The organism is Neisseria sp. P0004.S004 (assembly GCF_051963335.1).
Classification (GTDB): Bacteria; Pseudomonadota; Gammaproteobacteria; order Burkholderiales; family Neisseriaceae; genus Neisseria.
The window spans coordinates 137,141-182,486 of sequence record NZ_JBQCUK010000003.1 but is presented as its reverse complement, the minus strand read 5'-3'; the positions used below and the strand labels follow the sequence as shown (position 1 = coordinate 182,486).

Genomic DNA, 45,346 nt, shown 5'->3' with positions numbered 1-45,346 from the left:
TGGGGAGTCGTCAAGCGGTTAAGACACTGGATTTTGATTCCAGCATGCGAAGGTTCGAATCCTTCCTCCCCAGCCAACACCCTTTATTGGGGAGTCGTCAAGCGGTTAAGACACTGGATTTTGATTCCAGCATGCGAAGGTTCGAATCCTTCCTCCCCAGCCAAATAAAAGCGTGTAAGTTTTCTTACACGCTTTTTTACGCTAAGGGAAAAATAACGCTGAAAAACTTTTTTTTACCCGTCTTTACGCGTATAATCGCGTAATTAGTGTCTTAGACATAGGGCAAAGAGAAGCGTAATGTTTTCTGAGCGTAAATCAAATCTAGAATCAGGTGAAGATATGGCTGCTTATGACAGTTTAATGGTGTTTACCGGTAATGCAAATCCGGAATTGGCGCAACGTGTTGTCAAACATTTGGATATTTCACTCGGTGAAGCCACCGTTTCCAAATTCTCTGATGGCGAAGTGGCCATTGAATTGTTGGAAAATGTGCGTGGTCGCGATGTGTTTATTTTGCAACCTACTTGTGCGCCTACCAATGATAACCTGATGGAAGTTTTGACTATGGCCGATGCACTCAAACGTGCTTCTGCCGGTCGTATTACCGCTGCGATTCCTTACTTTGGCTATGCGCGCCAAGATCGCCGTCCACGCTCTGCCCGTGTACCGATTTCCGCCAAATTAGTGGCAAACATGTTGTACTCTGCCGGTATTGACCGTGTGCTGACTGTTGACTTGCATGCCGACCAAATTCAAGGTTTCTTTGATATTCCGGTAGATAATATTTACGCTACCCCGATTTTATTGAACGATATTAAACAGCAACGCATTGATAATTTGACCGTCGTCAGCCCTGATATCGGTGGTGTTGTACGTGCGCGCGCTGTTGCTAAATCTTTAAATGCTGATTTGGCCATTATCGATAAACGCCGTCCTAAAGCCAACGTGGCTGAAGTGATGAACATCATTGGCGACATTCAAGGCCGTACTTGCTTGATCGTAGATGATATGATCGATACGGCAAATACTTTGTGTAAAGCAGCCGTTGCCCTGAAAGAGCGCGGTGCAGATCGTGTACTGGCATACGCCAGCCATGCAGTATTCTCCGGTGAAGCAGTGAATCGAATTGCTTCTTCCGAAATTGACCAAGTAGTTGTGACAGATACGATTCCGTTGTCTGAAGCAGCTAAAAAATGTGAACGCATCCGTCAAGTAACTATTGCCGGTTTGCTGGCTGAAACGGTACGCCGTATCAGCAATGAAGAATCCGTCTCATATCTTTTTAATGAAGAAGTGATGACAGGCAGCATGTTGCTGCCATAACCCCATGTCGTCTTAAGCTGGTCGCGGCCGATGACGACGATTTTATCTAAATTGGAGTATTAAACATGACTTACGAAATTCAAGCCTCTGTACGCGAAGCCCAAGGCACTGGTGCGAGCCGCCGCCTGCGTCGCGAAGGCCAAATCCCTGGCATTCTGTACGGTGAAGGTCAAGAGCCTGTTGCTATCGCTGTAGACCACAAAACTGTATTCTACGCATTGGAAAAAGAATCTTTCCATACCGCTTTGATTAAACTGTCTCTGAACGGTGAAACCAAAGACGTTATCGTGCGTGACTTCCAAATGCACCCATTCCGTCGCGAAGTTCAACACATCGACTTCCAAGCTGTGAAAGCTGATCAACCTGTACGCATCCGCGTTCCTCTGCACATTGTTAACGCTGAAAACTCTCAAGCTGTTAAACTGCAAGGTGGCCGCGTATCTCTGTTGAACACTTCCGTTGAAGTAATTGCTTTGCCTGTAAACATTCCTGCTTTCTTGGAGTTGGATTGTACATCAGTAGTTGCTGGCGACATTCTGCACTTGTCAGACATCAAACTGCCGGAGGGTGTTGAAAGCGTTTCTCTGAAACGTAACGAAAACTTGGCTGTTGCTACTGTTACCGGTAAAAAACGCTAATCATAGCGCATATTAAATATAAGAAAACCGTATCAGACAAATCTGATACGGTTTTTGTTTGATGTAAGCGGCTATAAATTCAAATAATGGAGATAAATCCAAAGTATCTTATAAAGTCATTTGCTTATAAGACTTGGGTATAGCGTAAGCGATACGTTTTATAAGATTGAAGCAATTTCTTTGCGAAGCTTACTAAGAAAGCGTCCATGCCGTACCCATTGTGCAGCCGATTCATAATCCTGCTGTTCAAATGCTTGTTGCAAATCTTGATATAGGTTGTTTTGTGCATTTTGGATTTCTTGATCCAATGCTCGGATGGCATCATGATTTTGTTCCATCTGAGCATCCATCAATGTTTCTCGCCATTCCATTTGCTGCATGAGGAATTCCGGAGGGAAAGAAGTATGTTCAGGTGCGTCAGCATCGATACCTTGCATTTTCAACAGGTACGCAGCGCGGTCGATAGGATTTTTTAAGGTACGGTAGGCTTCGTTGATGGTGGACGACATCATCACAGCCTGTTTTTGCTCGAAGGCGGAGGCTGAAGCGAATTTGTCAGGATGGAATCGGGCAGCCAAGGCGCGGTAGGTTTGATCCAAGTTTTCGGCGTCGATATTGAAAGCGGGTTCAAGCTGGAAGAGTGTGAAATATTGAGACATGGCGGGATAATTAATATGAAATTTTCGGCAGAAGCCTGATTTTGCCTTATAATTCGCTGATTCTTAACCAAAAGGACTGAATATGAGCAGTAAAGTACAACACAATAAAGGCAAAATACGCGACAATGCTTTAAAAGCCTTAGTGAAATCCGATTTGTTCCGACACAAGGTGGAACGGAAAAGAAAAGGCAAAGGCAGCTACAACAGGCAGGAAGCGAAAAAATGGCGGGACGGTTTTGATACTGTCCCGCCATTTTTATGTCTTAAACGTGGAAGCTCTCTCCGCAGCCGCAAGAGTCTTTGACATTGGGGTTTTCAAATTTGAAACCTTCCTGCAAACCTTCTTTGGTGTAATCGACTTGCGTGCCGTCCAGATAAACCAAGCTTTTTGGGTCGATATAAATGCGCGCGCCGTGTTCTTCAAAAATCAGGTCGTCCTCGTTCGCTTCATCGACAAATTCAAGGTTGTATGCCATGCCTGAGCAGCCGCTGGTTTTCACACCCAAGCGCACGCCCAAGCCTTTGCCGCGTTTAGTCAGGTAGTTATTGATGTATTTGGCTGCGTTTTCTGTGATGGTAATCATACTTTTTTCCTCATTTCGCAATTATTTTCTGTTTGCCAGTTTTTATTTCAGACGGCCTCTTGAGTTTCAGGCCGTCTGAAAACGCTGTTTTGCCCACTCTATTGCGGCGGCAATGGCAGCTTTAGCCTGCGGACTGTTTTTCCAACAGGTTGAGCCGGTCAATTGTGCGCCCTGTTCCAAAATATCGTCCAAATCCGCCACCGCCAGCTTGGTAATATCATCCAACCCCATTTGCTGCAAACGCTGCAATACGGTTTTGCCTATGCCTTTGACGGCAAGCAGGGATTGGGCTTCTTCATCAGTAAAAGGCATATCGTCTTCTTTGATTTTGCAGGTATAACGATTAAATATAAACCTGCGGCTTATCGCCCCCTAACCCTCTCCCACGGGGAGAGGGGATAGATTGGCAGGCAGTCCCAAATTAGGCGGTAACTTCAAAGCGATGAAGTTTCTGCATACTTGGTTTTGGTTCACGAAAGAAGAGGGGAATAAACCGTCAGATTTGCTTTTCTCAAAGACTCGCCGGAATCTTGGGAGAACCTGCCGACCAAGGTATGCTGAATCTGGTTATTTATTTTCCTGACGTTTGCGGTAGTCGGCAACAGCCGCTTTCACTGCATCTTCAGCCAAGATAGAGCAGTGGATTTTTACCGGCGGCAGTTCCAGTTCTTCGGCGATTTCGCTGTTTTTGATTGCCAGCGCGTCATCCAGACTTTTACCTTTGACCCACTCGGTAATCAGGCTGGACGAAGCGATAGCCGAACCGCAGCCGTAGGTTTTGAATTTCGCATCTTCGATGATGCCTTCGTCGTTCACTTTGATTTGCAGGCGCATCACGTCGCCGCAGGCCGGCGCGCCGACCATGCCGGTGCCGACAGACTCGTCATTTTTGTCGAAAGTACCGACGTTGCGGGGATTTTCGTAGTGATCGATTACTTTATCGCTGTATGCCATGATGTGGTTTCCTTAATGTTTTTAATGGTGTAAATGGTTTGTTTACTGATATTCAGACGGCCTAAGTTAGATTTTGCACGCGCCGCCTTCGCAGCCGTCGTCATTTTCTGAATCGACGCCACCTTCTACGATAACGCCGTCAAAATCTTCAAGCAGGTTGTCGAGATTGTCGAGGTCAAGTTCTTGTTCGTCCATTTTTATGTCTTTAAGGCTAGGATATTAAAGGAAATTTATATATAGGTCGTCTGAAAAGTTTTATTGATTTTCAGACGGCCTTTTATAAATGAAGATTAATGCGCCGCCCATTCAATCGAGTTCAAATCGATACCTTCTTTAAACATTTCCCACAGCGGAGACAGTTCGCGCAGTTTGCCGATTTTGGATTTGATCAGTTCTGCTGCAAACTGCACTTCTTCTTCGGTGGTCATGCGGCCGAAGGTGATGCGCAGGGATGAGTGTGCCAATTCGTCGTTGCGGCCGAGTGCGCGTAAAACGTAGCTTGGCTCAAGGCTGGCGGAGGTGCAGGCGGAGCCGCTGGACACGGCGAGTTCTTTCACTGCCATGATCAAGCTTTCGCCTTCGACGAAGTTGAAGCTGACGTTCAGGTTGTTTGGAGCGCGGTGTTCAAGGTCGCCGTTGATATAGACTTCTTCGATGCCTTCGATGCCTTTGAGGAAGATGTCGCGCAGTTTGCGGTAGTGCGCCATGTCTTGCTCGAGTTCTTCTTTGGCGATGCGGAAGGCTTCGCCCATGCCGACGATTTGATGGGTCGGCAGGGTGCCGCTGCGGAAGCCGCGTTCGTGGCCGCCACCGTGCATTTGGGCTTCGAGACGCACGCGTGGTTTGCGGCGGACGTACAGGGCGCCGATGCCTTTAGGGCCGTATACTTTGTGGCCGGACATGGACAGCAAATCAACTTTGGCGGCTTCAACGTCGACAGGCACTTTGCCGCAGGCTTGGGCGGCATCGACGTGGAAAATGATTTTGCGTTCGCGGCAGATTTCGCCGATGGCGGGAATGTCTTGTACTACGCCGATTTCGTTATTCACCCACATCACGGAAATCAGGATGGTGTCTTCGCGGATGGCGGCTTTCAGTACGTCTAAATCAACCAAGCCGTTTTCTTGTACGTCCAGATAAGTTACTTCAAAGCCTTGGCGTTCGAGTTCGCGCATGGTGTCAAGCACGGCTTTGTGCTCGGTTTTGACGGTGATGAGGTGTTTGCCTTTGGTTTTGTAGAAGTTTGCCGCGCCTTTGATGGCAAGGTTGTCGGACTCGGTCGCGCCGCTGGTGAAGATGATTTCTTTGGGGTCGGCGTTAATCAGGGCGGCGATGTCGGCGCGAGCTTTTTCGACGGCCTCTTCTGCTTCCCAGCCGAATGCGTGGCTGTTGGAAGCGGGGTTGCCGAAGGTTTCGGTCAGGTAGGGAATCATTTTTTCGGCAACGCGTTTGTCAACGGGGGTTGTGGCGGCGTAGTCGAGGTATACAGGGGTTTTGACGGTCATGGTTTGCTCTTTCGTTGGGTCATCTGCCTGCGGTCTTTGCCGTAGGTCGGTTTAATGAATGTGTGTAAAGGTAACGACATGACTGCTGTCGCTGCAGTTTTTTTGTTCAATGATGCTTTGCAGCGTAACGCCGCTGAGGTAATCATTGATGGTTTTGTTTAAGTTTTCCCAAAGGTCATGGGTCAGACAGGGGGCGCCGTGGTGGCAGTTTGCTTTGCTGCCGCATTGTGTGGCATCCAGTCGGTCTTCGGCTGCGGAGATGATTTGTGCAATATTGATTTGCTCGGCGGGTGCGGCAAGGATATAGCCTCCGCCTGGGCCGCGTAGGCTTTCAACCAATCCGGCACGGCGCAACTTGCTGAATAATTGTTCGAGGTAGGAGAGCGATATGCTTTGTCGTTCGCTGATGGCACTGAGTTTGACAGCACCGGTTTGCGCGTTCATCGCCAAATCTATCATGGCGGTTACTGCAAATCGCCCTTTGGTAGTCAGTCTCATGGTGTGGTTGCCTGTGTGGGCGTTTTTATTAGTGGGGGGAATTGTCTAATATCTGAGTGTTTCAGTCAAGTATGTGGCGGCTCGGTTTGATTGTTTGTTTAAATGGTGGCATTGGCTGATTTTTAAATCGGAAAATATTTTCTTTATTTTTCTGTAATTTGGATTTAAGGTCGTCTGAAAAAAGGCTATCAACCCTACAAATATCAGGGTTAAAATGTTTTGATTTAATATTTATAGTGATATAGATTATCAAAATTATTCTTAAAATTTAGTTGTTTTGATGGAGCAGAGCAAAGGGTTGTTTGAAATATTCAGACGGCCTGAACCATCCGTCTTTACTTGAACAGAGGCAATCGACAATGAAATGTGATTTAAGCAAAATAACCTGTATCGAAGACTTGCGCCTTGTTGCCAAACGTAAAATGCCGCGTATGTTTTATGACTATATTGACTCAGGCTCTTGGACGGAAACTACTTATCGTGAAAATACTTCGGATTTCAAAGACATCCGTTTCCGCCAAAAGGTATTGGTTAATATGGAGGGACGCAGTCTCGAAACCAAAATGATTGGGCAGGATGTGAAAATGCCGGTAGCGATTGCGCCGACCGGTTTCACGGGCATGGCGCATGCCGACGGCGAAATCTTGGCGGCACGGGCGGCGGAAAAATTTGGTATTCCGTTTACGCTGTCGACCATGTCTATTTGTTCGATTGAAGATGTAGCTGAAAACACCAGCTCGCCGTTTTGGTTTCAGCTTTATGTGATGCGCGACCGCGAGTTTATGGAGAACCTGATTAAGCGTGCGAAGGATGCTAATTGTTCGGCTTTGGTATTGACAGCCGATTTGCAGGTTTTGGGTCAGCGCCACAAAGACATCAAAAACGGCCTGTCTGCGCCACCGAAACCGACCATCGCCAATTTAATCAATCTGGCGACCAAACCGGAATGGTGTATGAAAATGCTGAACACGGAACGCCGTACCTTCCGCAATATCGTCGGACACGCCAAAAACGTGGGCGATTTGTCTTCGCTGTCTTCATGGACTTCCGAACAATTCGACCCGCGTCTGAGCTGGGACGATGTGGCGCGCATTAAAGATTTGTGGGGCGGCAAGCTGATTATCAAAGGCATTATGGAACCTGAAGATGCGGAAAAGGCAGCGAAAAGCGGCGCGGATGCATTGGTCGTTTCCAATCATGGCGGCCGTCAGCTTGACGATACTGTGTCTGCCATTAAGGCTTTGCCTGATGTGGTCAGCGCGGTAGGCAGCGACATCGAGGTTTGGATGGATAGCGGTATCCGCAGCGGTCAGGATATTTTGAAGGCTTGGGCTTTGGGTGCGAAAGGTACGATGATAGGCCGCGCGTTCCTGTATGGCTTGGGTGCATACGGCGAAGAAGGTGTCACCCGTGCTCTGGAAATTCTGTACAAAGAAATGGATATTTCCATGGCGTTTACCGGCCATCGCAATATTCAAGATGTGGATTCCGGCATTTTGCGTTCTACGCGTTGGCATCAAGATGAGTTTTAATTTTTGAACATATGAAAAGGCCGTCTGAAAATCTGTTTTCAGACGGCCTTTTTATAGACGGCTATTTCTCGTTTTGGCGATACCATTCGATGAAGGCATCGGGTTTGACAAAACCTAATAAGGGTTCGCTATGACTGCCGTCGGAGCGGACAACAAACACGCCCGGAGGGCCGAAGAGGCCGTATTCTTTCAGTAAGGCCTGATGGTCTGGAGTGTTGGCGGTTACGTCGATTTGGAAGAAGCGTTGCATATCGACTGCTTCGTGTACCTGCGGCTGGTTGAGCGTATAGGCGGCCATTTCTTTGCAGGATACGCACCAGTCGGCGTAGAAATCAATCAGCACGGGCTTGCTTGGGTCGGCTTTCAAGGCGGCATCCATAGCGGCTTTAAGTTCGCCGACATCGGTAAACATCTTGCCGTGGTCGGTTTCTTGGCCGGCTTCGGATGGCGGAACCAGCGTTAAGAAGTGGTGCAGGGCGGTGGTTTGTTTATTGAAGCTTTGCCAGCCAAACCACGAGCCGCCAATCAGCAGTAAAAAGCCCAATACGGCGGCAACTGTTTTCAGACGGCCTTTTTGTTTGCCTGATTTTGTCAAAAGCATCAGGGCGGGAACAATCATCAGCAAGGTGTAGAGGCCGACTACTGCGAAATAGGGCAGATGCGGCGTGGCGAGATATACGGCAACGGCCAGCAAAATGAAGCCGAATGCGTATTTGATGCCGTTCATCCAGTCGCCTGCTTTAGGCAGGATATGGCCGCCGAATGTGCCGATGATGATGAGCGGCACGCCGGTGCCGAGTGCCAAAACATAAAGCGCGAGGCCGCCCAACACGGCATCGCCGGTTTGGCCGATATAGCCTAAAGCAAACGCCAGCGGAGGCGCAACGCACGGGCCGACAATCAGCGCGGACAAAATACCCATGATAAAGACAGAAACGATTTTACCGCCGGAGAGTTTGCTGCTTTGATTTTGGAAATAGGATTGGACAGAGTTGGGTAGCTGGATATTGAAGAAGCCGAACATCGACAGCGCCAATACCACCATCAACGCAGCGGCGGCAAGTACGACCCAAGGCTGTTGCAGCCATACGGTCAACAGCGCACCGGTCAAACCGGCAATCACGCCGACCAAGGTGTAGGTCAATGCCAAACCTTGTACATAAACCATAGACAAGGTAAACGCGCGGCCTTTGCCGGCTTTTTTATCGCCCACAACAATACTGGAAACAATCGGCAGGAGCGGATACATACAGGCGGTAAAGCTTAAGCCCAAACCTGCGACAAAAAACGCCAACAGGTTGGCGTTTAAAGTATCCCAAGAGAGCTTGAAGCGGCTGCTGTCGGGATTGTTTGCACCGGGCTGGGCAGGCATTGGGCCGTCTGAAGAGGCGGACGGTTGCAAAAAGCGGTCTTTGGCAGAAACCGGCTCATCGCTTTGCGGCTGGTAAACCCCGTTGCCTTTTACGTCAAACTCGGTATCCACAGGCGGATAACACACACCAGCCTCGGCGCAGCCTTGATAAGTCAGCGTCAGTTTGTATTGCGGCACGGCTTGTTTGTAAGGCAGGTCAACCTGTGCGGTATGGTGGTAAACCGTTTGTTTGCCAAAGAATTCGTCTTCTTTTTCTTCGCCTTTGCTGAATTTGGGTTCGGCCAAGACTTTGTCCGGATTGGTCGCTGCAACGATTTTGGACTGGTACATATAGTAGCCGTCAGCGATTTTGAACTGCACGCTGACGCCTTGATCAGTTACATTGACTTGAGGCACAAAGGCTTGCTCGGGTGGCAGCAAATCATTGGCATCTACTGCGAATGCGAAGCTGCTCAAGCCTAAAAATGCAATGAGGAAATAAAGGAATTTTTTCATAATATCCACGGATATGCCGTTGAGAAACCGTCATTATAAATGATGGGGAAAACAATCGGCTTAATTTAAGTTAAAGATTACGCGAGTTGTCTAATTCTTTTGAATTATATCGGATTGCAGTTAACCGTACATGAGCGATAGTCTCATGTTATCGTTCAATTTATGCCAAAGGCCGTCTGAAATGTTCAGACGGCCTTTGTTGCTATTCGGCTTGACTTTAAGGATAAGCGATATAAGCGTAAGCAGAATGGTTGTGTATCGATTCGAAGTTTTCGCTTTCGACGACAAATGATTCGATGCGTTTGTCGGCTATTAACACCGTGGCCACATCACGAACCATGTCTTCGACAAACTTCGGATTTTCGTATGCTTTTTCCGTTACATACTTTTCGTCAGGGCGTTTGAGCAAGCCGTAGAGCTGGCAGCTTGCCTGTGCTTCAACGTAATCGATAATTTCTTCAATACCTACATCCGCATTCGCAATCAGACTGACGGTTACATGTGAACGTTGGTTGTGCGCGCCGTATTGGGAAATTTCTTTGGAACACGGACACAAGGAAGTAACCGGAACCATCACTTTCAGGCTGTGGCTGTATGTACCGTTTTTGATTTCGCCGGTCAGGGTAACATCATAGTCGAGCAGCGATTGGATACCGGAGACCGGCGCGCTTTTTTTGCGGAAAAACGGGAAGGAAACGCTGATTTTGCCGGAATGCGAATCCAGCAGGGCAACCATGTCGGCAGTCAGCTTGCGCAGCGTATCGAAATCCAAAGCATCGGTTTGTTTTTCCATCAGGGCGACAAAGCGCGACATATGCGTGCCTTTTTGGTCGGCAGGCAGGAAAACCGTCATGGTCAGGCGGGCGACGGTGGATTGTTCGCCTTCTTTGCTTTTGAGGGAAATCGGAAAGCGCAGGTCTTTGATGCCGACCTGATTAATCGGCAGGTTGCGTAAATCGCGGCTGGATTGCACGTCTGCAATGGCGTTCATGCGTGGTATGTCCTTCATGATAGGATTGTTGAGATGCGTGTAGGGGAATCGGCTCGTGTCGGCCGATTTGCAAATGCGAGATTATATCACTTGCTTTATCCGCCTGCATTGATTGTTTCTATTTTTCAGATAGTGATAAAATCTTCGATTATTCACATCTACATAGGCAGAGACCAAATGAAATTCGCCACGAAAGCCATCCATTCCAGCTACGATTGCGACGAACATAACCGCGCGCTGATGCCGCCGATTTATCAAAACAGTATGTTCGCGCTGCACGAAATCGGCGAGCAAGTTCCTTACCGCTATTCGCGCCTGAGCAACCCGACCCGCCAGATCTTGGAAAATACCGTTGCCGATTTGGAGCACGGTGCGGCCGGTTTTGCGTTTTCCAGCGGCATGGCGGGGATTGATGCCGTGTGGCGCACTTTCCTGCAACCTGGCGATACCATTGTTGCCGTCGCCGATATTTACGGCGGTGCTTATGATTTATTGGTCGATGTTTATCAAAAATGGGGTGTGAACGTTGTTTTTGCCGATTTGGGCAATCCGGATAATTTGGACGAGTTGCTCAAAGCGCACAATGTCAAACTGGTGTGGCTGGAAACGCCGTCCAACCCGCTTTTACGTTTGGTGGACGTCAAAGCCCTTGCCGCGAAAGCCAAAGCGGCCGGTGCGCTGGTCGGCATCGACAACACATTCGCTACGCCGTATCTGCAACAGCCGTTGGATATGGGTTGCGATTTTGTGTTCCATTCCGCTACCAAATATTTGTGCGGCCATTCCGACGTATTGATGGGCATCGTTGTGGCCAAAACCAAAGAGCTGGCGCAGCCTTTGCACGACATGATGGTGCATACTGGCGCGATTGCAGGGCCGATGGACTGCTGGCTGGTGTTGCGCGGTATTAAAACGCTGGCTCTGCGCATGAACGCCCATTGCCAAAACGCACTCGAAATCGCGCGCCGTTTGGAAGCTCATCCTGCCATTGAAAAAGTGTTTTATCCCGGCCTGCCGTCGCACGAACATTACGAACTCGCCAAAACACAAATGCCCAAAGGCATCGGCGGCGTGGTTACGGTTTATCTCAAAAACGACACGCGTGAAGCGGCCAATAGCGTGATTAAAAACATGAAACTAGTCAAAATGGCTTCCAGCCTCGGCGGTGTGGAAAGTCTGGTCAACCATTGCTATTCCCAATCTCACAGCGGCGTGCCGCATGATGTAAAAATGGAAATGGGCATCAAAGTCGGCCTGCTGCGTTTCTCTGTCGGTATTGAAGATGTGGACGATATTTGGAACGATATTTCCAAAGCATTGGATACGACTTTGTAAATAAGGCTTAAAGGCCGTCTGAAGGTGGATAGTTTTTCAGACGGCCTTTAGTAATCAATTAGGGATAGACATGAAAACATTATTCGGTCCATTGATGAGTATGGTAGTTTTGACAGCTTGTACATCTCCTTCAGCGTCTCAGGCTGAACAAGTCTCTAACGCGCAGGTGCAAACTCAGCAAACGGCTCAGCCTACTTTAGCCGCTAAATGGCGTGTTGTTGCTTTCAATAAACTCACCGAAAAAGAATTGGCGGATAAAAACGCTTATTTAGATTTCAGCGAAATGCCCAAGGCCCATGGCAATATGGGTTGCAACGGCATGATGTTCCAAGTGAATGTAATCGGTACGGATAAAATTGATTTTGGCCCTATTGCGGCAACCAGAATGCTGTGTGAAGACATGAAGCTGGAAAATGCGTTTTTGCGCAAACAAAGCGTATGGAACTATCGTTTTGACGGTAATGATTTGATTTTGGAACAAAAAGGCATCAGTATCCGTTTGCGCCGTGAATAATCTTAAAGGCCGTCTGAAAATAAATATTTCAGACGGCCTTTTGAATCTTTATAATAAGCCCTATTTGAAACTGATACCGAATATCAAGGAAACCTATTATGGCAGCTTCCCCAGAAGCCAAGTTTACAGAAGAAAAAGTCTTGTGGATCAAACACCATACGCCTAAGCTGATGACTTTTGCCATCAGCCGCCCTGAGTCCTACCGTTTTTCGGCAGGGCAGTTTTCGCGGCTCGGTTTCCGTGACGGCGAGGGCTTTATTTGGCGCGCGTATTCCGTCGTATCTGCCGAATACGCCGATACGCTTGAGTATTTCGCAGTGTTAATCGAAGGCGGTCCGATGTCGGCGCGTTTTGCCGCGATGAAAGAGGGCGACACTATTTTGCTGGATAAAACGGCTACCGGTTTCCTCTTGCCCGAGCGTTTCCCCGACGGCAAGGATTTGGTTATGCTCTGCACGGGTTCCGGCATTGCGCCTTTCCTCTCCATTATCGAGCAGCCTGAAATCTGGCAGCGTTTCGACCGTTTGGTCTTGGCGCATTCCGTCTCTTACGCCGACGAGTTGATTTTCAACCAACGCCTTGCCGATTTGAAAGAGCATCCGCTGATTGAAGAATATTTCCATAAATTCACTTTTGTTCCGGTCACTACTCGTGAAGAAACGGAAGGCGCATTGAGCGGCAAACGGATTCCCGAATTGCTGAAGAATGGCGGTTTGGAAGCAAAAATCGGCTTTAAGTTTACCAAGGCCGATACGCGCTTTATGGTTTGCGGCAATCCGGCAATGGTTAAAGACACTTTCCAAGCCCTGATGGATTTGGGCTATGCCATGCACCGCAACCGCATCCCCGGCGAAATCATGATGGAAAATGGTTTTTAACAGATAAATGGTCAAAGGCCGTCTGAATATTTCAGACGGCCTTCAATATTAAATATAAACCGAAAAACAGAGAAAATATGAATATCAAACAACTTATCCAAGCCTTGCCAAAAGCCGAGCTGCACGTCCATATCGAAGGGACGTTCGAGCCGGAATTGATGTTTGAAATCGCTAAGCGCAACCACATAGCGATTCCTTATGAAAATGTCGAAGCGGTACGGCAGGCTTATGATTTTCACAATTTGCAGTCGTTTTTGGATATTTATTATGCCGGTGCCGGCGTATTGCTGCACGAGGCAGATTTTTACGATTTGACCCGCGCGTATCTTGAGCGTTGCCGCGAAGACAATGTCGTGCATACGGAAATATTTTTCGATCCGCAAACCCATACTGCGCGAGGCGTGGCGTTTGAAACCGTGATTAACGGCATTGTCCGCGCCTGCCGTGAAGCTGAGCAGCAATGGGGCATAAGTACGCGTTTGATTATGTGTTTCCTGCGGCATTTGTCGGAAGAAAGCGCATTTGAAACCTTAAATCAGGCTTTGCCTTATAAAGAACACATCATCGGCGTAGGCTTGGATTCGAGCGAGTTGGGGCATCCGCCGTCCAAGTTTGAACGCGTGTTTGCGCAGGCGCGGGCGGAGGGTTTGTTGACGGTAGCGCATGCCGGAGAAGAAGGCCCGCCAGAATATGTTTACGAGGCTTTGGACTTGCTGAATGTCCGCCGTATCGATCATGGCGTACGGGCGGAAGAAGACGAGGCGTTGATGGCACGTTTGATTAAAGAACAAATGCCGTTGACCGTTTGCCCGTTGAGCAATTTGAAATTAAAAGTATTTCCGGAGATGGCAAAACACAATTTGCGCCGTATGTTGCAACGCGGCGTGTTGGTAACCGTCAATTCCGATGATCCGGCGTATTTCGGCGGCTATATGAACCGAAATTTTGAAGCGCTTGCCGAGGCATTGGATTTGAGTGCGGAAGAAATCAAAACCTTGTGCGCCAATTCGTTCCGCGCTTCGTTTTTGAGCGAGGCGGAAAAGGAAGAATGGATACGGAAGATTGAAAGTTTTCATGTTGAATCATGATAAAAGGCCGTCTGAAAGTTTCAGACGGCCTTTTATCATGGCGGTTAATAATTAACTTTGATTTTAGGTGTTTCCTGCGCGGCTTTGTATTCTTCTTCCAATTCAAAGCGTAGCGGATACAAATTCAATTTTTCCATCAGTAGGCGGTCGCCGTCTTCGTCCGGATTGCCCGTAGTCAGCAGCTTGTCGCCGTAGAAAATCGAGTTTGCGCCCGCCATGAAACACATGGCCTGCATGGATTCCGGCATATTGCTGCGGCCTGCGGAGAGGCGGACGTAGCTGTGCGGCATGGTAATGCGCGCGACGGCGATGGTGCGGACAAATTCCGTCCAGTCCAAATCTTCGGCATCGGCCAGCGGCGTGCCTTCCACTTTGACTAACTGGTTAATCGGCACGCTTTCGGGCTGCGGATCGAGGTTGGCAAGGCTGGCAATCAGGCCGGCGCGTTCGGCGCGGGTCTCGTTCATGCCGACAATGCCGCCGCAGCAGACTTTCAAACCGGCATTGCGGACTTTGCCCAAAGTGTCCATGCGGTCTTCGTGTTTGCGCGTATGGATGATGTCGTTGTAGCGTTCGGGGTCGGTGTCGAGGTTGTGGTTGTAGTAGTCTAGGCCGGCTTTTTTGAAGTCTTCAGCCATGCCGTCTTCGAGCATGCCGAAGGTGCCGCACACTTCCATGCCCAAGCTTTTTACCGCGCTGATGATTTCGGAAACGACAGCCACGTCTTTAGGTTTAGGGCCGCGCCATGCCGCGCCCATGCAGAAACGGCTGGCACCGCGTGATTGGGCAATTTTGGCTTTTTCGACGATTTCGTCCACGTCCATCATCTGCTCTTTGCCCAGATTGGTGTTGTGGTGTGCCGATTGCGGGCAGTAGGCGCAGTCTTCGGGGCAGCCGCCGGTTTTGATGGAGAGCAGGGTGGAAAGTTGGATTTCGCGCGGGTTGAAGTTTTGGCGGTGGATTTCGGCGGCTTGGAAAACGAGGTCGAGGAAAGGCAGTCCAAACAAAGCCTCGACATCGCATTTTTTCCAATAACGCGCAGTCGGATGCGGCTTGCGCTCGGTTTGACGGCGCAAGGCTACGGGAGATACGGTCATAGTGTGTTCTTTCGTGTTTACAGCGACGCAGTGTCGCTGACGGCTTGACTGCCGGCGCAATGACGGCAGCAGCAGGTTTGAAATCAATATAAAAGGCCGTCTGAAACGGCGCAGCAAGTGTAACGCTTTTGATAATGTAGAGCAAATGTTTCAGACGGCCTGAAATATGGTTTGCCCGGGTTTGCTATAATCGCATTTTTAATTTTTCCGTTTTCTTATGAACGCCCCCAAAGCCTTCGCCGTACTCGGCCCGACCGCCGGCGGTAAAACCGCACTGGCCTTAAATATTGCCCGATCGTTGCCGGTGGAAATCATCAGTTTGGATTCCGCGCTGGTGTATCGCGGCATGGACATCGGCACGGCCAAGCCGACTGCTGAAGAGCTTGCCGCCGTACCGCATCATTTGATTGATATTATCTCGCCGCTGGAAAGTTACAGCGCGGCGGATTTTGTCGGCGACTGCGTGCGCTTGGTGAATGAAATACATACGCGCGGACGCTATCCGCTGATTGTCGGAGGCACGATGATGTATTTCCACGCGCTGACGGAAGGTTTGAACGATTTACCCGGCGCGGATGCGGAGGTGCGCGCACAGCTTCAGGCGGAAAAAAACGAACGCGGTCTGGCAGGCCTGTATCGCCGTTTGCAGGAGGTTGACCCGATTACGGCAGGCCGTCTGAAAGCCAATGACAGCCAGCGTATTGAACGCGCTTTGGAAGTCTATCTTCTGACCGGCAAGCCTTTGAGCGAACATTTCACAGAGCAGAAGCAGGCTGCGCCTTTATTGGATTTATGCACGGTTGCCCTGATTCCCGAAGACCGTCATTTGTTACACCAGCAAATCGAAAAACGCTTTTTAAGTATGCTGGAGCAGGGTTTCCTAGATGAAATGCACGTCTTACGCCGCGATTATCCGCAGCTGCATGCCGATATGCCGTCTATGCGCTGCGTGGGCTACCGTCAGGCTTGGGATTATCTCGAAGGCGAAACCGATTATGACACCTTTGTCGAAAAAGGCATTGTCGCCACACGCCAGCTTGCCAAACGCCAGTTGACCTGGCTGCGGAAAATTCCTTTGGCGCACACGTTAGATCCTTACGCAGACAGTGATTATGTTCAGACGGCCTTAGCCTTGGTGCGTCAGCATTTTCAGGAATAATCCATGCTGACTACGCCACCACTTGCGCCTAAGACGTTGGCCGCATTAAAAGAATTGGGTATTTGTTCACTGGAAGATTTACAGGAAATCGGCGCAGTCCGCGCATTTCTATTGCTGAAAGCATCTGGTTTGACCGTAACCAAAAGCACCTTGTGGCAACTGGATGCGTTAGTTTCAGGAGTGGATGTCCGGCATATTTCCGAGGAGAGAAAGACGGAGCTGGGCAAGACCTTGAAAAACCATCCGCCTGTTGCCGTTTTTCCTTCGCAAAACGATATGGAAACCTTTATGCGGCTGGCGATAGAACAGGCCAGACAATCGGCGGCCTTGGGTGAAGTGCCCGTTGGCGCAGTCATCGTATATCAAGGCGAAGCAATCGCTGCGGCACATAATACCTGCATTGGTGACCACAATGTCAGCCACCATGCCGAAATCAATGCGCTTTCCGCCGCTGGTAAGGCCTTGCAAAACTACCGTTTGGAAGATTGCGACGTATACATCACATTAGAGCCTTGCTCCATGTGCGCATCTGCTTTGATACAGGCACGGGTCGGGCGTGTGATTTATGGTGCGGCCGAAGCTAAAACCGGTGCGGCAGGCAGCGTGGTCGATTTGTTTGCCGACAAACGTCTGAACAAGCATACTGCAATTTTGGGCGGCATATTGGCAGAAGAATGCCAAAACGTATTGCAGGATTTCTTTGCGGCCAAACGTAAGGCCGTCTGAATTTCAGACGGCCTGTCAGCAAAAACATTCTATTTAAAATTTTCGGATTTCCCATGTCAGTCAATCATTACGAAAACTTCCCTGTCGGCTCCATTGTGCTGCCGCGCCGTTTGCGCAAGCCGGTTCATGCCGTTTATACTTTTGCGCGGACGGCGGACGATATTGCCGACGAAGGCAATGCCGAAGCAGCCGAACGCCTGCGCCAACTGGACGAACTGAAGGCAGAGTTAGATCGCATTGCACAAGGTGGGAAACCGCAAACAGCTTTGATGCAGCGTTTGTACAACGAAGCGATTGTGCCGTTTCAATTACCGTTGCAGCCGTTTTATGATTTGCTGGCGGCGTTCAGTCAGGATGTGGTCAAAACCCGTTATGAAAACTTTGGCGAATTGATTGCCTATTGCCGTTTGTCCGCCAATCCGGTGGGGCGCATTATGCTGCATTTGTACGGACAAACCGATGAAGTGAGCATGGCGCAAAGCGACGGCATTTGCACTGCCTTGCAGCTGATTAATTTTTGGCAGGACGTAGCGGTAGATTGGCAGAAAGGGCGCGTGTACATCCCTCAGGAAGATTTGCAGAAGTTCAAAGTCAGCGAAGAACAGATTGCGGCCGGCAAAGCCGACTTTGCTTTTCAACGACTGATGGCACACGAGTGTCAACGTGCCTTTCAAATACTGAAGGCCGGTTCGCCGTTGGGCAAAACCCTCAAAGGACGAATCGGTTTTGAGTTGCGCATGATTATTGTCGGCGGCCAGTTGATTTTGCAGAAACTGGACGGTTGCAAATATGACGTGTTTAACCAGCGGCCGCTGTTAGATAAGAAAGACTGGATGATTATCATCAAACGGGCTTTGATGAAGAAATAAAAAAAGGCCGTCTGAAATGGATGTTTCAGACGGCCTTGATGTTTTTCGATTAGCGGTTTTTCAAACGGTTGATGCGGTTGTCCAAAGAAGGATGGGTGCTGAACCAAGAATCTTTGGCTTCGCTGGCAATGCCCATTGCCGTCATGGTTTGCGGCAAATCGCTGGGGTTGCCTTTCAAGCGTTGCAGGGCGGCAATCATTTTCGGCGCGCCCACCAGTTTTGCAGCGCCCGCATCAGCGCGATATTCGCGTTGGCGGCTGAACCACATCACGATGATGCTGGCAAGGAAGCCGAATACAACCTGTAATACCATGCTGACCATGAAATATGTACCTTGCGAAGTGCTGCCGTCATTGTTGCGCGCCACCATGCTGGAAACGATACGCGCCAAGAAGACAACAAAAGTATTCACAATACCTTGAATGAGCGTCAGCGTTACCATATCGCCGTTACCGACGTGCGCCATTTCATGCGCCAAAACGGCTTCGACTTCATCGCGGGTCATGTGGTCGAGCAGGCCGGTGCTGACGGCGACGAGCGAGCTGTTTTTGGTTGCGCCGGTTGCGAAGGCGTTAGGCTCGGGCGAGTCGTAAATGGCTACTTCCGGCGTTTTCAGATTCCATTGGCGGGCTTGCGCTTCAACAGTTGCCAACAGCCAAGCTTCTTCTTCGCTTTGGGGCTGGTCGATGACGACGGCTCCAACCGAATGTTTGGCGATGGTTTTTGACATCAGCAGGGAGACAATCGAGCCGCTGAAGCCGACGACTGCGGAATAAGCCAACAGGCTGCCGACTTGGTCGGTACTGTTGATGCCCAAGATGGCCAAAATAACACGGATGACAACCAGAACTGCAATATTGGTCGCGATAAATAAGAAAATGCGTTTCACCGATTATTCCTTTTTAGTGTGGTTTGTGAGGTGATTTTTATATGGGCGCATTGTCTCAAAAACTCTATAGAGATGAAACAGCGCAATAGGCAAAGGTATGCAAATTCAAAGCAATTGAAGCAAAGGCCGTCTGAAAAGGTAGTCTCAACCAGTGAGAATCGCTTTTCAGACGGCCTTTGATAGGTAAAACTATCTGCCGGCTTCTTCCAGCCAGTTGCGCGGTATGAGGAATTGATTGAGGCGTGCTTCGGGTGAACCTTCTTCCGGCACATATTGATACTCGAAGCGTACCAAAGGCGGCATGGACATCAAAATGCTTTCCGTACGGCCGCCGCTTTGCAGGCCGAACAGCGTGCCTCTGTCCCAAACCAAGTTAAATTCCACATAGCGTCCGCGACGGTAGAGTTGGAAATCGCGTTCACGTTCTCCATAAGGCGTGTTTTTGCGTTTTGCCACAATCGGCAGATACGCTGCGATATAGCCTTCCCCGACTGCCTTGATAAAATTCAAGCAGGTATCGAAATCCCAGCGGTTTAAATCGTCAAAAAACAGGCCGCCCACGCCTCGTGTTTCGTTACGGTGTTTCAAATAAAAATATTCGTCACACCATTGTTTGAATTCAGGATAAACCGATTCGCCAAATGGCGCGCATACGTCCCGCGCCACTGTGTGCCAATGCACGATATCTTCTTCAAAAGGATAAAACGGCGTCAAATCAAAGCCGCCGCCAAACCACGAAACCGGCTCGGCATTTTCAGGATAGGCAATAAAAAAGCGCACATTGGCATGGCTGGTCGGAACATAAGGATTTTTCGGATGAATGACCAGCGACACGCCCATGGCTTCAAACGCCGCGCCTGCCAATTCCGGACGATGGGCCGTAGCAGAAGCCGGCATTTTTGTTCCCTTTACATGCGAAAAATTCACACCGGCCTGCTCGAATACTGCGCCGTTTTTCAATACGCGTGTTTCGCCGATGCCCAGTTTCCCCGTCCATGCTTCATGCACAAATTCGGCTTCGCCATCTTCTTGCTCCAGAGCGGCGCAGATTTGGTTTTGCAGGGTTTTGAGGAGGGTTAGAACGGATTCTGTGTGCATGATATTTCCTTGATGGTGTTTTGTTATGGATAAATTTTTGCACAGGCCTATCTTGTAACCAAGTTTCATTCATCAGCAATAGGTTGAAAGGTATCGATGATGTTGCGATACCTTTCAGACGGCCTTGATTTATTCAGTAAAAAAGGTATGTGCGCCCAAATAGTTTTTGGCGTAAAACGGGGTGGAAAGTTTTTCGGTTTTGATGGTTTTGCCGCTGCTGGGGGCGTGGATGAATTCGCCGTTGCCGATGTAGAGGCCGACATGGGAATACTTGTGTGCGCCGCCGGTATTGAAAAAGACCAGATCGCCGGCTTTTAATTTGTCATCGGAAATTTTACGGCTGGCGGCGGCCATATCGCGTGCGGTGCGTGGCAGGTTGACGTTGAGGGCGTTTTTATAGACGAATTGGATCATGCCGCTGCAGTCAAAGCCTGTGGCTGTGGTACTGCCGCCCCATTTGTAGGGCGTGCCGATCAGACCCATGCTGTGAAGCATCAATTCCTGCGAACCTTGGGTGCGGTCGATATGGGAAATGCGGACAGGTTGGACTTTTCTGGCGGTTGTTTGCGGCTTTTGGGATTTGTGTTTGCCGGTAGTGCCGCAAGAGGCCAACAATAGGCCGGCAGTACAAACAAATAGGGTTTTGCAGATGAGTCGAGACATGATGAATTCCTCCGGCCGCATGATTTATGTTTTCAGACGGCCTCTATAATAATCCTTCTATGGGCAGGATGGACAGGATTTTTGAAGTAACCCGTTTCCAGAATTTGGCTTCTGGTTCTTGTGCATAAGTTCGTTTTTCACTTGGGTCATACCAGTATAGTTTATTGTAATTGCCAAGCGTTACCTGATAGGCGTAGTTTGGGGTGGTCGTAACGAGGGTGCGCTGCATTTGGCCTGCGATTTCGGGACTTTCGATGACGACACCCATTTCGGTATTGAGCCGTGCGGAACGTGGGTCAAGGTTGAATGAGCCGATGAAAATGCGTTTTTCATCCACGATGAATGTTTTGGCGTGCAAGCTGGTGGCGGAGCTACCGGTCAAGCCGCGGTCTTTGGTGGTCGGAACGGCATGATTGGGTTGGAGTTCGTATAGTTTGACCCCGGCTTTGAGCAAGGGCTTGCGGTATTTGACGTAGCCGGAATGGACGGCGGCAACATCGGTCGCTTGGAGGGAGTTGGTCAGGACGGTAACGTCCACGCCGTTGTGTATCAGTTTTTCTATGGCCTTAACGCCAGATTTTGTGGGCACAAAATAAGGGGAGACAAGGTAAACGCTTTTTTCAGGTTGCTTGAGGGCGTCTTGCAGGCGTTCGGAAATAGGCGGTTTGTGCCGGTCGCGGTCTAAGCCTTTAGCCGGGTCATCGCTGATCAGGCGTGTGCTGACACTTTGCCACTCCATAAGGTTGCTCTGCATTTTTTGATAGAGGTTGGAGTGTTCGATGCTTTGACGGTAGCGGATGAGCGTTTGATTTTTATCTTGGTCGGTGTAATCAAGCTCTGCCAATCCTTTTTGCAGGTTTCCTCGTTTGATGATGCTGGTTGCGTTATAAGCGGAATGGCTTGCCCAATAGCGGTCGAAGTCTTGGGAAACTTCGGTTACGACGCGGCCTGTGGCGAGGATATCGAGGTCGGCAAAGATGGTATCGTCGTTAACCTTAAAATATTCGTCGCCGATATTGCGTCCGCCCAAAATGGTGGCACGGTTGTCGGCGGTAAAGGATTTGTTGTGCATTCGGCGGTTAAGTCGCGGGAAGTCGGCAACGTAGCCGAGTGCACGCCATTTTCTGAAAATAAAGGGATTAAACAGACGGACTTCGATATTGGGATGATTGTCGAGTGCCAGAAGGAGATCATCCATGCCGTTGGTGTTGTTGTCGTCCAGAAGCAAACGCACACGGACGCCGCGTTCGGCCGCGCGATGAATCAGGTTGAAGAGAAGCTTGCCGGAGATGTCGTTGTGCCAGATATAGTACTGCAAATCGAGGGTATGGTCGGCGGATTCAATCAGGGCGGCACGGGCGACAAAGGCTTCATGGGCATCGTTCAGCAGATAGATATGGGAAACATCGGCCTTGGAGGGAATAGAAGGAATACCTAAGGCGCTGTCCAGTCGCGGCGTTGAAGGGATGTCAAGATAACTGCTTTGGGTGCGTTCGTCCAGTGATGGCAAAAACACGGCGCAACCGCCTAATAGCAGGGAATAAAGAAGAGGAAGATGAAATTTCATGGGAAACCGGTACAAACAATCCCTACCTAAATGACATTTAGGCAGGGATTGAATTGAAATTAGGTTGCTTGAATCAGCTTAGAAGGCAACATAATTTGCCGGATTGACCGGTTTGCCGTTTTGACGGATTTCAAAGTGCAACTGGGTACGGGATGCATCGGTATTACCCATGTGGGCAATGGTCTGGCCGCGTTTCACGGTTTGGTTTTCATTAACCAGCAGGCGTTGGTTGTGGCCGTACGCGCTCAAGAATGAGGAGTTGTGTTGGATGATGACCAAGTTGCCGTAACCGCGCAAGCCTGAGCCTGCGTAAACGACTTTACCGTCTGCGGCTGCAACAACAGGCTGGCCTTGCGCACCGGCGATATCTACACCTTTATTGCTGCCGCCGAAGTTGGCGATAACGTTACCGGTAGTCGGACGTTGCCATGTGATGCCGCTGACGTTGCGGCTGCTGCCGGTAGATACGGTTGGTGTATTTGCAGGCGTGCTAGGAGCCGGAGCAGTGGTTGTAGTTGTTGGAGTAGAAGGTTTGCTTGCAGAAGCTGCAGGTGCAACGTAGCCTTCAGGTTTCACGCGCAGGGTTTGACCAATGCTGATGGTGTTGTCGGCCAGGTTATTCCATGCACGCAGATTGTCTTGGGTAATGTTGTAGCGCTTGGAGATGTTGTAAACGGTATCGCCACGAACAACAGTATGTGTCGCTGCATTGATATCAACAGGCGCATAAGAAGGCGTGTAAGTGCCGGTGCTGCCGCTGTTGTACGTTGGAGTAGGTGTATTTGCCGGCGGAGTGTATGGCGCATCTGCCGCTGGGCTGGTGTTGGTATTGTAAGGCGCTGCACCGTAAGGATTATCAGCGGTAGAACTTGTTGTTGACCCACCGCTTTGTGTGCCGACGACTACAGGAGCCGGTTGTTGGCTGGCACAGGCTGCAAGTAATAAAACCAAAGCTGCCGATCCGGCATAAGATACACTTTTTTTCAACATGTTAATGACTTTCGTATTCGGGTAATTGTTCTCGTCGAGGCATATCATAATAAAAATATGCTTGTTTCTCAAGTGTTCGGCTGTTAGGGACTGTTAAGGCGCAGGATTTCTGACCAAAAGGAAGCGGTTTGCTCCATTTGTCCGTAGGCAGTCAAATCGACTTGCAGCGGGGTAATCGTGATGAAGCCGGACGCGCATTCGCCAAAGTCGGTACCTTCTTCGCTGTCGGAAACATCGCCGACCGGTCCAATCCAATAAATTTGTTCGCCACGTGGATTATACATGGGAACAATGCTTTGTTCATGATGACGGCGGCCGAGCCGTGTAATTTTTATGCCTTGGATATCCTCAGGTGCAACGGCAGGGATATTGATGTTCCATAAGATGGGTTCGGAAATAGGGCGTTTGAGAAAGTAGGAAAGCAGTATCCAAGCGGCTTTTTCCGCAGTTTCCCAATAACGGCCGCTGGAGTCGGCAAGTGAGAAAGCAATGGCGGGAATGCCCATCAGGTAGGCTTCCGTCGCGGCGGCAACCGTACCGGAATAAAGCGTATCGTCGCCCATGTTCGCGCCGTTGTTAATGCCGGACAAGACTAAGTCGGGTTTGAAGTCGGCAAGGGCATGCTGGCCGACATGAATGCAGTCGGTCGGAGTACCGTTAACATAGTAAAATCCGTTTTCCGCCTGTTTGAGTTGTAAAGGACGGTCTAAAGTCAGGGAATTGCTGACGCCGCTACGATCGCGTTCGGGCGCAACCACCCTGACATTGGCAAATTCTGCGCACACTCTTGCCAAAACAGCCAAACCGGGCGCAAGATAACCATCGTCGTTTGAGATTAATATGTTCATGTGACAATATTGTGTCTATCGGTAAGATGGACGGTATTGTACTGGTTTGCTTGAGCGATTGTCCATGAATCGGCAACGTTTGGGCGGAAAGGATAATAATGAAACATTATGAATTAGACCCCAAAGCTTTATTGGGCGGCGTGATTGCTTCAGACGGCAATCAGGAGATTGTTCAGCTTTCACTGCAGAAGTATAATGAAATTCCGGCATATGAGACGGATGCGATTATTTTGCTTTTGGTTTTAAACGGCAAAGCCGAAATCAAAACGGTGGATCAAGTTTTGCAGACCGAAGGCTTGCAAGTTATCCGTCTTGAGCCGATGGAGGCGCACAGCATTCGCGCGTTGGCTGATAACACCAATATTTTGGTTATCAAACAATTGATTCACGAAACCGGTCTCAGCAAACGTTTGAGATTTGGAAGTTGCTGTTTGTAATGGCAATAAAGGCCGTCTGAAAAATTTCAGACGGCCTTTTTAAAATCAACTAGATTTATTTCAAACCTTTTTTCACCAAATCTTCATAACCGCCATGGTTGGTTACGTTAGTGTAACCGGCTTTTTTCAGTTCGGTCAGCGCGGCTTCTGCTCGGCGGCCGCTGCGGCAGTAGAGGTTGATCGGTGCGTTTTTATCCGGGCTGACGGATTTGATGCGTTCAACGATTTGGTCGTGCGGAATATTGAGCGCACCTTGCAAATGGCCTTCTTTGAATTCTTCGGCAGAGCGGACATCAATCCAAACGCCTTTTGCTTTTACAGGTTGAGCCGCACTTTTTTCAACTTTAGGCATAGAGGCAGCGGAAGCGGCCAAAGGAGTTGCAACAGTGGCGGCAAAAAGTACGGCGGTCAGCAGTTTCTTCATGATTCAATCTCCTGTTAGATAGAAAATAATATAATAACTATATCAGTTTAGCATTTCATCAGGCCGTCTGAAAGGGGAGTTGTCTTTCAGACGGCCTGATTTTACAAGCTGATTAGCGTTGGGTTTCTACTGCTTCTAAGGCGCGCAAAGCATATGTATAAGCAGCACCTGCGTTTAGAGAAATAGCGGTGGCCAATGCGCCGGCGATTTCGCTGTCGGTTGCCCCTGCTTTGGCAGCGGCGGCTGCGTGCACGCTGATGCAGCTTTCGCAACGTGTGGTAATGGCAACGGCAATGGCGATCAGTTCGCGTGTTTTGGCATCCAGTGCTTCGGCGGCGGCTGCTTGTTCCAGCGCGCCGTAGGCTTGCAGCATTTTAGGATGGCTTTTGCCCAATTCGCCGAATGATTTTTTTACCAAGGCTGTGTGTTCAGGCCAATCTTTAAACATGATATTTCCTTTCTTGATGTATTTGGATAAGAATCAAAAAATCCTATCCGTTTGTGTTTGGTGTGTGTATTATTGCAATAATCAGACGAATAAAATCGTCAAAACATCTCATTTATTGGTAAAAAACACTATGGATATTTTAGATAGATTGGTCGAATTGGCGCAGATAAAGGGCAGTGTGGATGTTCAGTGCCTGTTTCAAGGGGAGTGGTATGTGCGGCATGAGCCCAAGCGTGCGCATGGTTTGGTGCATATCGTAACTGCCGGTTCGGGCTATATCCGAATTGATGGGGAGCAAGAGGCCAGGCTGCTGAGTGCGGGGGATATTATTTTCTTCCCGCGCAGCGTTGGGCATACTTTGAGCAGCGACAGCAGTTGTGAAAATTTCGGTGTTCGCGTGCTGACGGCTGAGAATGGTGCATTTAAAGTCAAGCAAAGTCATGCCGGTGGGGAGGCGGCTTTGCATCTTTTTTGCGCACGGTTTGAATATGAAGCGCAGGCGGATATGATGACGGGACTGCCTGATACCGTTTTATTGAACATTAACCATCCGTCTTTGCAGTATTTGGTGACCTTATTGCAATATGAGAGCAGTCAGGCTTTATCCGGCTCGGTAGCGGTTGTGAATGCATTGGCTTCGGTGTTGCTGGTATTTCTGCTTCGTGCCTGTTTGGAGAAAAATGAGGAAGCGCAATTAAGCGGTTTGCTGAATGGTTGGCAGGATAAACGTTTGCGGAATTTGCTTCAGGCAGTCGTCGAAAAACCGGAAGAAGAATGGAATATTGAGAAAATGACTGCGATGGCCAATTTGTCCCGCGCCCAATTGATGCGGGTATTTAAACAGCAGACGGGAACAAGCCCGCATGCTTTTGTAAACAGTATCCGCTTACAGCAGGGGGCGTTATTGTTGAAACAGACGGCGGATTCGGTTTTATCGGTTGCGCTTTCGGTCGGTTTTCAATCAGAAACGCATTTTGGTAAGGCATTTAAAAAGCAATATGGGATATCGCCGGGACAATATCGTAAAAATGACCGACCTGATGAAGCGGCGGTGCAGGCGGAAGAAATGCCGATTTATTTTATTTGAGCAAATCATAAAAGGCCGTCTGAAAGTGTAAAAGTGAAATCTAGGATTTCCAAAACACTTTTCAGACGGCCTTGATTTTAAAGCATGTCAATCAAACAGGATTAGTCCAGTTTTTTGAAATGGCGTCGGCGTTCCAACTCGCTCAGGTAGCGTTTGCGCAGACGGATGGATTGTGGCGTGATTTCAACCAGTTCGTCATCGTCGATAAACTCAACTGCGCCTTCCAAAGTCAATTTGATAGGCGTGGTCAGGCGGACGGCTTCATCAGTACCGCTGGCACGGATGTTGGTCAGTTTTTTACCTTTCAGAGGGTTTACCACCAAGTCGTTATCACGGCTGTGGATACCGATAATCATGCCTTCGTAGACTTTATCGTTTGGAGAAACGAACATACGGCCGCGGTCTTCCAAGTTCCACAGGGCGTAAGCAACGGCTTCACCTTGCTCTTGAGAAACCAATACGCCATTGTGTCGGCCGGGCATATCAGGTTTAACCGGAGCATAGTCGTCAAAAACGTGGCTCATCAAGCCGGTACCGCGGGTCAAGGTCATAAATTCACCTTGGAAACCGATCAGGCCGCGTGCAGGAATATGGTATTCCAAACGTGTACGACCGTTACCGTCGCTTTCCATATTGGTCAATTCGCCGCGGCGGCGGCCAAGTTCTTCCATGACCGCGCCTTGGTTTTCATCCGGTACGTCCACAGTCAGATTTTCGTAAGGCTCGCATTTTTGACCGTCAATTTCACGGAATACCACGCGCGGTTTGCCGACTGCCAATTCAAAGCCTTCGCGGCGCATGTTTTCCAGCAAAATGGTCAAGTGCAATTCACCGCGGCCGGAAACGCGGAAGACATCGGCATCGGCAGTGTCTTCAACACGCAGGGCAACGTTGGTCAGCAATTCTTTTTGCAGGCGGTCGCGGATTTGGCGGGAAGTTACGAATTTGCCTTCAGTACCGGCCAAAGGAGAAGTATTGACCATAAAGTCCATGGTCAGTGTCGGCTCGTCCACGCTCAACATCGGCAAGCCTTTGGGGTTGTCTTTGTCGGTAATGGTTACGCCGATACCGATGTCTTCAATACCGGAAATAATCACGATGTCGCCGGCCTCAGCTTCTTCCAAAGGTACGCGTTCCAAGCCTTGGAAGCCCAACAGCTGATTGATTCGGCCTTGGGCGACTTGTTCTTCATGATTCATGACGGCAACGACTTGGCCGGGTTTGATGCGGCCGTTCAGGATGCGGCCGATACCGAGGCGGCCGGTGTAGTTGTCGTAGTCCAGTTGGGAAATTTGCAGTTGCAACGTTTCGTCCGCGCTGCCGCTTGGTGCAGGCGTGTGTTTTAAGATGGTCTCAAACAGAGGACGCATATCGTTGCTCTCGTCGGTTTCTTCCAATTTGGCAAAGCCGGAGAGGCCGGAAGCATAAACGATAGGGAAGTCCAATTGTTCGTCTGTTGCACCTAAGCTATCGAACAATTCGAATGTTTGGTCGATAACCCAGCTTGGACGGGCAGACGGTTTGTCGATTTTATTAATGACGACGATCGGTTTCAGACCCAAAGCCAAGGCTTTTTTGGTCACGAAACGGGTTTGCGGCATAGGGCCTTCTTGTGCGTCAACCAACAGTACGACACAGTCGACCATGCCCAATACACGTTCCACTTCGCCACCAAAATCGGCGTGTCCCGGGGTATCTACGATGTTGATATGGTAGCCTTCATATTCGATGGCGGTATTTTTAGCGAGAATGGTAATGCCGCGTTCTTTTTCAAGATCGTTGCTGTCCATGACGCGTTCTTCGACTTGCTGGTTGGAACGGAATGTACCGGACTGACGCAGCAATTGGTCAACTAATGTGGTTTTGCCATGGTCGACGTGGGCGATGATGGCAATATTGCGGATTTGTTTCATGATGATTTATGTGTTTCAGCTAGGTGCTTAAAAAAAAGATAACTGGTAATTATAGCACGATTCCTAAATGTTGACGGAGTGGATGATTCAAAAAAATGAGGCAAAAGCAGTTGAGAATAATTCATAATTAAATTTGATTGATTTTGTTGGATTATTTGCTTTTATTTATGGTTAACGAATGTAAATGTTTTTGAATAATGCAATGGATTCTTAATAACAATGTCAAAAAATTGTTATTAAAAACAGGGGATTAATTTTTCAGACGGCCTTTTAGGCAGGTTAAATTTTTTGATAATTGTTTGTATTTTAAATAGAAAATTTGTCAAAAGTGCTACTTGTGCATACAATTACCTCATTCCCTAACAACACACGAATCTTCATTTCGTGATTATCAACTTTTAAAAGAAAGAGAAAGAATTATGCAAGGCAACCAAGCAGTTATTGATTACATGAACGAATTATTGTCTGGTGAGTTGGCTGCTCGCGACCAATATTTTATTCACTCTCGCATGTACTCTGAATGGGGTTACACCAAATTGTTCGAACGTTTGAGCCACGAGATGGAAGAAGAAACCACTCACGCCGAAGACTTCATCCGTCGTATCCTGATGTTGGGCGGTACGCCTAAAATGACCCGTGCCGAACTGAACATCGGTACTGACGTAATTTCTTGCCTGAAAGCAGACTTGAACACTGAATACGAAGTACGCGATGCGCTGAAAAAAGGTATCAAATTGTGCGAAGAAGCTCAAGACTATGTTACCCGCGATTTGATGGTTGCCCAACTGAAAGACACTGAAGAAGATCACGCTCACTGGTTGGAACAACAACTGCGTCTGATCGAATTGGTCGGCGAAGGCAACTACTACCAAAGCCAACTGTAATCTAGCCTATAACATATAAGGAGCTGAATATGAAAGGCGATCGCTTAGTTATTCGCGAGCTGAACAAAAACTTAGGTTTGTTGCTGATTACCATTAACCAATACTTCCTGCATGCCCGCATTTTGAAAAACTGGGGTTTTGAAGAATTGGGCGAACACTTCTTCAAACAATCCATCCGCGAAATGAAATCCGCAGACGATTTGATCGAGCGTATTTTGTTCTTGGAAGGCCTGCCTAATCTGCAAGAATTGGGTAAACTGTTGATCGGTGAATCTACCGAAGAAATCATTGCCTGCGATCTGAAAAAAGAGTATGAAAAACATGATGCTCTGGTTGCAGCCATCGCTCTTGCAGAAGAGCAACAAGACTACGTCAGCCGTGATTTGTTGGAAAAACAAAAAGACATCAACGAAGAACACATCGACTGGCTTGAAACTCAGCAGGAATTAATTGGTAAAGTTGGTTTGCCAAACTACCTGCAAACAGCGGCGCAAGAGGACTAAAACACAAACCACTGCCAAATATAGCAGTCCCTGCTCCCATCAACGGCATATCTTTACGATATGCCGTTTTCTTTTGTGGAAATGCTTAAAGGCCGTCTGAATGTTCAGACGGCCTTGATTTTATATCGCTTTCAAACGGTATAGATAAGTAGTTTCCTTGTTTCTGGCAAACGCCAAAGGATCGGATTCATCTATTGCTTTTTTGTGTTGCGGTTTGGTTTTCAAAATATCGACTACATTGAGTGAGGCCGTCTGAAAGCATTGGTTTAGAAAGTCTTTATCACGCAAATGCAAGTGTTCTGCCAAATCTGAAATAATCAGCCAAGCTTCGCCGTTTGGATTTAAGTGATGACGTACGCCGTTAATGAAGGCTGTCAACATGGCATTGTTTGGGTCGTAAAGTGCAGTCTCAATAGCGGAGGTCGGTTTTGCCGGCAGCCAAGGCGGATTGCAGATGATAAGGTCGGCGCAAGTTTCGGGAAATAAATCAATCGATTGGATGTTGACGGCTTTATCCAAGCCTAGGCGTTTGAGGTTTGCTGTGGCACAGGCAATTGCTTTGGGGTTGGTGTCTGTGGCAATGATGTCGGGTATGCCTCGTTTGGCCAAAATTGCGGCAATAACACCTGAGCCGGTGCCGATGTCAAAGGCTGTCTGAATATTGGGAGCGAGTGGTGCTTGGGCGATTAAATCCAAATATTCGCCACGCAGTGGAGAGAATACGCCGAAAGGAACATGGATTTTTCCGTCTAGCTGCGGAATGTCTATGCCTTTTTTGTGCCATTCGTGTGCACCGATAAAACCCAATAATTGATTCAGCGGCAAAAGAAACGGTTTGTCGTTTGGTGTTTCGTAAACATCGCACAGAGCAGCGTAGATGTCGGGTACGCGTGCATTGTCCAGTTGAAAATTCGGTTGAATTTCAACGGCAAGCATATTGAGCAAACGGCTTTGCTGAGCTTGTTTCATACGGTGGGCGTGAAAGGCCGTCTGAATATCGGCAGGTGCGTCTTTCTTTTTTTCAGACGGCCTGCGGATACGTTTTTTCATTGCGGCCAAGACTTGCTTGGCATTGTGAAAATCGCCAGTCCAAACAGTTGCAGTTTGCGCGTGGGCATTTTTTAAGATTTCTGCTGCGCCTACTTCTTGTATGTAAACCGCCTGCTTGGGTGGCTTTTGTGTGCTTTCGTTGCGCCATTCGATGTCGGAGCGGCTGGTAGGGATGGTATGGGGCATAATGTGTTTCAAATCGTGAAAATAGAGGATTAGTTTACTATATTTAGGATGTGTTCGGTTTGAGAGGAGCTTTTAATAGTCTCAATTAGACAAAATGTATAAAAATTTCTCAATTTTTAAAATTTACACCAATATTTTTATAAAAATAGATTGTCATTTTGTCTAAAATGAGTATAATGCAAAACCAGAACATAATAATCTTAATCAGATTTGGACAAGGAACATCATGCAATTAGACATTGACCGTTTGGTTGCCTATTTTGGCGGCGTAAACGCGCTGGCCGAAGCCCTGAAACAGCACGACCCGGAAAATGCTGCGACCACAGCGGCTATCTACAAATGGCGTACACGCGGTTCCCTGCCTTTGGTTCAGTTGCAAAAACTGACCGCTTTGGCGGAAGCGCAAGGCAGACCGCTTGATTTGAATGCTTTTTTACAAAAAAATGAATCTCTGGAGAGAACAGAAATGACACAAACCAACCGCGTTATCATTTTCGATACCACCATGCGCGACGGCGAGCAGTCGCCCGGTGCATCCATGACCAAAGAGGAGAAAATCCGTATTGCCCGCCAGTTGGAGAAAATGGGCGTGGATGTGATTGAGGCGGGTTTTGCCGCCGCCAGTCCGGGCGATTTTGAATCGGTTAATGCGATTGCCAAAATCATTACTAAATCTACAGTTTGCTCATTGGCGCGTGCCGTTGAAAACGATGTGCGTAAAGCAGGCGAAGCTGTTTCCCCTGCGCCGAATAAACGTATTCACACTTTTATCGCCACCAGCCCGATCCACATGGAGCACAAACTGAAAATGAAGCCGCAGCAGGTCATCGATGCGGCGGTCAAAGCGGTAAAAATTGCTAAAGAATACACCGACGATGTGGAATTTTCCGCCGAAGACGCCGTGCGTTCGGATTTGGACTTCCTCGCCAAAATCTTTACAGCGGTTATCGAAGCGGGCGCGACCACCATCAATATTCCCGATACTGTCGGCTACTCCATCCCTTCCGTGTGGTACGAGCGTATCAGCAACATCATCAAAAGCGTACCCAACGGCGACAAAGTAGTCTGGTCGACCCACTGCCACAACGATTTGGGGATGGCGGTTGCCAACTCGCTGGCCGCCGTTCAGGCAGGCGTGCGCCAGGTGGAATGCACCATCAACGGTTTAGGCGAACGCGCAGGCAATGCCAGCCTTGAAGAAATCGTGATGGCGTTGAAAGTGCGTCATGATTTGTTCGGCTTGGAAACCGGCATCGATACCACGCAAATCGTGCCGGTATCCAAACTGGTGTCCACCATTACCGGTTATCCGATTCAGCCAAATAAAGCGGTAGTTGGCGCAAACGCCTTTGCACATGAATCAGGCATCCACCAAGACGGCGTGTTGAAACACCCTGAAACCTATGAAATCATGACGGCCGAATCAGTCGGCTGGTCAACCAACCGCCTGACTTTGGGCAAACTCTCCGGTCGCAGCGCATTCCGCAGCAAGCTGGCAGATTTGGGCATCGAATTGGAAAGCGAAGAGGCGTTGAATGCGGCATTTGCCCGCTTCAAAGAACTCGCCGACAAAAAACGCGAAATCTTTGATGAAGATTTGCACGCTTTGGTGTCTGACGAAATGGGCAATATGAATACCGAAAGCTACAAATTCATTTCCCAAAAAATCAGTACCGAAACCGGTGAAGAACCGCGCGCCGATATTGTGTTCAGTATTCGCGGCGAAGAAAAACACGCTTCCGCTAGCGGATCAGGCCCTGTTGATGCCATCTTCAAAGCCATTGAAAGCGTGGCGCAAAGTGGCGCAACCTTGCAGATTTACTCTGTCAATGCGGTAACTCAAGGTACAGAAAGCCAAGGTGAAACTTCCGTCCGCCTGCAACGTGGCGACCGTGTGGTCAACGGCCAAGGTGCAGATACCGACGTGTTGGTGGCAACTGCCAAAGCCTACCTCTCCGCATTGAGCAAACTGGAATTCGGCCAAGCCAAGCCAAAAGCGCAAGGCAGAGGCATGATTTAATGCTTTGAACAAGTAAAGGCCGTCTGAAAACGTTGTAATACGTTTCAGACGGCTTTTTTATTAGTCCGAAGAACCAGCTCGGTTATTGAAGTTTCAGCAGCCTATCTTGTTCGACGGACAATACGCCGTTTACCTTTTTAAAATAGGCAATGGCATCTTCAATCTTGGTCTTGGAAGACGGACGAATAGCAATACCGTTCAGGTTTTTGTATTCATAAATCAAACTTGCACCGGAGGCTTTGACTGCTTTTAGCAATGGCGCAGAACCGGTTTGTGCATCATAGAAGATAATCAGGTTGCCGGTAGTATCTTGGGCTTGTTGCTGAGATGGAGTAGCGTTTGATTGGGCAGGAATACTTGGGCTTTGGCAGGCACAAAGTAGGGTGGAGAGTAGGATGAATGCCAGGGGTTTCATGATGTTGATTTAATTTGATCAATAAACAAGGCCGTCTGAAAAGTGTAAAACGAAATCTAAGTTTCCTTTTACAACTTTCAGACGGCCTTAGTCCGTTATGCTTCAGGCAATTCCATGGCTAGAACGGTTTGCTCTTGTTTGGCACGGAAAGCCGCCAATTTTTCAGCCAATTCAGGATTTTCGTTGGCCAAAAGTGAAATGGCAAACAGCGCTGCATTGGCCGCACCGGCTTCGCCAATGGCAAATGTGGCAACAGGAACGCCTTTGGGCATTTGCACAATCGAAAGCAGGGAGTCTTCGCCGCGCAGATATTTGCTGGGAACGGGAACGCCTAAGACGGGAACCGTGGTTTTGGCAGCGACCATGCCCGGCAAATGCGCTGCGCCGCCTGCGCCGGCAATGATGGCTTTGATGCCGCGTTCGCGTGCGGTTTCGGCGTATTCAAACATCAAATCAGGCGTACGGTGTGCGGAGACGACACGCGCTTCGTATTCAACGCCGAATTCTTTGAGAAATTGTGCTGCCTGCTGCATCACCGGCCAATCGCTGTTGCTGCCCATAATAATGCCGACTTGGATCATGAGGAGTTCCTTTTGCTTGAATGGATTAAGGGTAAAAAATATTCAGACGGCCCTGGGGATGACAAGGCCGTCTGAACGTTTATCTTTGTTTGAGACTGATGGAAGCGCGTTTTGCCGCTTCGCTGTTGGGGAAGCTTTGTATCAGTTTGCGCCATGTGCTGCGGGCGATGTCTTTTTGTTGCAGTTTGTATTGGCACTGGCCGATGCTGTACATTGCATCAGGAGCTTGCGGGCTGTTGCGGAATCGGTTGGTGTAGCGGTTGCCGATTTCGATAACGGATTCGCAGTTGCCCAGACGCTGTTGGCTTTGCAGAAGTAGATACATATTGCGGCGGGCAATTTCGCTGCCGTTGCCGCCGTCGGCTTCTTTCAAAATGGCTACTGCGGCGGAGAAGTTGTTGCGCTGATAGTATTTTTGCGCTTGGTTATAAAGGCGCAGTTCGTTTTGTGCGGCTGAGTCTGTTTCAGACGGCACGCCGCCGCCATTGGCCAAATAGTTCATTTTCAGCTTGCGGTCGTCCAAACGCTGGGCTTTGGGTTTGGGAGCCAAAGGGGTTGGACGTTTGATGGTTCGCTGTTGTTCCAATGTGTGCAGGCGTTGATTTAATTCTTCAACGGTGCGTTCCAGTCGGGCGATTTGTATGCCCAAGTGGTCAATCTGGGTTTGTTCGTCCAAGCGCGGATAGGGAATATTTTTTTCAGGCAAAGGCTCACGCGGAATATCCGGCAGGACAAAGTTGGCATTGTCGGCAGGTTGATGGGGATGGGAAACGGCGCATGATGCGGCCAATAGAGTAAGAGGTAAAAGAAACAGGGAACGTGATAATGTTTTCATCAGATTGTGTCGTTTTATTTTTTTAGCAGCAGTGTCAAACCGTCGCCGATAGGCAGGGTAATGGGGATAATGCGTGTATCGTGCGGCAGGTTTTGGTTGAAATGGCGCAGGATATCCAAGCTGGGCGGATCGTTTTCGGCAGCTTCATTCATGACGCGCCCACCCAACAAGATATTGTCGATGGCAATCACGCCGCCACTCCGTACCAGTTGCAAACAGCGTTCAAAATATTTCGGCGTAGGCGGTTTGTCGGCATCGATAAGCGCCAAGTCGTAGCTTTCCGATTCGCCTTGCGCAATCAAATCGTCCAAAGTCAGCAAAGCCGGCTGCAGATGAAGCGAGATTTTATGCGCTATGCCTGTGGCCTGCCATGTTTCGCGGGCAATATCGGTAAAGGTTACATTGATGTCGCAAGCCGTGATTTTGCCGTCTTCGGGGAGGGCGAGCGCCATGGCGGTGCTGCTGTAACCGGTAAAGACACCAACTTCCAAATATTTTTTGGCATTCAATAACTTGGCCAACCACACCAACATGGCCGCCTGCTCTTGGGCGATAGCCATCTTTCCCAGACGATGTGATTGGGTACGCTCACGCAATGCGGTCAAAACGGGATGTTCGTGCTGACCGATGCTGTTGAGGTACTGCTGTAACGCCGGATCGGTATTGTGGGTGTTGGTCGTCATACCGATACGGTTTAGTCTTGATAGTAGGTGTAAGGTTTTTTGTTGACTTTGGCCGCTTCAAATTCAGCCTGTTCGGCCGGATTAAGGGTTACATCCCACAGTAAATGGCGGTTTTCGAGGCGTTGCGCTTCTAATTCGGGATGGTCGGCCATGAGTTTGTCGAGGAATTGGGTAGCTTCAGATTTGTAGTGGTACATGATGTTTTGCCTGAATCGTTGTCAGACCGTTATTATAGCCGATATTTTTTGTCAATACGCTAATTAATCGAACTTCCATAAGGTATAATGGCACGTCTTTTTTAGGCCGTCTGAAGCCTTTGCTCAATGTTTTGCCCCTTCTGCGGCAGAATATTGTGCAAAGGCTTAAGCCAGACAAGTTTCAGACGGCCTTTTTTATTGTGAAAAGAGCTGCTTATGTTAAAAAAATGGCTGCATAAAGTGTTGCCTAAAAAACACGTCAAGTCGTTGCCCGAAAAGGAAATTATCCCACTTGAGCAACACGGTATCCATGCGGATATGTTGAGCTTTGCCGCTGAGAAAATTGCCAAACGCCTGCATGAAGCCGGTTTTCAGGCTTATGTTGTAGGGGGGGCCGTTCGGGATTTGTTGCTCGGGGTTGAACCCAAAGATTTTGATATTGCAACCGATGCCACACCGGAGCAAATCCGTAAAATATTCCGCCGCAGCCGCATTATCGGCCGCCGCTTTCAAATCGTCCATGTGATGATTGGTCCCGAAACCATTGAAGTGACGACGTTCCGTGGTGGCGATAAGGTTCAGCAGAATGCGCAAGGCCGCATTATGAAGGACAATACTTACGGCAGCATTGAAGAAGATGCCATGCGCCGCGACTTTACTTGCAATGCGCTGTATTACGACCCGATTAAAGAGGAAATTTGGGATTTCCATCAAGGCGTGGCTGATGTTGCCGATAAGAAATTGGTGATGATAGGTAATCCTGCCGAACGCTATCAGGAAGATCCTGTCCGTATTCTTCGCGCCGTCCGTTTGTCGGGTAAGTTGGGCTTTGAAGTGGAAGAGCAAACTGCTTTGCCGATTGCCGAATATGCAGGCCGTCTGAAAAATGAACCGGTGGCCCGTCTTTTTGACGAAATCATGAAAATCCTGTTTTCCGGCCATTCCCGTGCCTGTTTGAAACGGTTGAACGAGTTGGGTATTCCCGAAGGCATCCATCCGCTTTTAGATGCCTTGAAAACTGCCGAAGCAGCCGACAAACGTATGATTATGTTGGCTTTGAAAAATACCGATGAGCGTCTTCGTGCGGATAAGTCCGTTTCCGTCGGTTTTGTATTGGCGGCGGTATTATGGCCGACACTAAACGCCATTTGGCAACGCAATCAAAGCCATGGTCAAAAACCTGTCCCTGCGTTGATGGATGCGATGAACACCATGCGCGATACGGTGGAGAAAGGTTGGGGCGTACCGCAAAGATTCTCTGCAACCATGCGTGAAATCTGGCAATTTCAGCCGCAATTTGACAATATGCGCGGCGCGCGCCCGTATCGTCTGTTGGCGCAAGCCCGTTTCCGTGCTGCTTATGACTTCCTGATTTTGCGTAGCGAAGTTGGCGAGGTTGATAAAGAGATGGCTTCTTGGTGGACAACTTTCCAGCATGCCGATGAGGAAACCCGTCAGCAAATGACTGCGGCCAATGATCACAAACGTCAGAAACAAAGTGGATCAACTGATGGCAAACCTAAACGCCGCCGACGCCGTTCGAAAAAGAAAACCACTGAGGCTGAATAAATTATCAAAATAAATTTAAGGCCGTCTGAAACGATTAAATCTTTTGAGATTTGGTTTTCAGACGGCCTTTTTACATTCCAATAAAAACCGCAGGTCTTTCAACCTGCGGTTTGCTTTTATGATTTGTTTTCTTCGCTGTCGAGGAAGCTGCGGAGGCGGTCGCTGCGGGTAGGATGGCGCAGCTTGCGCAGGGCTTTGGCTTCGATTTGACGGATACGTTCACGGGTTACGTCAAATTGTTTGCCGACTTCTTCGAGCGTGTGGTCGGTATTCATATCGATACCGAAACGCATACGCAACACTTTGGCTTCGCGCGGCGTCAGGCTTTCAAGGATTTCTTTGGTTACTTCGTGCAGGCTGGTGTACATCGCAGCTTCTGCCGGCGCAACGTTGTTGGCATCCTCGATGAAGTCGCCCAAGTGCGAATCGTCGTCGTCGCCAATCGGTGTTTCCATGGAAATCGGCTCTTTGGCGATTTTCATGATTTTGCGGATTTTGTCCTCCGGCATTTCCATCAACTCGGCCAGTTTGGCGGAATCAGGTTCTTCACCGGTTTCTTGCAGGTATTGGCGCGAGATACGGTTCATTTTGTTGATGGTTTCAATCATGTGAACCGGAATGCGGATGGTACGCGCTTGGTCGGCGATGGAACGGGTAATCGCTTGACGGATCCACCATGTGGCGTAAGTCGAGAACTTATAGCCGCGGCGGTATTCGAATTTGTCCACCGCTTTCATCAGGCCGATATTGCCTTCTTGAATCAAATCAAGGAACTGCAAGCCGCGGTTGGTGTATTTTTTGGCAATGGAAATAACCAAACGCAAGTTGGCCTGAATCATTTCTTGTTTGGCGGCTGAGGTTTCTTTTTCGCTCAACACCATGTTTTTGTTGATTTCTTTCAACTCTTCAATGGAAATGCGGGTTTCGGTTTCCATATTGGCCAACTCGGCTTGTTTTTCAAGGATGGCGTGGCGGAAACGATCTAAGGCATTTGCCCATACTCGGCCTTTGGCTACTTCTTTTTCAACCCATTCCAAATCGGTAATGGCAGGCAGGAAGTTTTCGATGAAGTAGTCGCGTTCCATACGCACGCGGTCGATGCAGATATCGCGAATTTCGCGTTCGAGTTTGCGGATGTTTTCAACGCGGCTGCGCAGGTTGCTGCTCAAATTTTCGATTTGGCGTGTGGCAAAACGGACTTCCAGCAGTTTGTTGGCAATGGCATCGCGGTGTTTCAGGTAGTTGGCGTGTTGGCTGCCGTGTTTTTCCAGCTGCTTGATCATTTTGCCGTATTCGCTCTCGATAAAGGCGAAATGTTCCAACACTTTTTGTTTCAGTTCTGCCAAATGGGCGGCGGACATGGCTTCGGAATCACTGCCGGAGTCATCTTCATCATCTTCGTCGTCATCTTCGACTTCGCTGTCGGTTTCGCCTTCTTCATCGTCAGGTTTGGCATTTTCCAAATGACCCAGACCCAATTCGTTTAACAAAACTTCATTAGGGTCGATGATGGCTTCAACCACTTCATCTACGCGAATTTCGTCGTTGCGGACTTGTTCGATCAAAGCCAAAATCTCGGCAATCGAACCCGGGCAGGCAGAAATGGCCTGCACCATGTTTTTCAATGCATTTTCGATTTTTTTGGCAATAATGATTTCGTCTTCGCGTGTCAACAAATCGACTTGGCCCATTTCACGCATATACATGCGCACAGGGTCGGTTGTACGGCCGAATTCGGAATCTGCGCTGGAAAGTGCCGCTTCGGCTTCTTCAACGGCATCGTCGTCGGTCAGGGCGGCGGCATTGTCGCTCAAGAGGATGTCTTCAGCATCAGGAGCCTGCTCGGTTACCTGGATACCCAAGCCGGAAATCATGCTGACGATGTTGTCGATTTGCTCGGCGTCGGACATATCGTCGGGCAGCGCGTCGTTAATTTCGGAATAAGTGATGTAGCCGCGTTCCTTACCCATAATAATGAGTTGACGCAGACGGGCGCGCTGCTCTTCGATACTCAAGGGACGGTTGTCATCTTGGTCTTGGTATTCTTCGTAGTTTTGGTTTTTAGACATGGATTGCTCTCTAGGTTGATAGGATGCCGACGGTTTACGGTGATGTGGCCGTACCTGAAGGCGGAGCAGAGCTTTTTGTTGTGAAATCAGATTTCACTTTAATACTCTGAGGCCGTCTGAAAATATTACGGATGGAGTGTTCTGCGTATCATGTTTCGCAGCGTGTGTTTAGATTGTTCAGACGGCCTGAGGGGTTAGTTTTGCTTTGCCGTCAAAAGCGACAGCAATAGTCTTTTTTCATTTTCGGTCAAACCGGTTTGAATACTTTTTTGCTTTAAAGTTTCGATTTGACTGTATTTTAATTCATTTAACAACTTTTTCATGCCGATTTGGAAACTTTCGCAATCTTCTTCGTCATCCCCTTCCATTTCTTCAGAGTGAAGGGTTGATAAAAAGATTTGATTGACGGTTTCCTCATAGGGCGAACCGCGCATATATTCAAGCACTTGTGCCGTTGCCGGAATCGTGGCGTGATTTTTGATGGTTTCGGCCAAATTGGCAAGGCAGGCAAAGTCGCCGCTTAACGCCAGATAATCGGGCAGGTCTATATATGAAGCCCAAGCCGGATTTATCAAGAGGCTGCGAATTTGCCTTTGCACCAGTGTCAGCATGGTTGGCTGTTTGACAGAAATGGGCGGCAGTTTGTAACTTTTTTGTTTGACGTGCCGCTTGGGCGCTTCTTGTCCGAGTAACTGGGCGAGGTTGTCAGGATCAATACCCACCAACTCGCTGAGTTTTTGTTTCAGGAGATAGCCCAATGCCGGCGCGGTAATTTGCGCTAAAAGTGGGGAACTGGTTTTGACCAATTCTGCTTTGCCTTCTTGTGTATTGAGGTTGAGGTCGTCTGAAAGATGTTCCCAAAAGTATTCCGAAAGGGGCTTGCTTTGGTTTAACAAGGCATCTTCAAATTGCGTCTTACCGTAGGCGCGAATGTAGCTGTCGGGGTCGTGTTCTTCGGGCAGGAAGAGAAAATGCAGCGATTTATCGTCTTTTAATTGCGGCAACGCATTTTCCAGCGCACGCCAAGCCGCTTTACGTCCCGCGCCGTCGCCGTCAAAACAAAAATAAATACTGTCGGCCTGACGCATCAGGATTTTGACATGTTCCGCCGTGGTTGCCGTACCTAAAGCCGCTACGCCGTAGCCGATACCGAACTGCGCCAAAGCGACCACGTCCATGTAGCCTTCGACCACCAAAATCCGTCCGACCTCTTTTACGGCAGCACGCCCTTCATATAGCCCGTAAAGATTTTTCCCTTTATCGAACAAAGGCGTATCTGGTGAGTTCAGGTATTTGGGTTTGGAGTCGTCCAATACGCGGCCGCCAAAGCCGATGACCTGCCCACGCGGATTACGGATAGGAAACATAATCCGATGGCGAAAGCGGTCGTAATGTTTGCCCTCATTGTCGATGACCATGCCCGTATCCACCAACGCAGTATTCGGATAGGGTTGGAACACTTGTGCCAAAGGCTGCCAGCCGTCGGGCGCATAGCCCAGACCATAATGCGCGATGACTTCCGCACTCAAGCCGCGTTTGTCTAAATAAGCCTTCGCTGCCGGATTGAATTTCAACTGTTGCGCGTAAAAATCCGCTGCCGCCGCCGTCGTTTCTTCCAAAGTCTGCTGTTTTTTCTTACGTTCGGCACGGATTTCGGGATTGTCTTCCTGCCCGCGCACTTTAGGCACCGTCATGCCCACACGGTCGGCGAGAAACTGCACCGCCTCCGGAAACGACAGCCCCTGATGTTCCATCACAAAACCAATCGCCGAACCATGCGCCCCGCAACTGAAACAATGGTAAAACTGCTTGGTCGGGCTGACCGAAAACGACGGCGTCTTTTCCTTGTGGAATGGACAACAAGCCATATAGTTCGCCCCGCCTTTCTTCAGCGGAACCTGCTCGTCGATAATATCGACAATATCGACTTTGGACAAAAGCTCGTCAATGAAATCAGATGGAATCATGGTTCGGCTAAAGAGGATGGACGGAAAACATTTCAGACGGCCTTATAAACAGACAAAGGCCGTCTGAAAATGGAATTTCGAATGAGGGTTGAAATGAGTTTTGTATTATAGCAAATTGTTGTCATACATGTGTCCTATCCTTTTGAAGTAGAGTATTAATCATCGTATTTCATTCATTATATAAGATAGATATGATGTAGCTAACGCAAAGGCCGTCTGTAAGATATTCAGACGGCCTTTGCTGTTGTCTTATTTTGCGATTCAGTTGCGCTTTCATGGCATGAATATGATAATGAACACATATTCCAGATTTTAGAAAGCTAGTTTCTCATGAAAGATTTTGCCCGTTTGCTCAACCATCCCGATATTTCCTTTTCTCCGATTCCAAATACTATTAAAGTTGATAATCCTGCAACAGGTGAGGCTTTGGCGTTTGTCCGTAAGACTGATTCAGACGGCCTGAAGCTTTTGATTCAAAAGGCGGAGGCGGCACAAAAATTGTGGGCGGCAAAAACTGCGTTGGAGCGCGCCGATGTGTTGTGGCGTTGGTATTTTCTGATGAAGGAAAACAAAGAAGAACTGGCGCGCATCATGACGATGGAACAGGGCAAAAGCTTGACCGAGGCGCGCGGCGAAATCAATTATGCGGCTTCGTTTGTGCGCTGGTTTGCGGAAGAGGCGCGGCGGATTGACGGCGATGTACTGACGAGTGTGAAAGCGTCGCAAAAACTGGTTGTGTTAAAACAGCCTATCGGCGTTACCGCTGCGATTACGCCGTGGAATTTCCCGTCTGCGATGATTGCGCGTAAGGCTGCACCTGCTTTGGCGGTGGGCTGCGCGATGATCGTCAAACCTGCATCGCTCACGCCTTTGAGTGCGTATGCGTTGGCTGTACTGGCCTACGAAGCGGGTGTGCCTCAGGATTTATTGCCTGTTGTCAGTGGTAGTGCTTCGGAAATCAGCCATGAATTTGCTACAAATCCGATTGTGCGCAAAATCAGCTTTACCGGCTCGACCGAAGTCGGCGCGAAAATTTTTGCCGACAGCGCGGCGGACATTAAAAAACTCAGTTTGGAACTGGGCGGCAACGCGCCGTTTATCGTGTTTGACGATGCCGATTTGGACAAAGCCGTCGAAGGCGCACTCGCCAGCAAGTTCCGCAACAGCGGCCAGACCTGCGTCTGCACCAACCGCGTTTATGCTCAATCCGGCATTTACGAAGAATTTTGCCGTAAATTGAGTGAAAAAGTGGCTGCGCTCAAATTGGGCAACGGCTTGGATGAAGGCGTGAACCAAGGGCCGCTGATTGAGGAAAAAGCGGTAGAGAAAGTTGAGCAGCACATCACCGACGCGCTCGCTAAAGGCGCGGTTTGTCAGACCGGCGGTAAACGTAGCGCATTGGGCAGAACGTTTTTCGAGCCGACCGTCTTAAGCGGCGTTACGGCGCAAATGGCGGTGGCGCGCGAAGAAACCTTCGGGCCGTTGTGTCCAGTGTTCCGCTTTGAAACCGAAGCCGAAGTCATCGCGGCCGCCAACGATACGGAATACGGTTTGGCAGCTTACCTTTTTACCTCCGATACCGCCCGCCAGTGGCGCGTCGGCGAAGCCTTGGAATACGGCATGGTCGGCATCAATACGGGCTTAATCAGTAATGAAGTAGCACCGTTTGGCGGCGTGAAACGCAGCGGTTTGGGACGTGAGGGTAGCAAATACGGTGCGGACGAATATCTGGAATTGAAATATTTGTGCATTGATGTAGCGGAATAAGGCTGCACAGTAAAGGCCGTCTGAAATTCGGTTTTCAGACGGCCTTTTTTAAACGCAGAAAAGGTATCGGATAATTTTCATATTGTGAGAACGATCTTTATAAAAAGCAAAACCATAAGAAACAAAGTTGCAAAAATTTTGTCACATGTTTATAAAATTAGTTTGATAACTATTTTGATGTTTTTAATCTTGTTGGATGTGTATTTCAAGTTTCTAGCTGTAGTTTTTTGAGTGATGGCAGCGGAAATTTTGGATAATACAACCGTGAGCAAGGAAGGATTGTTTTTTTGCTCACACAGTGTGGCTCATATCGATAGCGTGGGAACTTTATCTAGGCTGCAATTTTGTGGTGTGACTTTTATAAAAAAGGTGATGTGAATGTTGAAGAAATTTTTAGTCCTGTTTTGCGTAGCTTTCACCGGCGCATGCAGTTCCTTTGATGGAGACGATTTGACAAATGGCTCATATTCTCAAGGGAAACGGCTTGATCCGAATTGTGATCATTATGCTGTCGGCGGTAGTGGCGGCGGTTGTACACCGTCAGGTCAATGGCATCTTAAAGATAAACAAGGACAAAGAGTGCCATTCTAGTTTTTAAAAATGATTGTAGAACGGGCATTTAATTATTTAGGCCGTCTGAAATTTGGTTTTCAGACGGCCTCTGGTTTAGAGTAGATCATGGATGGCTGAACGTTCTTCTTCTAATTCGGCCAGCGTAGCGGCAATACGGTTTTGGCTGAATTCGTCTGACAAATCTAAGCCTTGGACGATGCGGTAGCTGCCTTCGTCACAAATGACGGGGAAGCCGAAAATCAAACCTTCGGGAATGCCGTAAGAACCATCTGACGGAACGCCCATTGTTATCCATTTACCGCTGCTGCCGAGCAACCAGTCGCGCAGGTGGTAGATGGCGGCATTGGCGGCGGAGGCTGCGGATGATGAGCCGCGCGCGGCGATAATGGCGGCACCGCGTCCGGCGATTTTCGGCATGAAGACTTCGGTGTTCCAGTCGGGTTCGGTAATCATGTCTTGGACGGACTCGCCGTTGCTGGTGGCGTAGCGGTAGTCGGCGTACATGGTCGGGCTGTGGTTGCCCCAAACGCACATTTGCTCGATGGAAGTAATCGGGCGGTTGATTTTTTCGGCAATTTGGCTGACGGCGCGGTGGTGGTCGAGACGCATCAGGGCGGTGAAATTTTCCGGTGGGATGTCGGGTGCAGACTTCATGGCGATGTAGGCGTTGGTGTTGGCTGGGTTGCCGACGACGAGGACTTTGACGTTGCGATGGGCAACTTTGTTCAACGCCGCGCCTTGTATTTTGAAAATTTCGGCGTTGGCATGCAGCAGGTCGGCGCGTTCCATGCCTTGCGTACGCGGACGTGCACCAATCAAGAGGGCGATGTCGGCATCTTTGAAGGCGACTTCGGGGTCGTCTGTGGCGAAGATGTCGGCAAGGAGCGGGAAGGCGCAATCCTGCATTTCCATGATCACGCCGCGCAATGCCTGTTGTGCCTGCGGCAGGTCGAGCAGCTGCAGGATAACGGGTTGGTCGCGTCCGAGCATAATGCCGCCGGCGATACGGAAGAGGGTGGCGTAGGCGATTTGGCCTGCCGCGCCGGTAACGGCGATTCGGACGGGTGGCTTGAGGGTCATATTTTTCCTTTTGAAGTCGTTGTTTTACTTGGTTTTCGGATTATAGCAGTATTATGGGGAGAATGATGTAGTAAGGCCGTCTGAAATTTGATTTTCAGACGGCCTGAAGTGTTTGAAAAGATTATTCGCCGTTTTTCTTTTCAGCTTGTTCTTCCGCTGCTTCATAGGCTTCGACGATTTTTTGCACCAAAGGATGGCGGACGACGTCTTCGCTGGTGAAGGTGTGGAAATACAGGCCTTCTACATCGCGCAGTTTTTCTCGTGCATCTTTCAAGCCGGATTTGATGTTGCGCGGCAGGTCGATTTGGCTGATGTCGCCGGTAATGACTGCTTTGGCACCGAAGCCGATACGGGTCAGGAACATTTTCATTTGTTCGGGGGTGGTG

Annotated in this window: 47 protein-coding genes and 2 tRNA genes (1 of these 49 only partly in view); 20 read left to right on the top strand and 29 right to left on the bottom strand. The window is 49.0% G+C overall.

Annotated features, from left to right (window positions below; genetic code table 11):
• From ACTHRY_RS03750 to ACTHRY_RS03735, 4 genes are all read left to right on the top strand, one after another.
• Positions 1 to 76 (top strand) — tRNA-Gln (locus ACTHRY_RS03750).
• A gap of 11 nt (positions 77 to 87) precedes the next feature.
• A tRNA-Gln gene (locus ACTHRY_RS03745) sits at positions 88 to 163 on the top strand.
• A 176-nt stretch (positions 164 to 339) separates the two neighbouring features.
• Positions 340 to 1,323, top strand: coding sequence for a ribose-phosphate pyrophosphokinase (locus tag ACTHRY_RS03740; protein ID WP_107831933.1), 984 nt, complete (start codon positions 340 to 342; stop codon positions 1,321 to 1,323).
• Positions 1,324 to 1,388: 65 nt separating this feature from the next.
• The gene (locus ACTHRY_RS03735; RefSeq protein WP_049322238.1) at positions 1,389 to 1,961 is read left to right on the top strand and encodes a 50S ribosomal protein L25/general stress protein Ctc; all 573 of its coding nucleotides are present in this window, start codon (positions 1,389 to 1,391) and stop codon (positions 1,959 to 1,961) included.
• A 158-nt stretch (positions 1,962 to 2,119) separates the two neighbouring features.
• Here ACTHRY_RS03735 and hscB read toward each other — a convergent pair whose 3' ends face one another.
• A complete protein-coding gene (hscB, locus tag ACTHRY_RS03730) occupies positions 2,120 to 2,620 on the bottom strand; it encodes a Fe-S protein assembly co-chaperone HscB (RefSeq protein WP_049322239.1) in 501 nt (166 codons plus the stop codon).
• An 82-nt stretch (positions 2,621 to 2,702) separates the two neighbouring features.
• Here hscB and ACTHRY_RS03725 point away from each other — a divergent pair, with 82 nt between their 5' ends.
• A complete protein-coding gene (locus tag ACTHRY_RS03725) occupies positions 2,703 to 2,924 on the top strand; it encodes an alternative ribosome-rescue factor A (protein WP_049322240.1) in 222 nt (73 codons plus the stop codon).
• On the opposite strand, the gene iscA is transcribed toward ACTHRY_RS03725, so the two are convergent.
• From iscA to iscR, 6 genes are all read right to left on the bottom strand, one after another.
• Positions 2,884 to 3,204, bottom strand: coding sequence for an iron-sulfur cluster assembly protein IscA (iscA, locus tag ACTHRY_RS03720; protein ID WP_003680782.1), 321 nt, complete (start codon positions 3,202 to 3,204; stop codon positions 2,884 to 2,886). The genes ACTHRY_RS03725 and iscA overlap by 41 nt on opposite strands.
• Positions 3,205 to 3,270: 66 nt before the next feature.
• Complete coding sequence (locus ACTHRY_RS03715; protein WP_049322241.1) at positions 3,271 to 3,516, bottom strand: recombinase RecA; 246 nt, start codon at positions 3,514 to 3,516, stop codon at positions 3,271 to 3,273.
• A gap of 255 nt (positions 3,517 to 3,771) precedes the next feature.
• On the bottom strand, positions 3,772 to 4,158 hold the full coding sequence (gene iscU / locus ACTHRY_RS03710) for a Fe-S cluster assembly scaffold IscU (RefSeq protein ID WP_003674559.1): 387 nt from the start codon (positions 4,156 to 4,158) through the stop codon (positions 3,772 to 3,774).
• A 66-nt stretch (positions 4,159 to 4,224) separates the two neighbouring features.
• Complete coding sequence (locus ACTHRY_RS03705; RefSeq protein WP_049322242.1) at positions 4,225 to 4,353, bottom strand: hypothetical protein; 129 nt, start codon at positions 4,351 to 4,353, stop codon at positions 4,225 to 4,227.
• 95 nt (positions 4,354 to 4,448) lie between these two features.
• Positions 4,449 to 5,663 carry an IscS subfamily cysteine desulfurase gene (locus tag ACTHRY_RS03700; protein ID WP_049322243.1) on the bottom strand — a complete coding sequence of 405 codons (1,215 nt, stop codon included), beginning with the start codon at positions 5,661 to 5,663 and terminating at the stop codon, positions 4,449 to 4,451.
• 51 nt (positions 5,664 to 5,714) lie between these two features.
• Positions 5,715 to 6,161 carry a Fe-S cluster assembly transcriptional regulator IscR gene (iscR, locus tag ACTHRY_RS03695; protein ID WP_003746476.1) on the bottom strand — a complete coding sequence of 149 codons (447 nt, stop codon included), beginning with the start codon at positions 6,159 to 6,161 and terminating at the stop codon, positions 5,715 to 5,717.
• 359 nt (positions 6,162 to 6,520) lie between these two features.
• Here iscR and ACTHRY_RS03690 point away from each other — a divergent pair, with 359 nt between their 5' ends.
• Positions 6,521 to 7,693, top strand: coding sequence for an alpha-hydroxy acid oxidase (locus ACTHRY_RS03690; protein WP_049322244.1), 1,173 nt, complete (start codon positions 6,521 to 6,523; stop codon positions 7,691 to 7,693).
• 61 nt (positions 7,694 to 7,754) lie between these two features.
• On the opposite strand, the gene dsbD is transcribed toward ACTHRY_RS03690, so the two are convergent.
• Together dsbD and folE2 are read right to left on the bottom strand one after the other, a co-directional pair.
• Positions 7,755 to 9,560, bottom strand: a complete 1,806-nt coding sequence (gene dsbD / locus ACTHRY_RS03685; RefSeq protein ID WP_049322245.1) for a protein-disulfide reductase DsbD — start codon at positions 9,558 to 9,560, stop codon at positions 7,755 to 7,757.
• Between the two features lie 217 nt (positions 9,561 to 9,777).
• Positions 9,778 to 10,551: a GTP cyclohydrolase FolE2 gene (folE2, locus tag ACTHRY_RS03680; RefSeq protein ID WP_049322246.1), complete on the bottom strand. Its 774-nt coding sequence runs from the start codon at positions 10,549 to 10,551 to the stop codon at positions 9,778 to 9,780.
• 177 nt (positions 10,552 to 10,728) lie between these two features.
• Here folE2 and ACTHRY_RS03675 point away from each other — a divergent pair, with 177 nt between their 5' ends.
• The 4 genes from ACTHRY_RS03675 (at position 10,729) to ACTHRY_RS03660 (ending at position 14,366) form a co-directional block, all read left to right on the top strand.
• A complete protein-coding gene (locus ACTHRY_RS03675; RefSeq protein WP_049322247.1) occupies positions 10,729 to 11,886 on the top strand; it encodes a trans-sulfuration enzyme family protein in 1,158 nt (385 codons plus the stop codon).
• Between the two features lie 70 nt (positions 11,887 to 11,956).
• Positions 11,957 to 12,400 carry an META domain-containing protein gene (locus tag ACTHRY_RS03670; protein WP_049322250.1) on the top strand — a complete coding sequence of 148 codons (444 nt, stop codon included), beginning with the start codon at positions 11,957 to 11,959 and terminating at the stop codon, positions 12,398 to 12,400.
• Between the two features lie 98 nt (positions 12,401 to 12,498).
• Complete coding sequence (locus ACTHRY_RS03665) at positions 12,499 to 13,278, top strand: ferredoxin--NADP reductase (RefSeq protein ID WP_049322251.1); 780 nt, start codon at positions 12,499 to 12,501, stop codon at positions 13,276 to 13,278.
• 77 nt (positions 13,279 to 13,355) lie between these two features.
• The gene (locus tag ACTHRY_RS03660) at positions 13,356 to 14,366 is read left to right on the top strand and encodes an adenosine deaminase (RefSeq protein ID WP_049322252.1); all 1,011 of its coding nucleotides are present in this window, start codon (positions 13,356 to 13,358) and stop codon (positions 14,364 to 14,366) included.
• 44 nt (positions 14,367 to 14,410) lie between these two features.
• Here ACTHRY_RS03660 and bioB read toward each other — a convergent pair whose 3' ends face one another.
• Positions 14,411 to 15,463, bottom strand: coding sequence for a biotin synthase BioB (gene bioB / locus ACTHRY_RS03655; RefSeq protein ID WP_049322253.1), 1,053 nt, complete (start codon positions 15,461 to 15,463; stop codon positions 14,411 to 14,413).
• Between the two features lie 217 nt (positions 15,464 to 15,680).
• Here bioB and miaA point away from each other — a divergent pair, with 217 nt between their 5' ends.
• From miaA to hpnC, 3 genes are read left to right on the top strand one after another with little or no spacing between them, the layout of a single operon-like run.
• Positions 15,681 to 16,622 (top strand): tRNA (adenosine(37)-N6)-dimethylallyltransferase MiaA, encoded by a 942-nt coding sequence (gene miaA / locus ACTHRY_RS03650; protein WP_049322254.1) that lies wholly within the window; start codon positions 15,681 to 15,683, stop codon positions 16,620 to 16,622.
• A gap of 3 nt (positions 16,623 to 16,625) precedes the next feature.
• Positions 16,626 to 17,348, top strand: a complete 723-nt coding sequence (gene tadA / locus ACTHRY_RS03645; RefSeq protein ID WP_049322256.1) for a tRNA adenosine(34) deaminase TadA — start codon at positions 16,626 to 16,628, stop codon at positions 17,346 to 17,348.
• Positions 17,349 to 17,401: 53 nt separating this feature from the next.
• Positions 17,402 to 18,217, top strand: coding sequence for a squalene synthase HpnC (gene hpnC, locus ACTHRY_RS03640; protein ID WP_049322257.1), 816 nt, complete (start codon positions 17,402 to 17,404; stop codon positions 18,215 to 18,217).
• A gap of 49 nt (positions 18,218 to 18,266) precedes the next feature.
• Here the strand turns inward: hpnC and htpX are convergent, their stop codons facing one another.
• From htpX to surE, 6 genes are all read right to left on the bottom strand, one after another.
• Complete coding sequence (gene htpX, locus ACTHRY_RS03635) at positions 18,267 to 19,106, bottom strand: protease HtpX (protein ID WP_049322259.1); 840 nt, start codon at positions 19,104 to 19,106, stop codon at positions 18,267 to 18,269.
• 189 nt (positions 19,107 to 19,295) lie between these two features.
• The gene (hemF, locus tag ACTHRY_RS03630; RefSeq protein ID WP_049322260.1) at positions 19,296 to 20,204 is read right to left on the bottom strand and encodes an oxygen-dependent coproporphyrinogen oxidase; all 909 of its coding nucleotides are present in this window, start codon (positions 20,202 to 20,204) and stop codon (positions 19,296 to 19,298) included.
• Between the two features lie 129 nt (positions 20,205 to 20,333).
• Positions 20,334 to 20,867, bottom strand: coding sequence for a C40 family peptidase (locus ACTHRY_RS03625; RefSeq protein ID WP_049322269.1), 534 nt, complete (start codon positions 20,865 to 20,867; stop codon positions 20,334 to 20,336).
• A gap of 43 nt (positions 20,868 to 20,910) precedes the next feature.
• Complete coding sequence (locus ACTHRY_RS03620; RefSeq protein WP_049322261.1) at positions 20,911 to 22,434, bottom strand: phospholipase D family protein; 1,524 nt, start codon at positions 22,432 to 22,434, stop codon at positions 20,911 to 20,913.
• A 78-nt stretch (positions 22,435 to 22,512) separates the two neighbouring features.
• On the bottom strand, positions 22,513 to 23,424 hold the full coding sequence (locus tag ACTHRY_RS03615; protein WP_440374058.1) for a peptidoglycan DD-metalloendopeptidase family protein: 912 nt from the start codon (positions 23,422 to 23,424) through the stop codon (positions 22,513 to 22,515).
• 83 nt (positions 23,425 to 23,507) lie between these two features.
• Entirely contained in the window at positions 23,508 to 24,272 is a 765-nt protein-coding gene (surE, locus tag ACTHRY_RS03610) for a 5'/3'-nucleotidase SurE (RefSeq protein WP_049322262.1), read from the bottom strand.
• A 98-nt stretch (positions 24,273 to 24,370) separates the two neighbouring features.
• Here surE and ACTHRY_RS03605 point away from each other — a divergent pair, with 98 nt between their 5' ends.
• Positions 24,371 to 24,709 (top strand): hypothetical protein, encoded by a 339-nt coding sequence (locus tag ACTHRY_RS03605; protein WP_049322263.1) that lies wholly within the window; start codon positions 24,371 to 24,373, stop codon positions 24,707 to 24,709.
• A gap of 55 nt (positions 24,710 to 24,764) precedes the next feature.
• Here the strand turns inward: ACTHRY_RS03605 and ACTHRY_RS03600 are convergent, their stop codons facing one another.
• Both ACTHRY_RS03600 and ACTHRY_RS03595 read right to left on the bottom strand, forming a co-directional pair.
• Positions 24,765 to 25,061: a rhodanese-like domain-containing protein gene (locus ACTHRY_RS03600; protein ID WP_234398634.1), complete on the bottom strand. Its 297-nt coding sequence runs from the start codon at positions 25,059 to 25,061 to the stop codon at positions 24,765 to 24,767.
• A 184-nt stretch (positions 25,062 to 25,245) separates the two neighbouring features.
• Positions 25,246 to 25,581, bottom strand: coding sequence for a carboxymuconolactone decarboxylase family protein (locus ACTHRY_RS03595; protein ID WP_036491029.1), 336 nt, complete (start codon positions 25,579 to 25,581; stop codon positions 25,246 to 25,248).
• 130 nt (positions 25,582 to 25,711) lie between these two features.
• Between ACTHRY_RS03595 and ACTHRY_RS03590 the strand changes: the two genes are divergently transcribed.
• Positions 25,712 to 26,668 carry an AraC family transcriptional regulator gene (locus ACTHRY_RS03590; protein WP_049322271.1) on the top strand — a complete coding sequence of 319 codons (957 nt, stop codon included), beginning with the start codon at positions 25,712 to 25,714 and terminating at the stop codon, positions 26,666 to 26,668.
• A gap of 101 nt (positions 26,669 to 26,769) precedes the next feature.
• Here the strand turns inward: ACTHRY_RS03590 and typA are convergent, their stop codons facing one another.
• Positions 26,770 to 28,581 (bottom strand): translational GTPase TypA, encoded by a 1,812-nt coding sequence (gene typA / locus ACTHRY_RS03585; protein ID WP_003746523.1) that lies wholly within the window; start codon positions 28,579 to 28,581, stop codon positions 26,770 to 26,772.
• A gap of 419 nt (positions 28,582 to 29,000) precedes the next feature.
• Here typA and bfr (ACTHRY_RS03580) point away from each other — a divergent pair, with 419 nt between their 5' ends.
• Positions 29,001 to 29,465, top strand: a complete 465-nt coding sequence (gene bfr / locus ACTHRY_RS03580) for a bacterioferritin (RefSeq protein ID WP_049322266.1) — start codon at positions 29,001 to 29,003, stop codon at positions 29,463 to 29,465.
• Between the two features lie 29 nt (positions 29,466 to 29,494).
• On the top strand, positions 29,495 to 29,968 hold the full coding sequence (bfr, locus tag ACTHRY_RS03575; protein WP_003680736.1) for a bacterioferritin: 474 nt from the start codon (positions 29,495 to 29,497) through the stop codon (positions 29,966 to 29,968).
• A 120-nt stretch (positions 29,969 to 30,088) separates the two neighbouring features.
• On the opposite strand, the gene ACTHRY_RS03570 is transcribed toward bfr (ACTHRY_RS03575), so the two are convergent.
• Positions 30,089 to 31,204 (bottom strand): methyltransferase, encoded by a 1,116-nt coding sequence (locus tag ACTHRY_RS03570; RefSeq protein ID WP_049322267.1) that lies wholly within the window; start codon positions 31,202 to 31,204, stop codon positions 30,089 to 30,091.
• Between the two features lie 226 nt (positions 31,205 to 31,430).
• On the opposite strand from ACTHRY_RS03570, the gene ACTHRY_RS03565 reads away from it, so the two are divergent.
• The gene (locus ACTHRY_RS03565) at positions 31,431 to 33,224 is read left to right on the top strand and encodes a 2-isopropylmalate synthase (RefSeq protein ID WP_049322268.1); all 1,794 of its coding nucleotides are present in this window, start codon (positions 31,431 to 31,433) and stop codon (positions 33,222 to 33,224) included.
• Between the two features lie 82 nt (positions 33,225 to 33,306).
• Here the strand turns inward: ACTHRY_RS03565 and ACTHRY_RS03560 are convergent, their stop codons facing one another.
• The 5 genes from ACTHRY_RS03560 to ACTHRY_RS03540 all read right to left on the bottom strand — a co-directional run bounded on the left by ACTHRY_RS03560 (position 33,307) and on the right by ACTHRY_RS03540 (position 35,935).
• Complete coding sequence (locus ACTHRY_RS03560; protein ID WP_049322058.1) at positions 33,307 to 33,639, bottom strand: hypothetical protein; 333 nt, start codon at positions 33,637 to 33,639, stop codon at positions 33,307 to 33,309.
• Between the two features lie 95 nt (positions 33,640 to 33,734).
• Positions 33,735 to 34,220 (bottom strand): 5-(carboxyamino)imidazole ribonucleotide mutase, encoded by a 486-nt coding sequence (purE, locus tag ACTHRY_RS03555; protein ID WP_003686478.1) that lies wholly within the window; start codon positions 34,218 to 34,220, stop codon positions 33,735 to 33,737.
• A 79-nt stretch (positions 34,221 to 34,299) separates the two neighbouring features.
• Positions 34,300 to 35,055, bottom strand: coding sequence for a tetratricopeptide repeat protein (locus ACTHRY_RS03550; RefSeq protein WP_049322060.1), 756 nt, complete (start codon positions 35,053 to 35,055; stop codon positions 34,300 to 34,302).
• Positions 35,056 to 35,069: 14 nt separating this feature from the next.
• Positions 35,070 to 35,738 carry a class I SAM-dependent methyltransferase gene (locus ACTHRY_RS03545; protein ID WP_049322061.1) on the bottom strand — a complete coding sequence of 223 codons (669 nt, stop codon included), beginning with the start codon at positions 35,736 to 35,738 and terminating at the stop codon, positions 35,070 to 35,072.
• An 11-nt stretch (positions 35,739 to 35,749) separates the two neighbouring features.
• Entirely contained in the window at positions 35,750 to 35,935 is a 186-nt protein-coding gene (locus tag ACTHRY_RS03540) for a DUF3460 family protein (RefSeq protein ID WP_003746542.1), read from the bottom strand.
• Between the two features lie 216 nt (positions 35,936 to 36,151).
• Between ACTHRY_RS03540 and ACTHRY_RS03535 the strand changes: the two genes are divergently transcribed.
• Complete coding sequence (locus tag ACTHRY_RS03535; RefSeq protein WP_049322062.1) at positions 36,152 to 37,504, top strand: polynucleotide adenylyltransferase PcnB; 1,353 nt, start codon at positions 36,152 to 36,154, stop codon at positions 37,502 to 37,504.
• Positions 37,505 to 37,620: 116 nt separating this feature from the next.
• Here the strand turns inward: ACTHRY_RS03535 and rpoD are convergent, their stop codons facing one another.
• The gene (gene rpoD, locus ACTHRY_RS03530) at positions 37,621 to 39,573 is read right to left on the bottom strand and encodes an RNA polymerase sigma factor RpoD (RefSeq protein ID WP_036491012.1); all 1,953 of its coding nucleotides are present in this window, start codon (positions 39,571 to 39,573) and stop codon (positions 37,621 to 37,623) included.
• Positions 39,574 to 39,767: 194 nt separating this feature from the next.
• Positions 39,768 to 41,540 carry a DNA primase gene (gene dnaG / locus ACTHRY_RS03525; protein WP_049322063.1) on the bottom strand — a complete coding sequence of 591 codons (1,773 nt, stop codon included), beginning with the start codon at positions 41,538 to 41,540 and terminating at the stop codon, positions 39,768 to 39,770.
• Between the two features lie 330 nt (positions 41,541 to 41,870).
• On the opposite strand from dnaG, the gene ACTHRY_RS03520 reads away from it, so the two are divergent.
• A complete protein-coding gene (locus ACTHRY_RS03520; RefSeq protein ID WP_049322065.1) occupies positions 41,871 to 43,307 on the top strand; it encodes an NAD-dependent succinate-semialdehyde dehydrogenase in 1,437 nt (478 codons plus the stop codon).
• A gap of 666 nt (positions 43,308 to 43,973) precedes the next feature.
• Here ACTHRY_RS03520 and ACTHRY_RS03515 read toward each other — a convergent pair.
• Entirely contained in the window at positions 43,974 to 44,960 is a 987-nt protein-coding gene (locus ACTHRY_RS03515; RefSeq protein ID WP_049322066.1) for a malate dehydrogenase, read from the bottom strand.
• Between the two features lie 121 nt (positions 44,961 to 45,081).
• On the bottom strand, positions 45,082 to 45,346 hold the 3' end of the coding sequence (locus ACTHRY_RS03510) for a PhoH family protein (protein ID WP_440374057.1). It continues 710 nt past the right edge of the window; only the last 265 of its 975 coding nucleotides appear in the window; the start codon falls outside the window, past its right edge; its stop codon occupies positions 45,082 to 45,084.

Bases quoted from the DNA above. Each gene is read 5' to 3' on its own strand.
- ACTHRY_RS03545 (WP_049322061.1), bottom strand. From the start codon at position 35,738: ATGACGACCAACACCCACAATACCGATCCGGCGTTACAGCAGTACCTC.
- ACTHRY_RS03625 (WP_049322269.1), bottom strand. From the start codon at position 20,867: ATGTCTCGACTCATCTGCAAAACCCTATTTGTTTGTACTGCCGGCCTA.
- ACTHRY_RS03620 (WP_049322261.1), bottom strand. From the start codon at position 22,434: ATGAAATTTCATCTTCCTCTTCTTTATTCCCTGCTATTAGGCGGTTGC.
- ACTHRY_RS03690 (WP_049322244.1), top strand. From the start codon at position 6,521: ATGAAATGTGATTTAAGCAAAATAACCTGTATCGAAGACTTGCGCCTT.
- ACTHRY_RS03515 (WP_049322066.1), bottom strand. From the start codon at position 44,960: ATGACCCTCAAGCCACCCGTCCGAATCGCCGTTACCGGCGCGGCAGGC.
- typA (WP_003746523.1), bottom strand. From the start codon at position 28,581: ATGAAACAAATCCGCAATATTGCCATCATCGCCCACGTCGACCATGGC.
- ACTHRY_RS03725 (WP_049322240.1), top strand. From the start codon at position 2,703: ATGAGCAGTAAAGTACAACACAATAAAGGCAAAATACGCGACAATGCT.
- ACTHRY_RS03665 (WP_049322251.1), top strand. From the start codon at position 12,499: ATGGCAGCTTCCCCAGAAGCCAAGTTTACAGAAGAAAAAGTCTTGTGG.
- rpoD (WP_036491012.1), bottom strand. From the start codon at position 39,573: ATGTCTAAAAACCAAAACTACGAAGAATACCAAGACCAAGATGACAAC.
- folE2 (WP_049322246.1), bottom strand. From the start codon at position 10,551: ATGAACGCCATTGCAGACGTGCAATCCAGCCGCGATTTACGCAACCTG.
- ACTHRY_RS03565 (WP_049322268.1), top strand. From the start codon at position 31,431: ATGCAATTAGACATTGACCGTTTGGTTGCCTATTTTGGCGGCGTAAAC.
- ACTHRY_RS03675 (WP_049322247.1), top strand. From the start codon at position 10,729: ATGAAATTCGCCACGAAAGCCATCCATTCCAGCTACGATTGCGACGAA.
- ACTHRY_RS03705 (WP_049322242.1), bottom strand. From the start codon at position 4,353: ATGGACGAACAAGAACTTGACCTCGACAATCTCGACAACCTGCTTGAA.
- ACTHRY_RS03740 (WP_107831933.1), top strand. From the start codon at position 340: ATGGCTGCTTATGACAGTTTAATGGTGTTTACCGGTAATGCAAATCCG.
- hpnC (WP_049322257.1), top strand. From the start codon at position 17,402: ATGTCAGTCAATCATTACGAAAACTTCCCTGTCGGCTCCATTGTGCTG.
- ACTHRY_RS03550 (WP_049322060.1), bottom strand. From the start codon at position 35,055: ATGAAAACATTATCACGTTCCCTGTTTCTTTTACCTCTTACTCTATTG.
- ACTHRY_RS03570 (WP_049322267.1), bottom strand. From the start codon at position 31,204: ATGCCCCATACCATCCCTACCAGCCGCTCCGACATCGAATGGCGCAAC.
- miaA (WP_049322254.1), top strand. From the start codon at position 15,681: ATGAACGCCCCCAAAGCCTTCGCCGTACTCGGCCCGACCGCCGGCGGT.
- ACTHRY_RS03590 (WP_049322271.1), top strand. From the start codon at position 25,712: ATGGATATTTTAGATAGATTGGTCGAATTGGCGCAGATAAAGGGCAGT.
- iscU (WP_003674559.1), bottom strand. From the start codon at position 4,158: ATGGCATACAGCGATAAAGTAATCGATCACTACGAAAATCCCCGCAAC.
- ACTHRY_RS03700 (WP_049322243.1), bottom strand. From the start codon at position 5,663: ATGACCGTCAAAACCCCTGTATACCTCGACTACGCCGCCACAACCCCC.
- dsbD (WP_049322245.1), bottom strand. From the start codon at position 9,560: ATGAAAAAATTCCTTTATTTCCTCATTGCATTTTTAGGCTTGAGCAGC.
- bfr (WP_049322266.1), top strand. From the start codon at position 29,001: ATGCAAGGCAACCAAGCAGTTATTGATTACATGAACGAATTATTGTCT.
- ACTHRY_RS03605 (WP_049322263.1), top strand. From the start codon at position 24,371: ATGAAACATTATGAATTAGACCCCAAAGCTTTATTGGGCGGCGTGATT.
- hemF (WP_049322260.1), bottom strand. From the start codon at position 20,204: ATGCACACAGAATCCGTTCTAACCCTCCTCAAAACCCTGCAAAACCAA.
- ACTHRY_RS03595 (WP_036491029.1), bottom strand. From the start codon at position 25,581: ATGTTTAAAGATTGGCCTGAACACACAGCCTTGGTAAAAAAATCATTC.
- ACTHRY_RS03715 (WP_049322241.1), bottom strand. From the start codon at position 3,516: ATGCCTTTTACTGATGAAGAAGCCCAATCCCTGCTTGCCGTCAAAGGC.
- surE (WP_049322262.1), bottom strand. From the start codon at position 24,272: ATGAACATATTAATCTCAAACGACGATGGTTATCTTGCGCCCGGTTTG.
- iscA (WP_003680782.1), bottom strand. From the start codon at position 3,204: ATGATTACCATCACAGAAAACGCAGCCAAATACATCAATAACTACCTG.
- ACTHRY_RS03560 (WP_049322058.1), bottom strand. From the start codon at position 33,639: ATGAAACCCCTGGCATTCATCCTACTCTCCACCCTACTTTGTGCCTGC.
- dnaG (WP_049322063.1), bottom strand. From the start codon at position 41,540: ATGATTCCATCTGATTTCATTGACGAGCTTTTGTCCAAAGTCGATATT.
- hscB (WP_049322239.1), bottom strand. From the start codon at position 2,620: ATGTCTCAATATTTCACACTCTTCCAGCTTGAACCCGCTTTCAATATC.
- ACTHRY_RS03600 (WP_234398634.1), bottom strand. From the start codon at position 25,061: ATGCCTAAAGTTGAAAAAAGTGCGGCTCAACCTGTAAAAGCAAAAGGC.
- iscR (WP_003746476.1), bottom strand. From the start codon at position 6,161: ATGAGACTGACTACCAAAGGGCGATTTGCAGTAACCGCCATGATAGAT.
- purE (WP_003686478.1), bottom strand. From the start codon at position 34,220: ATGATCCAAGTCGGCATTATTATGGGCAGCAACAGCGATTGGCCGGTG.
- ACTHRY_RS03535 (WP_049322062.1), top strand. From the start codon at position 36,152: ATGTTAAAAAAATGGCTGCATAAAGTGTTGCCTAAAAAACACGTCAAG.
- ACTHRY_RS03520 (WP_049322065.1), top strand. From the start codon at position 41,871: ATGAAAGATTTTGCCCGTTTGCTCAACCATCCCGATATTTCCTTTTCT.
- ACTHRY_RS03660 (WP_049322252.1), top strand. From the start codon at position 13,356: ATGAATATCAAACAACTTATCCAAGCCTTGCCAAAAGCCGAGCTGCAC.
- bioB (WP_049322253.1), bottom strand. From the start codon at position 15,463: ATGACCGTATCTCCCGTAGCCTTGCGCCGTCAAACCGAGCGCAAGCCG.
- tadA (WP_049322256.1), top strand. From the start codon at position 16,626: ATGCTGACTACGCCACCACTTGCGCCTAAGACGTTGGCCGCATTAAAA.
- ACTHRY_RS03540 (WP_003746542.1), bottom strand. From the start codon at position 35,935: ATGTACCACTACAAATCTGAAGCTACCCAATTCCTCGACAAACTCATG.
- bfr (WP_003680736.1), top strand. From the start codon at position 29,495: ATGAAAGGCGATCGCTTAGTTATTCGCGAGCTGAACAAAAACTTAGGT.
- ACTHRY_RS03615 (WP_440374058.1), bottom strand. From the start codon at position 23,424: ATGTTGAAAAAAAGTGTATCTTATGCCGGATCGGCAGCTTTGGTTTTA.
- ACTHRY_RS03670 (WP_049322250.1), top strand. From the start codon at position 11,957: ATGAAAACATTATTCGGTCCATTGATGAGTATGGTAGTTTTGACAGCT.
- ACTHRY_RS03735 (WP_049322238.1), top strand. From the start codon at position 1,389: ATGACTTACGAAATTCAAGCCTCTGTACGCGAAGCCCAAGGCACTGGT.